This is a genomic window from Caballeronia sp. LZ003, from assembly GCF_031451465.1.
In the GTDB taxonomy this organism is placed as follows: domain Bacteria; phylum Pseudomonadota; class Gammaproteobacteria; order Burkholderiales; family Burkholderiaceae; genus Caballeronia.
Genome location: NZ_JARUXJ010000001.1, coordinates 3,181,861 through 3,224,025, shown reverse-complemented (window position 1 = coordinate 3,224,025; position 42,165 = coordinate 3,181,861). Strand labels below are relative to the sequence as shown.

The 42,165-nt window shown below is 62.0% G+C and carries 44 protein-coding genes (1 of these 44 only partly in view); 18 read left to right on the top strand and 26 right to left on the bottom strand.

The genetic code is table 11. The features are described from left to right. Window positions 1-132: 132 nt before the first annotated feature. From QCE79_RS14665 to QCE79_RS14650, 4 genes are all read right to left on the bottom strand, one after another. Window positions 133-477: a c-type cytochrome gene (locus QCE79_RS14665; RefSeq protein ID WP_309845335.1), complete on the bottom strand. Its 345-nt coding sequence runs from the start codon at window positions 475-477 to the stop codon at window positions 133-135. Window positions 478-479: 2 nt separating this feature from the next. After that, the gene (locus QCE79_RS14660) at window positions 480-1,283 is read right to left on the bottom strand and encodes a BON domain-containing protein (RefSeq protein WP_244826698.1); all 804 of its coding nucleotides are present in this window, start codon (window positions 1,281-1,283) and stop codon (window positions 480-482) included. A 22-nt stretch (window positions 1,284-1,305) separates the two neighbouring features. Continuing rightward, window positions 1,306-1,893, bottom strand: a complete 588-nt coding sequence (locus QCE79_RS14655) for a phosphoheptose isomerase (protein ID WP_244826697.1) — start codon at window positions 1,891-1,893, stop codon at window positions 1,306-1,308. Between the two features lie 89 nt (window positions 1,894-1,982). Then, complete coding sequence (locus QCE79_RS14650) at window positions 1,983-2,342, bottom strand: YraN family protein (protein ID WP_244826696.1); 360 nt, start codon at window positions 2,340-2,342, stop codon at window positions 1,983-1,985. A gap of 74 nt (window positions 2,343-2,416) precedes the next feature. On the opposite strand from QCE79_RS14650, the gene rsmI reads away from it, so the two are divergent. Next, window positions 2,417-3,298 (top strand): 16S rRNA (cytidine(1402)-2'-O)-methyltransferase, encoded by an 882-nt coding sequence (rsmI, locus tag QCE79_RS14645; protein WP_309845332.1) that lies wholly within the window; start codon window positions 2,417-2,419, stop codon window positions 3,296-3,298. A 46-nt stretch (window positions 3,299-3,344) separates the two neighbouring features. Here rsmI and QCE79_RS14640 read toward each other — a convergent pair whose 3' ends face one another. After that, a complete protein-coding gene (locus tag QCE79_RS14640) occupies window positions 3,345-3,947 on the bottom strand; it encodes a septal ring lytic transglycosylase RlpA family protein (protein WP_250509712.1) in 603 nt (200 codons plus the stop codon). Window positions 3,948-4,613: 666 nt separating this feature from the next. On the opposite strand from QCE79_RS14640, the gene QCE79_RS14635 reads away from it, so the two are divergent. The 3 genes from QCE79_RS14635 (at window position 4,614) to QCE79_RS14625 (ending at window position 6,443) form a co-directional block, all read left to right on the top strand. Further along, window positions 4,614-5,258, top strand: a complete 645-nt coding sequence (locus tag QCE79_RS14635; protein WP_250466279.1) for an MBL fold metallo-hydrolase — start codon at window positions 4,614-4,616, stop codon at window positions 5,256-5,258. After that, window positions 5,255-5,890 (top strand): exonuclease, encoded by a 636-nt coding sequence (locus QCE79_RS14630; protein WP_244826693.1) that lies wholly within the window; start codon window positions 5,255-5,257, stop codon window positions 5,888-5,890. The genes QCE79_RS14635 and QCE79_RS14630 overlap by 4 nt, the downstream gene beginning before the upstream one ends. Window positions 5,891-5,972: 82 nt before the next feature. Next, complete coding sequence (locus QCE79_RS14625; RefSeq protein WP_244826692.1) at window positions 5,973-6,443, top strand: Lrp/AsnC family transcriptional regulator; 471 nt, start codon at window positions 5,973-5,975, stop codon at window positions 6,441-6,443. Window positions 6,444-6,446: 3 nt separating this feature from the next. Here QCE79_RS14625 and QCE79_RS14620 read toward each other — a convergent pair whose 3' ends face one another. The 3 genes from QCE79_RS14620 to QCE79_RS14610 all read right to left on the bottom strand — a co-directional run bounded on the left by QCE79_RS14620 (window position 6,447) and on the right by QCE79_RS14610 (window position 9,144). Beyond that, window positions 6,447-7,628: a cation diffusion facilitator family transporter gene (locus tag QCE79_RS14620; protein ID WP_309845080.1), complete on the bottom strand. Its 1,182-nt coding sequence runs from the start codon at window positions 7,626-7,628 to the stop codon at window positions 6,447-6,449. Between the two features lie 195 nt (window positions 7,629-7,823). Beyond that, entirely contained in the window at window positions 7,824-8,126 is a 303-nt protein-coding gene (locus QCE79_RS14615; RefSeq protein ID WP_244826690.1) for an H-NS family nucleoid-associated regulatory protein, read from the bottom strand. Window positions 8,127-8,478: 352 nt separating this feature from the next. Beyond that, entirely contained in the window at window positions 8,479-9,144 is a 666-nt protein-coding gene (locus QCE79_RS14610; RefSeq protein ID WP_309845077.1) for a pyridoxamine 5'-phosphate oxidase, read from the bottom strand. 203 nt (window positions 9,145-9,347) lie between these two features. On the opposite strand from QCE79_RS14610, the gene QCE79_RS14605 reads away from it, so the two are divergent. Next, on the top strand, window positions 9,348-10,523 hold the full coding sequence (locus tag QCE79_RS14605) for an MFS transporter (RefSeq protein WP_309845074.1): 1,176 nt from the start codon (window positions 9,348-9,350) through the stop codon (window positions 10,521-10,523). 57 nt (window positions 10,524-10,580) lie between these two features. On the opposite strand, the gene QCE79_RS14600 is transcribed toward QCE79_RS14605, so the two are convergent. Further along, window positions 10,581-11,726, bottom strand: a complete 1,146-nt coding sequence (locus QCE79_RS14600; RefSeq protein ID WP_244826687.1) for a branched-chain amino acid ABC transporter substrate-binding protein — start codon at window positions 11,724-11,726, stop codon at window positions 10,581-10,583. 595 nt (window positions 11,727-12,321) lie between these two features. Here QCE79_RS14600 and QCE79_RS14595 point away from each other — a divergent pair. Further along, window positions 12,322-13,023 (top strand): dienelactone hydrolase family protein, encoded by a 702-nt coding sequence (locus QCE79_RS14595; RefSeq protein WP_309845330.1) that lies wholly within the window; start codon window positions 12,322-12,324, stop codon window positions 13,021-13,023. 128 nt (window positions 13,024-13,151) lie between these two features. Here QCE79_RS14595 and QCE79_RS14590 read toward each other — a convergent pair whose 3' ends face one another. Together QCE79_RS14590 and QCE79_RS14585 are read right to left on the bottom strand one after the other, a co-directional pair. Beyond that, window positions 13,152-13,337 carry a hypothetical protein gene (locus tag QCE79_RS14590; protein ID WP_244826686.1) on the bottom strand — a complete coding sequence of 62 codons (186 nt, stop codon included), beginning with the start codon at window positions 13,335-13,337 and terminating at the stop codon, window positions 13,152-13,154. A 253-nt stretch (window positions 13,338-13,590) separates the two neighbouring features. Then, window positions 13,591-14,829, bottom strand: coding sequence for an MFS transporter (locus tag QCE79_RS14585; protein WP_309845072.1), 1,239 nt, complete (start codon window positions 14,827-14,829; stop codon window positions 13,591-13,593). Between the two features lie 384 nt (window positions 14,830-15,213). On the opposite strand from QCE79_RS14585, the gene QCE79_RS14580 reads away from it, so the two are divergent. The 3 genes from QCE79_RS14580 to QCE79_RS14570 all read left to right on the top strand — a co-directional run bounded on the left by QCE79_RS14580 (window position 15,214) and on the right by QCE79_RS14570 (window position 17,432). Beyond that, window positions 15,214-15,426 (top strand): hypothetical protein, encoded by a 213-nt coding sequence (locus QCE79_RS14580; protein ID WP_244826684.1) that lies wholly within the window; start codon window positions 15,214-15,216, stop codon window positions 15,424-15,426. Window positions 15,427-15,488: 62 nt separating this feature from the next. Continuing rightward, window positions 15,489-16,523: a serine/threonine protein kinase gene (locus QCE79_RS14575; RefSeq protein WP_309845070.1), complete on the top strand. Its 1,035-nt coding sequence runs from the start codon at window positions 15,489-15,491 to the stop codon at window positions 16,521-16,523. Window positions 16,524-16,709: 186 nt separating this feature from the next. Beyond that, window positions 16,710-17,432, top strand: coding sequence for a PepSY-associated TM helix domain-containing protein (locus QCE79_RS14570; RefSeq protein ID WP_250466269.1), 723 nt, complete (start codon window positions 16,710-16,712; stop codon window positions 17,430-17,432). Window positions 17,433-17,559: 127 nt separating this feature from the next. Here QCE79_RS14570 and QCE79_RS14565 read toward each other — a convergent pair whose 3' ends face one another. The 13 genes from QCE79_RS14565 to mgrA all read right to left on the bottom strand — a co-directional run bounded on the left by QCE79_RS14565 (window position 17,560) and on the right by mgrA (window position 32,436). Then, entirely contained in the window at window positions 17,560-18,771 is a 1,212-nt protein-coding gene (locus QCE79_RS14565; RefSeq protein ID WP_309845067.1) for a PepSY-associated TM helix domain-containing protein, read from the bottom strand. A 135-nt stretch (window positions 18,772-18,906) separates the two neighbouring features. Further along, the gene (locus QCE79_RS14560; RefSeq protein ID WP_309845066.1) at window positions 18,907-19,926 is read right to left on the bottom strand and encodes an XdhC family protein; all 1,020 of its coding nucleotides are present in this window, start codon (window positions 19,924-19,926) and stop codon (window positions 18,907-18,909) included. Continuing rightward, window positions 19,899-20,444: a CoxG family protein gene (locus QCE79_RS14555; protein ID WP_244826679.1), complete on the bottom strand. Its 546-nt coding sequence runs from the start codon at window positions 20,442-20,444 to the stop codon at window positions 19,899-19,901. Before QCE79_RS14555 ends, QCE79_RS14560 begins: the two co-directional genes overlap by 28 nt. An 18-nt stretch (window positions 20,445-20,462) precedes the next feature. After that, the gene (locus QCE79_RS14550) at window positions 20,463-21,674 is read right to left on the bottom strand and encodes a VWA domain-containing protein (RefSeq protein ID WP_309845064.1); all 1,212 of its coding nucleotides are present in this window, start codon (window positions 21,672-21,674) and stop codon (window positions 20,463-20,465) included. Continuing rightward, window positions 21,650-22,546 carry a MoxR family ATPase gene (locus QCE79_RS14545; RefSeq protein ID WP_309845326.1) on the bottom strand — a complete coding sequence of 299 codons (897 nt, stop codon included), beginning with the start codon at window positions 22,544-22,546 and terminating at the stop codon, window positions 21,650-21,652. Before QCE79_RS14545 ends, QCE79_RS14550 begins: the two co-directional genes overlap by 25 nt. Before the next feature lie 63 nt (window positions 22,547-22,609). Beyond that, the gene (locus QCE79_RS14540; protein ID WP_309845062.1) at window positions 22,610-23,410 is read right to left on the bottom strand and encodes a xanthine dehydrogenase family protein subunit M; all 801 of its coding nucleotides are present in this window, start codon (window positions 23,408-23,410) and stop codon (window positions 22,610-22,612) included. Between the two features lie 13 nt (window positions 23,411-23,423). Next, a complete protein-coding gene (locus QCE79_RS14535) occupies window positions 23,424-25,805 on the bottom strand; it encodes a xanthine dehydrogenase family protein molybdopterin-binding subunit (RefSeq protein WP_309845060.1) in 2,382 nt (793 codons plus the stop codon). Window positions 25,806-25,863: 58 nt separating this feature from the next. Then, window positions 25,864-26,340 carry a 2Fe-2S iron-sulfur cluster-binding protein gene (locus QCE79_RS14530; RefSeq protein WP_309845057.1) on the bottom strand — a complete coding sequence of 159 codons (477 nt, stop codon included), beginning with the start codon at window positions 26,338-26,340 and terminating at the stop codon, window positions 25,864-25,866. 399 nt (window positions 26,341-26,739) lie between these two features. Beyond that, the gene (locus QCE79_RS14525; protein ID WP_250466256.1) at window positions 26,740-28,152 is read right to left on the bottom strand and encodes an amino acid permease; all 1,413 of its coding nucleotides are present in this window, start codon (window positions 28,150-28,152) and stop codon (window positions 26,740-26,742) included. Window positions 28,153-28,320: 168 nt separating this feature from the next. After that, window positions 28,321-28,977, bottom strand: coding sequence for a response regulator transcription factor (locus tag QCE79_RS14520; protein ID WP_309845056.1), 657 nt, complete (start codon window positions 28,975-28,977; stop codon window positions 28,321-28,323). Between the two features lie 8 nt (window positions 28,978-28,985). Further along, window positions 28,986-29,795 (bottom strand): ATP-binding protein, encoded by an 810-nt coding sequence (locus QCE79_RS14515; protein ID WP_309845053.1) that lies wholly within the window; start codon window positions 29,793-29,795, stop codon window positions 28,986-28,988. A gap of 336 nt (window positions 29,796-30,131) precedes the next feature. Next, window positions 30,132-30,902: a ferredoxin--NADP reductase gene (locus QCE79_RS14510; RefSeq protein WP_309845050.1), complete on the bottom strand. Its 771-nt coding sequence runs from the start codon at window positions 30,900-30,902 to the stop codon at window positions 30,132-30,134. 490 nt (window positions 30,903-31,392) lie between these two features. Next, the gene (gene mgrA / locus QCE79_RS14505) at window positions 31,393-32,436 is read right to left on the bottom strand and encodes an L-glyceraldehyde 3-phosphate reductase (RefSeq protein ID WP_244826670.1); all 1,044 of its coding nucleotides are present in this window, start codon (window positions 32,434-32,436) and stop codon (window positions 31,393-31,395) included. 211 nt (window positions 32,437-32,647) lie between these two features. On the opposite strand from mgrA, the gene QCE79_RS14500 reads away from it, so the two are divergent. Continuing rightward, entirely contained in the window at window positions 32,648-33,439 is a 792-nt protein-coding gene (locus QCE79_RS14500; RefSeq protein ID WP_244826669.1) for a mechanosensitive ion channel family protein, read from the top strand. Window positions 33,440-33,510: 71 nt separating this feature from the next. Next, a complete protein-coding gene (locus QCE79_RS14495; RefSeq protein ID WP_309845046.1) occupies window positions 33,511-33,717 on the top strand; it encodes a DUF3185 family protein in 207 nt (68 codons plus the stop codon). A 14-nt stretch (window positions 33,718-33,731) separates the two neighbouring features. On the opposite strand, the gene QCE79_RS14490 is transcribed toward QCE79_RS14495, so the two are convergent. Then, entirely contained in the window at window positions 33,732-34,508 is a 777-nt protein-coding gene (locus QCE79_RS14490; protein WP_250466251.1) for a phytanoyl-CoA dioxygenase family protein, read from the bottom strand. A 435-nt stretch (window positions 34,509-34,943) separates the two neighbouring features. Between QCE79_RS14490 and QCE79_RS39345 the strand changes: the two genes are divergently transcribed. Then, window positions 34,944-35,171, top strand: coding sequence for a hypothetical protein (locus QCE79_RS39345; protein ID WP_404989353.1), 228 nt, complete (start codon window positions 34,944-34,946; stop codon window positions 35,169-35,171). 99 nt (window positions 35,172-35,270) lie between these two features. Here QCE79_RS39345 and metK read toward each other — a convergent pair whose 3' ends face one another. After that, window positions 35,271-36,458: a methionine adenosyltransferase gene (gene metK / locus QCE79_RS14480; protein WP_244826665.1), complete on the bottom strand. Its 1,188-nt coding sequence runs from the start codon at window positions 36,456-36,458 to the stop codon at window positions 35,271-35,273. Between the two features lie 279 nt (window positions 36,459-36,737). Here metK and QCE79_RS14475 point away from each other — a divergent pair, with 279 nt between their 5' ends. The 6 genes from QCE79_RS14475 to QCE79_RS14450 form a co-directional block, all read left to right on the top strand. Next, window positions 36,738-37,622, top strand: a complete 885-nt coding sequence (locus QCE79_RS14475; RefSeq protein ID WP_244826664.1) for a lipid A biosynthesis lauroyl acyltransferase — start codon at window positions 36,738-36,740, stop codon at window positions 37,620-37,622. A gap of 79 nt (window positions 37,623-37,701) precedes the next feature. After that, complete coding sequence (dapF, locus tag QCE79_RS14470) at window positions 37,702-38,586, top strand: diaminopimelate epimerase (protein WP_309845043.1); 885 nt, start codon at window positions 37,702-37,704, stop codon at window positions 38,584-38,586. 36 nt (window positions 38,587-38,622) lie between these two features. Beyond that, window positions 38,623-39,336 (top strand): DUF484 family protein, encoded by a 714-nt coding sequence (locus QCE79_RS14465; protein WP_244826662.1) that lies wholly within the window; start codon window positions 38,623-38,625, stop codon window positions 39,334-39,336. A gap of 7 nt (window positions 39,337-39,343) precedes the next feature. Beyond that, entirely contained in the window at window positions 39,344-40,267 is a 924-nt protein-coding gene (gene xerC, locus QCE79_RS14460; protein WP_250509699.1) for a tyrosine recombinase XerC, read from the top strand. Between the two features lie 40 nt (window positions 40,268-40,307). Continuing rightward, window positions 40,308-41,507, top strand: a complete 1,200-nt coding sequence (locus tag QCE79_RS14455) for a class I SAM-dependent rRNA methyltransferase (protein WP_309845037.1) — start codon at window positions 40,308-40,310, stop codon at window positions 41,505-41,507. A 133-nt stretch (window positions 41,508-41,640) separates the two neighbouring features. Then, window positions 41,641-42,165: the 5' end (the start) of a GTP-binding protein gene (locus QCE79_RS14450; RefSeq protein ID WP_250466241.1), read on the top strand. Its footprint extends 555 nt past the window's final position; the window shows 525 of its 1,080 coding nt (coding positions 1-525); its start codon is at window positions 41,641-41,643; its stop codon lies off the right edge, out of view.

Here is a 42,165-nt window from a genome sequence, read left to right as displayed (position 1 = left end):
GCAATGAACCAGTTTGCCATCCTGTTTGGAGAGCGTTTTACCAACGCACGCGGGTGACTCCGCTAACCGCCTCGCACACAAAAATGCGGACAGGTTCATCTCGACGAAACGCAAGCCCGAGCCGCCACCAGCTTACTTCTCCGGCGCTCCCGCCAGCACCCACGCGACCACGGTCTTGATGTCCGCATCGTTCATCGAAGGATGCGAAGGCATCGGTATCGATCCCCACACGCCCGCGCCACCCTTCTTCACTTTCGCTTCAAGCTTCGCGCTCGCGGATGCATCGCCCTTGTATTTGTCCGCCACTTGTTGAAACGACGGCCCAACGAGTTTGCGATCCACCGCGTGACATCCCATGCACGCATTGCTGCGCGCAATCGCCATCGCATTGGCGGCGGATATAGGCTGATCCGCCGCATGAACCAACGCCGACACACTCAAAAGCAAACCAGCCACGACACAACCACGCAGTCGCATCATCACTTACCCACTGGCGCCGGAGCCGCACTTCCCGGATGAACATCCGAATTCTTGACGGGCGCGGGCGTCTGCTGATCCAGCGGACGCGATGTCACCGATGAATCCGGCACCGTTCCAACCGTGGCCTCAGGCGCCGGGGCACTCGCCGCCGAGACGCCGCTCGCATCCGATGCCGCCGCCGCCTCCAGCGCCTTGGCTTCTTCCGGCTTGATGTACTGGAACACCTTCACCACTTGTTCGACGCCCGGCACGCGCGCGGCGACATCCGCGCCATGCGCGCCTTCATCCGGCGTGACGAGGCCCATCAAATACACAATGCTCCGCTCGCACACGACCTTGTAGTAATTCGCGCGCAAGTCCTTCTCGCCGACCATCGCGGTCTTCACGCGGCCTTCGAGGTACGAGTCGTTGGCGCGCGAGGAAATAGAACTCGCACCCTGCACCGACAGTTCATTGACGATGCTGCCCACGTTGTTGATGTCGTGCACGACAGACTCGGCCTTTTGCTTCGAGGCATCGTCGGGTACTTCGCCCGTCAAGAGCACGCGCCGGTTGAACACGGTGACATTGACATGCGCCGTGTCGGGCACGCTCTCGTTAATCCGCGATAACGCCTTCACCTGGATCTCGCGATCTTCGGTCTGCGCGCCGAGCGTGCGGCGATCGGTGGCGATCAAGGTGCCGCCGCCCATCGCACCGACCACCGCGAGCGCACAGCCCTGCAGTGTCAACGCAACACCCGACAACATGCTCACCACCAACGTGGCGTTAGCCAGCGTCGCCTTCACGCGTGTCTTGTTCATCAACTCGTTTTCCCCTTTGTGTTCAGTCGTCGCCCAGCAGCATCGCGTCGATGCCGTCGCTCAGGCAGTGAATGGTCAACAGATGGACTTCCTGAATACGCGCCGTCCGCTCGGAAGGCACGCAGATATGTATGTCGGTGTCGATGAGCACTTCAGATATCACGCCGCCGCCCTTGCCCGTTAGCGCAATCACGATCATCTCGCGTTCGTGCGCTTCCTGAATCGCCGCGAGCACGTTTACCGAGTTGCCCGACGTGCTGATGGCAAGCAGGACATCGCCCGCATGTCCCAACGCACGAACCTGCTGCGAGAAGATCTGTTCGAAGGCGTAGTCGTTGCCGACTGCCGTGAGTATCGATGTATCGGTCGTCAGCGCAATGGCCGGCAATGCGGGACGCTCGCGCTCGAAGCGGCCGATGAGTTGCGCGGCAAAACGTTGCGCGTCGGCGGCCGAACCGCCGTTGCCGCACGTGAGAATCTTGGAGCCGTTGGCGAGCGCGCTGAACAGCGTGTCGACTGCCGCCGCGATCGGGACCGCCAGCACATCGAGTGCTTCGAGCGTGAGCGCCGCGCTGTCGCGGAATTGCTGTTGAATGCGTTCGACTGACATCGACTCTCGATTATCGGCCGCGGCGGCGGCGGTTGTTGCGTGTGAATGCTGCGCAGTTTACCGCATGCATGCCGCGGCACACCTCAACATCAAGTTCCGTCGGCACGAAATGCATCCGTCACCCAGCGAATGCGTCCCGCATCGAAGGCGATCACGTCGAAGCGGCACGCGGGCAACGCGCCGCGCCACTTCGTCAGATAAAACTGCGCGGCGCGCACGATCCTTTCGCGCTTTCTGGCATCGACGCTCGCGGCGGCATCCGCGAACCGGCGGCTCGCGCGCGCCCTGACTTCGACGAACACGAGCGCGCCGCGTTCATCGGACATGACGAGATCGATCTCGCCGCCACGGCAACGCACGTTGCGCGCGACGAGCTTCATGCGCTGCCTTTGCAGGTACTCGAGCGCGCGCGCTTCGAAAACATCGCCGAGCGATTTGGACACAGGCACTCCTCAAAAGTTGTCGAGCATTGAGCGCGTGCACGCGTGGCAAAATGGCAGTCTTTCCTTCGACGCCCGCGCTCATGCTTCAGATCTCCGAATTAGCCGACGGGCAGCACTATCCGACGGGCGCGCTCTATGTGGTCGCCACGCCGATCGGCAATACGGCGGACATCACGGTGCGCGCACTGCACGTGCTCGGTCTCGTCGATCGCATCGCCGCCGAAGACACGCGCAACACGTCGCAACTGCTCACGCGCTACGGCATCTCGAAGCCGTCGATCGCCGTGCACGAACATAACGAACGCAGCGCCGCCGAACGCGTGATCGAGCATCTGAAGAACGGCGAGCGCATCGCGTGCGTGTCGGACGCGGGCACGCCCGGCATTTCGGACCCAGGCGCACGTCTCGTCGATGCCGTGCGCGACGCGGGCTTTCCCGTCATCCCCTTGCCGGGCGCAAGCGCGCTCACCACTGCGTTGAGCGCGGCCGGCGCGTGGGTCAGCGGCTTCTCGTTCATCGGCTTCCTGCCGTCGAAACCCAAACAACGCGCCGCGCAACTGCGCGCGTTGAGCAAGCATTCAATGGCCCTCGTGTTTTACGAGGCACCGCATCGCATCGTGGAAACAGTACGCGCGCTCGGTGAAGCGCTCGGCGGCGGGCGGCAAATGCTGATTGCACGCGAATTGACGAAGTTACACGAGAGCCTTCATCGCTGCACCCTGGCCGAAGGGCCAACGTGGCTCGAAGCAGATGCCAACCGGCAACGCGGAGAATTCGTGCTCGTGGTGCAGGGCGCACCGGAGGAAGACGCATCGGACGATGCCAACGACGAGCTGCTCACCACGCTGCTCGAAGAGTTGTCGGTGAAGAGCGCGGCGCGCATCGCGGCAACGCTCTCGGGCGCATCGCGCAACGTCTTGTACGAACGCGCGTTGATACTCAGCAAACGCTCGGAAGAATGAAAAAAGGCCGTCGCGATGACGGCCTTTTCATGGATCAGACGCAGGTTCAGTTCACGCCGTCATCCGCCAGCGACTGCGACTGCTCGCGCGCCGCCCGCGCTTCCTGCTGCGTCAGTCCTTCGATCTTCACCTTTTGCGTGCCGCTGCTGCTCATGTCCAGCGCCGATGCAGCCGCATACGAAAGATCGATCACGCGGCCACGCACGTAAGGTCCGCGATCGTTGATCTTAACCACCACCGTCTTGTGATTCGCTTCGTTCGTCACGCGCACCCATGAAGCCAGCGGCAGCGTGCGATGAGCGGCGGTCATCGCATTCATGTTGAACTTCTCGCCGCTGGCCGTCTTGCGGCCGTGGAACAGGCGACCGTACCAGGAAGCCTTTCCCTGCTGCTCGAATTCGCCGACGTTCGGACCGCTGGTAATCGCCTGCGCGTTGGCTAGCGACTCGCCCTGTGCTTGCTTCGGAGCAGGCACGGAGCTCAGGTTGTTGTCGAAAGCGAGCGGTGCGGTGGAGCGGGCACTCGTCGTGCTGACGGTGGCTGTTGTCTGAGGATTGGACGCGATGTCGCCCGAACCCGGCGCGGCGCAGCCAGCCAGTACTGCGACGGCTAGCAAGCTACCGACATGTCGAAGATATCGAGCATTCATAGGCGTGTGTTCATTGTTTGTAGAGCGGCCGCGCCGCGCTCAAAGCGCGCGCAAGACTGCTCGAGAGGCAAGCCGCGCAAAGCAGGACGCCGTTCGAACCAGCGAACGGCGAACTGATGCTCGGATGCGGCGTACTCTTGCCGCAAAGCCCGGTTATTGTTCACATCTGGCGCAGCCTGTCCCCGGCAGCCTGACCAGACCCCACGTGCCGCCATCGAACATGACAACGGTTCGCGCGCTATGAGACGTTGTTTCAGCGCAGGAACGGCGGCGTAGGCCCCATCCGGTGCGACGGCAGCTAAGGCCGTCTGACAGACGCGCGGCGTCTGACCGGACAAGACGTGTGCACCAAATGACGGTGCTTGAGTTGCAGTTACGAGGCTTTCCGCCCCCAACAGCGTACTGATAACAATTGTAAAAACGCACTAGCGTTCAGACTTTTGTCCATTGACAGCATGGTCAAAGCCATGCACAGGTGTCGTCATTATACAAAAAAACGGGGGTCCGGCTCCTCCGACTGCATATTTCGTCATTGATTTTCGCTATGACCGTAAGAATTGCAGCTCTGGAAGCGGCCTCCGGGCCTTTATGGAGGCTGACGCGAGCGTGATCCGGCACCGGTACAATGCACCTTTTTACACGCGACTTCGTCCCGGTGAGAGTCTTATGAAAGTCATTCTTGTGCCCGTGACGCCGTTCCAGCAAAACTGCTCCATCGTAATCTGCGAGACGACGCAGCGCGCCGCCGTGGTCGACCCCGGCGGCGACATCGAGCGCATCATCGCCGAGGTCGAGCGGCAAGGCGCGAAGGTCGAAAAAGTGCTGCTGACGCATGGTCATCTGGATCACTGCGGCGGCGCGAAGGCACTCGCGGAACACTACGGCGTCACCATAGAAGGACCGCATCGGGAAGACGCGTTCTGGATCGACCAGTTACCCGCGCAATCCAAGCGCTTCGGTTTTTCGGATGCCGAAGCCTTCACGCCCGAGCGATGGCTCGAAGACGGCGACACCGTGCGGTTCGGCGAGGAAAGCATGGAAGTCTATTTTTGCCCCGGTCATACGCCCGGACACGTGGTGTTCTTCAGCCGCGAGCATCGGCTGGCGCTCGTCGGCGATGTGCTGTTTGCCGGCTCCATCGGTCGCACCGATTTTCCGCGCGGCAATCACGCCGAACTGATCCGCTCCATCCGCGAGAAGCTATGGCCGCTCGGCGACGACGTGACCTTCGTGCCGGGCCACGGACCTGCATCGACACTTGGCGAGGAACGCCGCTCCAATCCCTATGTGGGCGACGGAGTGAGCGCATGAACGCCATTCCAGAAATCTACGTCAGCACGGATGTCGAAGCCGACGGTCCCATTCCCGGTCCGCACTCGATGCTGAGTTTCGCGTCGGCCGCGTTCACCGCGGACAAACAACTCGTCAGCACGTTCTCGGCGAATCTGGAAACGCTCGAAGGCGCGGCGCCGCACCCTGTTCAAGCGGCATGGTGGAAGACGCAGCCCGAGGCTTGGGCCGCGTGCCGTATCGATCAGCAAAAGCCCGAAGTCGCGCTCGTCAAGTACGTCGAATGGGTCGAGGCCCTGCCCGGCAAACCGGTGTTCGTGGCGTATCCAGCAGGCTTCGACTTCACCTATATGTTCTGGTACATGATGCGCTTCGCCGAACGCTGTCCTTTTTCGTGGTCCGCGCTTGACATCAAGACACTGGCTTTTGCGATAACGGGCTTGCCGTATCGGAAGGCGATCAAACCGCGTCTGCCCAAACACTGGTTCGACGACCTGCCGCATACGCACGTCGCGCTCGATGACGCTATCGAGCAGGGCGCGCTCTTTTGCAACATGTTGGCGGAGCTTCGTGCCTCGCAGGCCGCCACACAAGCCACTGCGGGCGAAACTGAAAGCATCGTCGAAGGTAAAAACGCGCCGACAGGCCGGTGAGTTAGGGAAACTACCTCAGTGCAGCCGCTTTGCATTGCGTTTCTTTTTCTGCGCCTCTAACATTAGGTCAGATCGCGACCGAATGGAGGCGCAGTTGACTCTAGATACATTCTCACAAAAAATCCTGCGTCTCCTGCAACTCGACGCGCGGCGGTCTGTTCAGGAAATTTCGGATCAGGTCGGGCTTTCGAGTACGCCCTGCTGGCGCCGTATCAAGGACATGGAGCAGTCCGGCGTCATCCAGCGTTACACCGCCCTCCTCGACAGGGAGAAGCTCGGCCTGCACGTCTGCGCGCTCGCGCATATTCATTTGACGCGGCACACCGAAGGCGGCGTCGAACAGTTCGAGCGCGAGATCGCCACCTGTCCGGAAGTGACCGAGTGCTACAGCACCACGGGCGAATCCGACTACATTCTCAAGATCGTGGCGCCCGACATCAAGTCATACGACGCGTTCCTGCACGAGCGCATCTTCAAGATTCCGGCCGTGGCGCAGGTTCGCACGAGCGTCGTGCTGCGCGAAATCAAGTTCGATACGCAACTGCCACTCTGAACATCAAGGTCGAACGGGCGCGTCACGCGTCGTTCGAAGCGCATGGGTTACGCGTAACTCGTGCGCGCCAAGCTTTCGCTTGAGGGCATCGATATCGATTCGGGCAAGGCGCGCCGCCGCGTCTTCGCCTAATTGATCTGGCAAATGCGCTGGCAAAACAATATCGATATCGAAGCCGCTGCTCAGGTAATGCAGATTCAATTCCTCTATTGGCAAGCTCTCTGCGCCGAAAGCGGCGCGCACGGCGTCCAGTGCAGTGGACCGCAACGGGAAATCGCCGGGCAGCGGGTTGAGCGCGTCGCTTTCCGGATCGACGTGAATGAGGGCATCGATCACGCGCGGATCGGTCATTACGTACGCACGCGCCGATTCGGCAATGAAATGCCCCTCCGAAACCGAAATACGCGGATCGACGAGAATATGCGCGTCGACGATTGCCAGGTCGCCCATTTTCCGAGTACGTAATTCGTGGACTTCACGCACACCGGGCGTGCCGAGCAAAATGGCGCGTAAATCGGCGGCGGCGGTTTGATCGAGCGCCCGGTCTGACAAATCCTGGAGCGCATCCCACGCGAAACTCCAGCCCATTTTGCCGACCATGAAACCGACCAGTGCGGCGGCAATCGGATCGAAAAATTTAAGTCCTGCGAGACTGCCGATAATTCCAAGCGCCACGACGAGTGACGAAGCGGCGTCCGAACGTGCATGCCAGGCGTTGGCCACGAGTAATGCCGAGCGCACGCGTTCTGCCGCGCGCAGCATATATCTGAACAAGGCTTCTTTCGATACGAGGACGATTAACGCAACCATCAGCGCGCTGGCGTGAACGGGGGGAATATCGTCCAGGTTTAGAACTCGCGTGCCGGCGCGCCATAACATTCCCGCACCGACTGCAATCAACAATCCGCCGAGGAATAACGACGCTACCGTTTCATAACGGCTATGACCATAGTTGTGATCGTGATCCGGCGCTGCCGCCGAACGATGGTTGGCAATCAGAACGATGAAATCGGAAACCAGATCGGATAGCGAATGGACGCCGTCCGCAAGCAGCGCTTGAGAATGGGCAATAAAACCTACGGTCAGTTGCGCCGTGCTTAAAACGCAGTTGAGCGCAATGCTGGTCCAGGTAGTCGTCCGCGCAACGCCCTGCTTTTGCTTGGCACGAGCCGTCGAAAGCGACATGTAATTTGCCTTAAGCCAAACATGTGTGTCGATAAATCTTAACGCCGCGCCTGGCTTCGCGCTTTCAATGCGCTCTTCGCTCGGGTAAATAGGACAGACGGCGACATTAATACGTGCCGTTACGCGTGCGAACTCGCTAGTCGGAAAAAAAGCCGCGTTCTAAGCGCGGCTCTTTTCACTGAAATCTGGCCCGACTTATCTGCCGATCAGAAAGCTATCGCGGTCCTGTCCCGCAATCCACTTTGGCGGCTTACCGCGGCCCGACCACGTGCTACCGCTTTCCGGGTCACGGTATTTCGGTGCAACGCCGTTACGGGCACGAGATGCCTTCGGAGTCTTAGCGCCGCGACCACCGGCTAGTTCCTGAAGCGTGATGCCGTAATCCGCCATTTTCTGCTTGATCTCATTGAGCACTTCGGCGTATTCACGCGACTTCGCTTCTTCAATCTGACGTTCCAGAGACTCGCGCTGCGCGAGAAGTTCCTTGTATGAAGGCATGGCAATTTCCTGAGTAGTTTGCTGAATTACGAGTCTGTCGCCCGCTTTACGTTTTCGATAAAGCCTCGGATGGCACGCAGATTAACACATATCGGATTAAGGCGGCATGTGCGCATTGCCACTTAAATTGAGTTTCAGCGGCTTTCCTCGTAACAATGGGCCGTCTGTTCGCTTCTCGCCCGAAGCACCTCTCGGGAAAGTAGTAAGGAATAGACGTCGTTAATCGTGAAAAATTGGCGCGCAATGAAATGCCGTCGACGCTCTTTGGGCAAATATTTCACCGGATGACAGTTTAGATGCAGCCGTTCCTCATAGTAAGCTGTCTTTTTGCCATCCGGTTAATGAATGCTGCCTAGCTTTGCCGCTCGATGCAATCGATTAGCGCGGTCCTCAATTCGTCCCCGTTAAGTTTCGGCTTATCGAAGGTAAAACGATTGCGTGTGCCGTCGCGCAGCAAATCGCATCCGTATCGGTCTATCCCTAATAATGCAAGATTCGCCGGCCGAGCGTTATAAGCATCGAAAATCTTGCAGAGCGCGACTTCATCGGCGGAAGAAACCGGCTCCAGATCATCCAAATCTTCTGCGCGCAGCCATCCCATTGCACCAAAACCGCCAATAAATCGCATTCGTTCCAGCGACATCAGCCAGAACGAGAAATCACCCAACTCCAGATAACGCCCCGCGTCCGGGTGATATCGCAAATAACGACGCGACAGTTCTTCATATTGCGCAAGCGGCGCGGGCGCGAATGTACCGAGCATGGTCAATCGCTGTCCTTCGAGAACGCGCCCTTCCGCCGCGTGAGTAATCAGAAAACCGGCCCGTCCGTCTGCCTGAAGATTGCGTGTATGTTCGGCGAGCTGGCTGATCAACAACATTGGCGTATGGTGAGCGGTCGGCGCGAAAGGCAACGCGGTTGGATAAGGAAAACCGCGTGGGTCTCGCGACTGCTTGGCGAGCGTGCCTTCTGGCATGCGATGCAGCAAATGCAAAGGCGCTTGCGACGGGATATGCATGAATCTCCTTTTTGATTATTCGAGTTTGATGCGACCGATGGTAAAGCACGGGCATCGAGCGTGTCTGCTAGCCGTTCGATAGAATCGAAAGCTCCCGCGAAATGAGGCAATCTGCAAGGTTGTCCTGCGTTCGCATCATTCTTTCAAACTCTTCGTTCGTGTCCGACTCGACCTCTCTTTCCGCCTCCCGCGAGTCAAATCCGATGCAAGCCTTGCATCGCAGCCTCCCGGCCGCCGCCCGCAAGCGCGCCCGCTATTCGACGATGGCCGTGTTCTTCATCGCCGGCATGATGTACGCCTCGTGGGGCGTGCATGTGCCGACCGTGCGCGACAAGTTCGCGCTCAGTCCCGGCATGCTGTCGTTCGCACTCTTCGCCGTCGCTGGCGGCTCGATCTTCGCCATGCTCACAGCCGGTCCGTGGATCGCGCGAGCCGGCACGCGCATGGCCTGCATGGCGGGCGGCCTCACCATGATGTGCTGCGGCGCGCTGATTCTAGTCGTCCCGGCTTTCTGGATGCTGCTCATCGTGCTGGCGTTTTTCGGCTTCGGCATGGCCACACTCGATGTCGCCATGAACGCCGAGGCCAGCGCCGTCGAAGAAGCGCTCGAGCGCCCGATCATGTCGTCGCTGCATGGCATGTTCAGCGTGGGCGGCATGGCGGGCGCGGCGGTCGGCGGCGCGTTGCTCGCGCACGGTCTTGCGCCTGCCGCGCATCTCGCTCTTGTCTCGGGCGTCAGTCTGATCGTCTTGCTCGTGTCGATGCCCTACGTGCTGCCGCACGTGGCACATCACGATGAACACGCGAAATCGTCGTCGAATCGCTGGCGCTCGGGCGCGCTCTGGGCGCTGGGCGGCATGGCGCTCGTTGCGTTGATCGCGGAGGGCGCCATGTACGACTGGGCCACCGTGTATATGCGCGACGTCGTGCTGGCCACGCCCTCGGTCGCAAGCGGCGCTTATGCCGCGTTCTCGGGCGGCATGGCGGCCGGTCGCTTTGGCGGCGATGCCGTGCGCGCTCGCTTCGGCGCGCCGCAATTGATCTTCGGCAGCGCGGGACTCGCGTTTATCGGCATGGTGATGGCGCTCGTCGTGCCGAACGCGGTTGTGACCCTAACCGGCTTCACACTGATGGGCCTCGGCCTCGCCAACATGATGCCGGTGCTCTTCGCGGCCGCGGCGCGCGTGGAGGGCGTGACGGCGGCGGAAGGGCTCGCGCAGGTCGCGGGCCTCGCCTATTTCGGCTTGCTGCTCGGACCGGTGCTGATTGGCGGCGTCGCGCAAATCAGCACATTGCCCATCGGGTTGTGCGTGGTTGCGGCTTGCTGCGCCTTGATCGCGCTGATCGGACCGAAGATCCTCAAGCGCCTCAAGATATAAAAAAACGCGCGGACCTTTGAAGTCCGCGCGTTTCTTGGAGCCGAAGGCCCGCCGTCATTACATCTTGACGACGTCCAGCAAGCTCTTCTTGCCCTTCTTGTAGTCGTACAGCGAGATCACGCCGTGCTTCAGGTCGCCCTTCGAATCGAAGGTCGTCTCGCCGATCACGCCCTTGTAGTCCGTGTTCGGCATGGCGGCAACGATCTTCGCCGGATCGGTCGAGTTCGCGCGCTTCATCGCGTCGACGATGATATACACCGCGTCATACGTGAACGGCGCGTAGATCTGGATAGGCTGACCGAAGCGCTTCTGGAACTTCGCCGCGAACGCCTGACCGCCTTCCATCTTTTCGAGCGCCATGCCGGCTTCCGAGCACACAATGTTGTCGGTTGCGTCGCCAGCCAGGTCGGCCAGCTTTTCCGTGCAGACGCCGTCGCCTGCGAGAACCTTCGCGCGCAGGCCGAGCTGCTTGGCTTGCTTCGCGAACGGGCCGCCGGTTGCGTCCATGCCGCCGTACATCACCGCGTCGGGGTTCTCACCCTTGATCTTCGTCAGAATCGCGCGGAAGTCGACTGCCTTGTCGTTGGTCGCATCGTGCGAAATGACCTTCAGGCCAAGTGCCTTCGCAGTCTTTTCGAACTCGTTGGCGAGACCCTGACCGTAGGCGGTCGAGTCGTCCACCACGGCGACGCTCTTTACCTTCAATTGCTTCGCGGCGTAGTTGGCGAGCGCCGGGCCTTGTTGAGCATCGGTCGCGACGACGCGATACGTCGTCTTGAAGCCTTGCTGCGTGTAGGTCGGGTTCGTGGCCGACGGCGAAATCTGAACGATGCTCGCGTCGCTGTAAATCTTCGATGCCGGGATGGACGTACCGGAGTTCAAGTGACCGACGACGCCGACAACCTTGTCGTCGACCAGCTTCTGTGCAACCTGAGTAGCGGTACGCGGGTCGGCCGCGTCATCCTGCGCGTCGAGTTCCAGCGTGACCTTCTGGCCGCCGATGGTGAGACCCTTCGCGTTGATTTCCTCGACTGCGAGCCGCGCGCCGTTTTCGTTATCCTTGCCCAGGTGAGCAATGCCGCCGGTCAGCGGAGCGACGTGACCGATCTTGACGACCTGGTCGGCTGCTGCGGATGTTGCCAACGTAGCGAACAGCACGGCTGCAGCGCTGATCGGCAACAGTTTGTGAAGCTTGGTGTTCATGTAAGTCTCCAGTTTCGGTCCCAAAAACAACGTAATCGCCCTGTGCCCCGTCTTTCATCACGATCGCTCAGTCCCGTGGACGACCACGCCGGATGCATCGTCATGCACTTGGCAAGTCCTTCTGGCTGGCCATTTTTGGCGGCCGCCATCCGCACTGCGCGCAAGTGTAGGGGTGTCAAATTAAATTAGGGAAGTTTTTTAAGATACTGGTGTGACTACCGATTAAAGGCCAGTTGAGAAGCGCGGGCGTTTGTGGTGGCGTTCCGTGAAGACGCCCTGTTCATGCGGGTTTCCAAGGGGCGGACGTGTGCCGGTTTGAACGCGCTTCAAGAGCGGCGGCCGTTTGCCGATAATCCCGCGCGCTCGCTTCATTAGCCTGTTTTTAAAGCCGCTAACTCGCCAAGTGTTTAGACCAGCCGCTCTAAAAATCTTTTTCCCGTCAAAGGTCATGCCAGCGCGGCCCGGACGCGCTCAGGCGTCTGAAAGGGAAAGCTGGCAAACTCACTCGCCAACGCGGTCCGAGGCTGGCGAATCAACGCACACAGCCGCCTCAAACGCGCATGTTCAATCGAGCTAAAGGAGCAACGACATGACCATTTCCACCACTTCCCGCTGGACCGACATTCCCGCTGATGGCGGCAGCTTCCAGGGCTATCTCGCCCTGCCAAAGACGGGCACCGGACCCGCTGTGATCATCCTGCAGGAAATCTTCGGCGTGAACGCGCATATTCGCAGCGTCGCCGATCAATATGCGGCAGATGGCTACGTGGCGCTCGCACCGGACGTTTTCTGGCGCACGCAACCACGCGTGGAGTTGGGTTACGACGGCGCGGATCGCGAAAAGGCGATGGAACTGCTGCAAAAGACCAATCTCGATGCAGCCGTCGGCGACGTCGGCGCGGCCGCCCAGGCATTGCGCGCGTTGCCCGAAGTGACGGGCAAGGTGGCGGCCATCGGCTTCTGCTTCGGCGGACGCCTCGCTTATCTGGCGGCGGCGCAAGAGTCGGTCGATCTCGCCGTGGCCTATTACGGTGGCGGCATTCAGAATCAGCTCGATCAGGCCGACAAAATCAAATCACCGATTCAATTCCATTACGGCGAACTAGACGCGCATATTCCTTCCGATGCAGTCGCCAGCGTGCGCGACCGTTTTGCGGGCCGTTCGGATTCCGAACTCTATCTTTATCAGGGCGCCGATCATGGCTTCAATTGCGGCGATCGCGCTTCGTATAACGCGAAGGCATCGGCGCTGGCGCACGGCCGCACCTTGACGTTCCTCGGCGAATATCTGGTCTGAATATAGTTCATTCGACGGCGCGTAATGTTCGCGCCTGAAAAGACAAAACCCGGCTTGACGGCATTAAAGCCGTACCGGGTTTTGATCAGCGGCGGACGTGCTGATTAAAGCGCATCCGCCCGCCGCGCCTAAACCAGCGCCGGCAGTCCTTCCACGAGCAGGAACGCAACCAGCACGCCCAAGAGCGCGCCGAATACGCGCAAGGCGTTGTTCTTGAAATGCGTTGCGCAGGGAATGGCGCCGAGGAACAAGGCGCCAGCGAGCGCCATCGGGATAATTAGAATGAAATCGCCGATTGTGAAGTAAGTCGTCATGGTGCGTCTCCCTTCTTCCAGCTTCAAGCTCTTGTCGCGGCGCGCTCGAGATAATTCGTCGCGTCGACGCTTCGAGTATAGGCCGGTCGAATCGCCGTGTCGGCCTATATTCGTGCGCCTGAAAACTATTGCATTGCACCAAGCTAATTGAAACAAGGCTTTGCAAACGGAACTATTAAGTAGACGCGGAAAAACCCTTACTTCCCTCATATTTCAACGGGCTTTCAAAATCGCCTCAGCGGAATAATGACGATTAAGCACTCCGCTCGCGCACATTCAGATAAACCGCGCCCGCCATACCGACCAGCAGCAAAGCGCCGATCAGCGAAGCCACGCCAGGCCATTCGAACGCCGTCCAGAAGTGGCCGCCGTACGAGCCGATCAGGCTCGATCCAAGGTAATAAGCAAGCAGATAGAGCGCCGCCGCTTGTCCTTTTGCTTGCGCGGCGAGTCGTCCGACCCAGCCGCTCGCCACTGAATGCCCGGCAAAGAAGCCGAACGTCAGGCAGGCAATTCCGCCGATGATCACCGGCAAGGAACCCGAAAGCGTCATCGCGATACCGAGCATCATCAAAAGCAAACTCGCGATCAGCACGCGCCCGCGCCCGAATACATCGGCGAGTTTGCCCGACCACGGCGATGCGACCACGCCGGTGAGATAAACCGTGAAGATCGCGCCGATTTGCGTCTGATTGAGCGAGAACGGCGCGCCGAGCAGCCGATAACCCACGTAGTTGTAAAGCGTGACGAAACTGCCCATCAGCACGAAGCCGATGAGAAACAAAAACGGCAATCCGCCGTGGCGCAAATGTCCGGCAAGCGAGCGTCGATGATGATGGAACCCAACGCCGCGTCGCGGCTTGAAGCGCCGCGATGGCGGCAGCAACGAGCGGAATGCCAGCGTCGCGAAAAGCCCGAGCAGCCCGATTCCTCCAATCGCAATACGCCAGCCGAACAGATCGGCGAGGATGCCGCTGATCACGCGACCCGCCATGCCGCCTATCGCGGTGCCGCCGACGTAGAGCCCCATCGCAAGGCCCAGGCCTTCGGGATGCACCTCTTCCGCGAGATATGCCATTGCCACGGCCGGCACGCCGCCGAGCGCAAAGCCTTCCAGCGCGCGCACGATCAATAGAGCGTGCCAGTTCGGCAGCGCGGCGACGATCATGGTGAGAACGGACGATGCGAGCAGCGACATCGTCATCAAGCGGTGGCGGCTCCAACTCTCCGAAACGAATCCGGCGATGAAAATCGCCACTGCCAGCGCCGCCGTGCTCACCGAGACCGAAAGCGCACTCACCGCCGGGCTTACGCCGAACGCCTTGGTGAACTCCGGCAGCAGCGGCTGCACGCAATAGAGCAGCGAGAACGTGGCATAGCCCGCGAACAACAAGGCCAGCGCCGCGCGCCAGTAAGCGCGCGAGCCGCGCTCGAGATAGGGAATGGAATCAGCTTCAGTTTCGGTGCGCTGCGGCGCCGGCGATGCATTCACAACCAGGGTCTCCGTGTCGACCAGAGAGGATTATTCTGATCTGGTTCAAAGTTGTCGGCCCACGTTCGGCGGCCCAAAACCGCTAAAGATACGCCGATCCTTAGGGTTTTGCCCGATACAGAAATCGGTCACATGTGCCGCAGGACACAACTTAATGCCGAAAAACGTCATCCAATGGCAACAAATGATATCGGCAGGCATCGCGCTCACGCGCCGCGATGCGCTAAAGTAAGGACACAATCGTTCATGGAAGCCGTGTGTGCTGCGCGTCGCGCAACAATGACGCGGCAGGTTGTCTGGTGCACGAGCCGTGAAAAGCCTGTGCTTGGTGAAAATATTTGACCGGCGTTTTATCCTCAGCCGGCACGGAAACGGGGATTCATCATGCAAATCGGTTCGATTGTCCGCTCCGTCCATATTGCCGTGCCTCAGGGCGCACGCGGCATCGTGATGCGAATTTTGGGCGACATGGCTATGGTCGCGTGGTACGCGGGCGAGCCCGGCGTCACTCAACTGCTCAACACGGAGCCGTTCTTTCTCGAAGATCTGATCGATACGGGCGAGATCGTGCGCCCAGCGAACACGGTCGTCCACTGAAGGAACGCTGACCGGCGCGCGGCCGGCGAGCCAGTTGTCCGCGCGCGGGGCACAATGCCGGAATGAACTCAACTCATTCCGATACCCCCGGCGCGCCCGCGCCGAGCGAAGCCCCGCCTTTTGCCGGCCTCGCGCCCGAGCGTGTGCTCGACGCGCTCGACAGCGTGCTGATCCCCGCTGGCAAGCGCACTGACGGCCGCTTGCTGGCGCTCAACAGCTACGAAAACCGCGTCTATCAGGCGGGGCTCGAAGACGGGCCGCCGATCGTCGCGAAGTTTTATCGTCCCGGGCGATGGTCGGATGCCGCGATTCTCGAAGAGCACGCCTTCGTCGCCACGTTGACGGAGCGCGAGATTCCAGCGGTTCCGGCACTTTCGCTCGAAGGCGCGACGCTCCATGAATTCGAAGGCTTTCGCTTCTCCGTGTTCGAACGGCGCGGCGGCCGCGCGCCGGATCTCGACGGCCGCGACACGCTCGAATGGCTCGGGCGCTTCATCGGGCGCATTCATGCGGTGGGCGGCATCGAACCGTATCGCGAACGGCCCACACTCGATATCCAAACCTTTGGGTACGAGCCGCGCGAGTTTCTGCTCACGCATCGCTTCGTGCCCGACGATGTCCGCGAGGCCTACGAGCGCGTCGTGGACATGGCGCTCGAAGGCGTCGCGCAATGTTTCGAGCGCGCGGGCGACGTGCGCCATCTGCGACTGCACGGCGATTGCCATCCGAGCAACGTGCTCTGGACCGATGCCGGCCCGCATTTCGTCGATTTCGACGACAGCCGCATGGGCCCGGCCGTTCAGGACCTCTGGCTGCTGCTGCCGGGCGACCGCGCGGAGGCATCGCGCGCGCTTGCCGATCTGCTCGCCGGATACGAAGACTTCTGCGATTTCGACTCGCGCGAGCTGCATCTGATCGAAGCGCTGCGCACCTTGCGGCTGATTCACTACGCGGCCTGGCTCGCGCGCCGCTGGAACGATCCCGCGTTCCCCGCCGCCTTCCCGTGGTTCAACACGCAGCGTTATTGGGAAGAACGCATCCTCGAATTGCGGGAGCAAGTCGGCGCGATGCAGGAAGGACCGCTCTGGCCGGTCTGAAATATTTCGTTAGAAATGATCGTGTTAGTTAGTCGAAAAACGTTGAGTTAGGTTTTTCGACATGTAATGATAACGATTCTCATCTGATTGCCTCTTCGTTGCCTCTCGCCGACGCCGCGTTTGAACGCGTGTCTAGCCGACTGCGGCGAGGCTTTGCCCGAACCAGACCCACTTCCGGAGAGACGCGTGAACGCGCCCGATACACTGAATCCGCAGCCATCCGCGACGAGCGGCGCTTCCTACCGGCCGCATCGGCTTATTGACGATGCCGAGCAGTTCGTCCGCAAAAATCGGTCGCGCCGATCGGTTTTTCTCAAATGGCTGCGAAAGGTGCACGGCTGGATCGGCTTGTGGGGCGCGTTACTCGGCTTGCTGTTCGGCACGACGGGTTTCCTGTTGAATCACCGCGCGCCGCCGCTGCGTATCTCGACAGGCGAACCGCAGGTTTCGCAGATGCAGATGCCTTTGCCCGCCGAAGGATTCAAGTCGCCGCGCGACATGGGGACGTGGCTCAAGAAGGAATTGAAGATCGACGGTCAACTTGGCCGCACGCGTCGCGAGCCCGCGCATCCGGTCGGCTGGGGCGACAAGAGCACGATGCAGCCGGAGCAGTGGTCGGTGGCGCTGGCCACGCCAGGCGGCAACGTGCAGGCGGAATACTGGGTGGGCAATAACTTCGTGTCGGTGAAGCGCACCGAAAACACCTTCCTCGCAATGATGACGAACCTGCACAAGGGCGTGGGTCTGAGCGTGGGCTGGGTGCTGCTCATCGATACGTTCGCGGGCAGCATCATATTGCTGTCGCTGACTGGCGTGCTGTTGTGGACGGAGCTCAACAAGCGGCGTACGGCGGGTGTGGTGATCGTCACCGTCTCGCTGATCGCGGCAATTGTTTGTGGGTTGATGTAAGGCGCTCCCTAGCGCGCTTGGCGCGTGGCGAAGCGGTTTGGATGCGCGGTGTCGCCGTTTTGCCGCGTTGTTCCGCTTTTCCCCCATGGCCGGCCTCGCCATGCCGGCGCGAACCACGCGCGCCGCTCTATGCCTTCCTCTTCCGCGGATTATGCCGCGTGAGCCAAAGATACAAACCGCTTCCCAGCACGACGATGGTCAGCAAATCGAACGCTGCCCAGAAAATCTTGAGCGGCATCCCGCCGAAATCGCCGAAATGCAATGGCTGCGAGCCAAGCAGCACTTTCAGATACCACGGCAATTCGCGTGAATCGGTGAGCGCGCCGGTCGATGCATCCACGAGAACCGGCCGCAGGATTCGCGTCGTGAGAATGCCGTCACCGCGCATCCACACGGCATAGTGATGCGGACTGCTGAAGCGCGTCCCCGGAAACGCCACGAACGACGGAATCATGCCGGGTGCGACGCCCTGCGCGGTCTTCACGGCGTCGTCGACGGTTGCGCGCACCGTCACCGGCGGCTGGCCATGATAAGGCGCGAGCATCTGCGCGAGCTGATCGTTACGCCAGGCATCGAGCATGAGATCGGCGAGCGTGTTGATGGAACCGGTCGCGCCGACCAATAGCGCCCACGCGAGCGTCAACATGCCGATGGCGTTATGCCAGTCGAGCCAAACGATGCGCCGCTTCTTCGCAAGCCGCACGCGCCCGAGCCCCACCTTGCGCCAGAACGGCAAATACACGACGACACCCGAGACAATCGCCGCGAGAAACATCACGCCCATCGCGCCAAGGAACAGTTTGCCGAAGAGTCCGGCGAACATATCGACGTGCAGTTTGAGCAGCACGAACTTGAGCGATCCCTTTCCCGGCGGCATGCCGAGCGGCCTCGCGGTGCGTGCATCGACGGTGGTGCTTAGCGTGTCGTCGGGCGGTGTATCGGCGCGAGGCGCGGTGACGATGACAGGCAAAAGCGGTTCGTCCGGCTCCCAAATCATGTACTGCGCAACGTGGCCGGAATGCTCCCTCAGCGCGGCGTGCAAGACCGCGTCGTAACTCGCGCGCGCATTCGCCTGCGATGCGGGCAGCGCAGGCGCTTCGATGGCATCGCCCGTCAGCAGGTCGAGTTCATGACCGAAGACGAGCGGCAGGCCCGTCAGACAGAGCAGCAACATGAACGCCGTGCAGATGAGACTCGTCCAGCGATGCACCACGGACCACCCGCGTAACGCACGGTGGCTCATGTGACGCTGCCCGGTTCTGGCGGACGCGGGTTGTGGCGGCGCATCCGCTTGCGCGATTGCGCGGCGGGCATCGCCGGTCAAGGGTTTGCCGGGCATTCGGTGCGGATTGGAAATAGTTCGATGACCTGTCCGCGCAGGCTTGGCGCATCAAAATAGGCCGCGCGGATGAGAACGACGATTATAGGCCGCACGCGATGCGGGCCTGAGCTTGCGAATTCGGGGTCGCCAAACTCAAATGCCACACACCTCGCCACTTCCCGCGACTTCCCGCGCGGCCTTTGCGCCTTCCACCTTCAGCAACTCCGGCAAGGACACGCCGTTCTTCGCCGCCGTGACTTCCGCGAGAATCGACACGGCGATCTCGGGCGGCGTGCGGCTGCCGATATAAATGCCCACCGGCCCGTGCAGTCGCGCGAGTTCGGCTTCGTCGAGATCGAACTCCTTCAGGCGCTCGCGCCGCGCGGCGTTGTTGCGCCGCGATCCCAGCGCGCCGACATAGAAGGCGGGCGTTTTCAGCGCTTCCATCAGCGCGAGATCGTCGAGCTTCGGATCGTGCGTCAGCGCGATGACCGCGCAGCGTTCGTCGAGTTTCATGTCCATCACGGTATCGTCGGGCATGGTCCGCACGATGGTCGTGCCCGGCACGTTCCACTCGTCCGTGTACTCCACGCGCGGATCGCAGACGGTGACCTGATAATCCAGCCCCACCGCGATGCTGCACAGATAGCGCGACAACTGCCCCGCGCCGATCACCAGCATGCGATAGCGCGGCCCGTGGATGGTGAGCAGCGTGGCGTCGTCGAAGAGCACGCCATCGGTAGCTTGCGCCGGTTCGAGACGCGCGCGGCCGGTCGCCATGTCGAGCGTGCGCGCGACGAGCCGCCCGCTTTCCACCGCCGCGCACAGTTCCGCGATGCCGCTGTCCTTCGTCAACGGCTCCAGCACGAGCTGAATCGTGCCGCCGCACGGCAAGCCGAAGCGATGCGCTTCTTCCGCGCTGATGCCGTACTTCACCGCTTCCGGCTTCGTCTGCTCGATACCGCGTTGCCGCACGCGCTCGATCAGATCGTCTTCTATACACCCGCCCGACACCGATCCGACCACGTGGCCGTCGGCGCGCACGGCGAGCATGGCGCCTTCCGGGCGCGGCGACGAGCCCCACGTCTTCACCACCGTGACGAGCAATGCGCGATGACCTTCTTCGAGCCATCGCGCGCTGTTTTTCAAGACTTCGAGATCCACGCTGTCCATGATTTCTTTCCCTGTTCCTGCCCTGCGTCGCCGCCGTTTTCAGCGTCCGCCGATTCATTCGCCGGTCCACTTGCGCCCTGCAATTGCGCGCTGAAGCGCTTGAAGAACTCGCCCGCGATTTTGCGCGCCGCGCCATCCACGAGCCGCGAGCCGATCTGCGCCAGCTTGCCACCCACCTGCGCATTCGCGCTGTAAGTGAGCCTGGTGGTGTCGGCGGTCTCGCCCGGTTCCAGGTTCACCGTCGCGCTGCCCTTGCTGAAACCGGCCGCGCCGCCCTGCCCTTCGAACACGATGGTGTACGTCTTCGGCGCGTCGATATTCGTCAGTTCCATGCGGCCCTTGAAGCGCGCCTTGACCGGGCCGACCGCCGCTGTCATCGCGACCGCATACGCATTCTCGCCTTCCGCGTCGATGCTGTCGCAGCCGGGGATACAAAGTTTCAGAATCTCCGTGTCGTTGAGCGCTTCCCACGCCCGCGCCTGGGGCACCGGCAAGACATGCGTTTCGGACAGTTCCATTTTTCGTCTCCCTGATACTCACGGGACGCGACGCGCGCCTGAATCGTGCCGGCCGTGCGCCGCCGCCAGTTCCCGTCCGACAGCGGTGAGACTGTCGAGATTGTGGGCCGCGAGCATCGCATCGACGTGCGGCAGGATCGCGCGCACGCCTCGGGCGCGCGGCGTGAAATCGGCGAATCTCAGAAGCGGATTGAGCCACACCAGCCGATGCGCGAAACGATGCAGCCGCGCAATTTCGGTTTCGAGCACGTCGATGGCCTCGTGATCCAGGCCGTCGGTGACGAGAAGAACGGTCGCGCGACCTGCAAGCACGCGGCGCGCCCAGCGTCGATTGAACTCGGCGAGCGCCCCGCCAATGCGCGTTCCGCCCGACCAGTCGGCGACCTGAAGCCCGAGCGCGGCAATCGCGACGTCCGGATCGCGCTCACGCAACGCGCGCGTGGCGTTGGTCAGACGCGTGCCGAACAGAAACACCTGCAAGCGCTCGCGCGATTGCAAAAGCGCGTGGCAGAAGTACAGCACGGCGCGCGAATATGCGCTCATCGAGCCGGATATGTCGAGCAACAAGACGAGCGGCGGCCGGCGTTCCACGACGGCGCGGTATTTCCACACGGTCCAGTCGCCGCCTGAACGAACCGCGTGACGTGCGCTCGCCTTCAGGTCGGCATGCGTGCCGCGCGAAGCCGCCTTGAGCCTGCGCGTCGGTTCGCTAGCAAGCGGCAGCCGATGCGCGCGAATCTGATGCCGCAGCGTGCGCCACTCGTCGGCGCTCAGGGTATCGAAATCGCGCTGGCTCAGGCGTTCCCGCGCGCTGAACGAGAGGCGCGCGTGCGCTTCCTCGGTCGCGCCTTCCCGCTTCGTTTCAGCCGATGACACCGCGCGCGTGGCGAGCGCATCGGCGAGACGGTTGTTGCGTTTGGGCGGCGGCATGCCGTTCGTCACTTTCGGCAGCAACAGCATGCGCAGCTTGCCTTCCCAGTCGGGATCGCGCCAAAAGAGATCGAAGGCCGCGTCGAAGATGCCGCGCTCGTCGCTCGCGTGAACCAGCAGACACGCGAGCGTCGCGTGCACGTCGTCGCGACGACGCAGATTGATGAAGCGCAGCGCGTCGATGGCATCGACGGCATGCGCGGGCGACATGCCGAGGCCCGCGCCGCGCAGCAGCCTGACGAAGTGCACGACGTTGCGCGCGATGGTTTCCATCGCTATGACCGCGCAGCCGAAAGACATTGCGCGAGCGTGTCGGCGTCCATGCGCGCGAGGTCGTCCTGATACTTCAGCAGCACGCCGAGCGTGTCGCGCACCGACTGCGGGTCCAGTTCCGACACCGACAACGCCGCGAGCGCGCGGCACCAGTCGATGGTTTCCGCGACGCCCGGCGCCTTGAACAGATCCAGCGTGCGCAACTCGTGCACGAAGCCGACCGCTCGCGCCTGCAAGTCGCGGCTCGCTTCCGGCGCGCGGGCCGCGACGATCTCGAGCTCGACATCGCGCGCGGGATAGCCGATCCACTGATAAAGACAGCGGCGCTTGAGCGCATCGTGTACTTCGCGCGTGCGGTTCGAGGTCATCACGACGAGAGGCGGATGCGTGGCGCGCACCGTGTCGTACTCGGGAATCGACACCTGAAAGTCCGACAGCAGTTCGAGCAGGAACGCTTCGAACGGCTCGTCGGCGCGATCGATTTCATCGATGAGCAACACGCGCCGCGCGTTCGCGTTCGAAGGATCGGGCAGCAGCGCCTGAAGCAACGGACGCTTCAACAGAAACTCGCCGCGATACAGCGAATCGTTCGAGGGTGTTTCACCCGATGCTTCCGCGAGCCGCAGCGCCATGATCTGACGCGGATAGTCCCATTCGTAGAGCGCGCTCGCCGTATCGAGACCTTCGTAGCATTGCAGGCGCAAGAGCGTCGTGCCGCACAGACCCGCCGCCGCTTTCGCGAGTTCGGTCTTGCCGACGCCCGGCTCGCCTTCGAGAAAGAGCGGCCGCTGCATTTTCAGCGCGAGAAAAAGCGCCGTCGCGAGCTCGCGGTTCGCGAAGTATTGATGCTCGCGCAGTCGCGCGAGCGTGTCGTCGATGGAATCCGGCTCGTTCGGCATCATGGGAAGGCGCGGCGGACTCGAAATCCGCCGCTTGGTTGCTGAATGACTTCGACGTGCTGCCTAGAACGAGTTGGCGCGTTCGATCGCCCGGCCCGCCAGCACCGGAATCAGATGCGCGCGATATTCCGCGCTCGCGTGCATGTCGTCGTTGAGTTCGCCGGGCAGGATCTTCACGCCTCGCGCCGCGCTGACGGAAAAGTCTTTCGACAACGCCGCCTCCAGCTCGGCCGCACGAAACACGGAAGACGCCGCGCCCGTCACGCCAACGCGCACGCCGTCTTCATGCTTTGCAACGAACACGCCAACGAGCGCGAAGTGCGAAGCAGGGTTGCGAAACTTTTCGTACGCGGCGCGCTCGGCGAGCGGAAATTCCACCGCGACGATCAACTCGTCCGGCTCCAGCGCGGTCTGATACATGTCGATGAAAAACTCATCCGCGCCAATGCGCCTGCGATCCGTCACCACCGTCGCGTTCAGCGCAAGCACGGCGGCCGGATAGCACGCGGCGGGGTCGTCGTTGGCAAGCGAGCCGCCAATCGTGCCGCGCTCGCGCACCTGTCTGTCGCCGATTCGGCCAGCCAGATCGGCGAGACCGCGCAGCGCCTTTCGAACCTGTTCGTCCGATGCAACCTGCGCGTGGCACATGGCGCCGCCGATGATCAGCTTGCCGCCATCGAGCGCGATGCTTTTCATCGACGCGATGCGCGTCACATCCACGAGCGCCGATGGCTGCGCGAGCCGCAAGCGCATGGTCGGCAAGAGGCTCTGGCCGCCCGCGAGGAATTTGGCATCGCCGTTGGCGGCAAGCGCGGCAACCGCAGCCTGAGTCTCGCCGGGACGTTGATAGTCGAATGCGTACATGTTCGTTCTCCCTTCAGGCGCGTTGGGCGGCGTGCATGGCGGACCACACGCGATGGGGCGTCGCGGGCATCTGCAAATCCTTCACGCCGAGCGGCGCGAGGGCATCGAGAATCGCGTTGATGACGGCGGGCGGCGAGCCGATTGCGCCCGCTTCGCCGCAGCCCTTCACGCCGAGCGGATTGTGCGAGCACGGCGTGCCCTTCGCGGTTTCGACGGTGAAGTTCGGCAAGTCGATGGCATGCGGCATCGCGTAATCCATATACGAGCCTGAGAGCAACTGGCCGGTGGTGTCGTCGTAGACGCAGCGCTCGAGCATCGCCTGGCCGATTCCCTGGCCGAGCCCGCCATGCACTTGCCCTTCGACGATCATCGGGTTGATCACGTTGCCGAAGTCATCGACCGCCGTGAACTTCTGAATACGCGTTTCGCCCGTGTCCTGATCGACTTCCACTTCGCAGACATACGCGCCCGACGGATAAGTGAAGTTGGTCGGATCGTAGAACGCGTTTTCGTTCAGCCCCGGCTCCATGGTTTCCAGCGGGAAGTTGTGCGGCACGTAGGCGGCAAGCGAGACATCGACGAAACTCTTCGTGCGGTCCGTGCCCGCCACGCGGAACGTGCCGTTCTTGAACTCGATGTCCTCCACCGCTGCTTCGAGCAGATGCGCGGCAATCTTCTTGGCCTTCGCTTCCACCTTGTCGAGCGCCTTCATGATCGCCGAGCCGCCGACCGAAATGGAGCGCGAGCCATACGTGCCCATGCCGAACGGAATGCGGCCCGTGTCGCCGTGAATGATCTCGACGTTGTCGATATTCACGCCAAGCCGGTCCGCGACCACTTGCGCGAAGGTCGTTTCGTGCCCTTGTCCGTGACTGTGCGAGCCGGTGAAAACCGTGACCGAGCCGGTAGGATGCACGCGCACTTCGCCCGCCTCGAACAAGCCCGCCCGCGCGCCGAGCGCCCCCGCGACATTCGAGGGCGCGAGCCCGCACGCCTCGATATAGCACGAATAGCCGATGCCGCGCAGCTTGCCCGCTTTCTCCGATTCCGCCTTGCGCATGGCAAAGCCTTGCACGTCCGCGAGTTCGAGCGCGCGGTTCAGACACGCGTCGTAATCGCCGACGTCGTAGGTCAGGCCGACCGGCGTCGCGTACGGAAACTCACGAATGAAGTTGCGGCGGCGCAGTTCGACCGGATCGATATTCAACTCGCGCGCCGCCGTTTCAACGAGCCGTTCGACGACATAGGTCGCTTCCGGACGGCCCGCGCCGCGATAGGCATCGACGGGAACGGTGTTGGTGAAGACCGCTTTGACTTCGGCGTAGATCGCGGGCGTGGTGTATTGGCCGGCGAGCAAGGTCGCGTAGAGCACGGTCGGAATCGACGAGGCGAACGTCGACAGATACGCGCCCATGTTCGCCGTCGTGTGCACGCGCATCGCGAGAAACTTGCCGTCGTTGTCGATGGCGAGTTCTGCTTTGGTGACGTGATCGCGGCCATGCGCGTCGGAGAGAAACGCTTCGGAGCGCTCGGCCGTCCACTTGATCGGACGCCCGACTTTCTTCGACGCCCACGTCAGCGCCACGTCTTCCGGGTACAGGAAAATCTTCGAGCCGAAGCCGCCGCCCACATCCGGCGCGATGATGCGCAGTTTCGATTCCGGCAGCGACAGTACGAACGCCGCCATCAGCAGCCGCTCGACGTGCGGGTTCTGATTCGCGACGTAGACCGTGTAGCTTTCGTCGTGCTTCGAATAGCTCGCGTTGACGGCGCGCGGTTCGATCGCGTTCGGCACGAGGCGCTGGTTGACGATATCGAGCGTCGTCACGTGCGCGGCCTGCGCAAAGGCGGCGTCGGTCTTGGCCTTGTCGCCGTGGCCCCAGTTGTAGCAGACGTTGTTCGGCACGCTGTCGTGCACTTGCGGCTGGCCGTCGCCGGCGGCGCTGCCGGTATCGACCGCGGCGGGCAGCACGTCGTAATCGACCTCGATGAGTTCGAGAGCGTCCTTCGCTTCCTTGATGGATTCGGCGACCACGAGCGCGACCTGATCGCCCACGTGCAGCACCTTTTCGTTCGCGATGACGGGATGCGGCGGCTCTTTCATCGGCGAGCCATCGGTGCTGTGGATCAGCCAGCCGCACGGCAAGCCACCGACATTTTCGCCGGCAAGATCCTTGCCCGTGAAAATGGCGATCACGCCCGGCGAAGCCTTGGCCGCTTCCATGTCGATACCGCGAATCTTCGCGTGCGCGTGAGGCGAGCGCAGGAACGCGGCGTAGCTTTGCTGTGGAAGGACGACATCGTCGGTGTACTGGCCGGCACCCGTCAGGAAGCGATAGTCTTCCTTGCGCTTGATGCCAGCGCCAATCAGTTTCTGTTGCTCAGGGGCATTCATCGCGGTCTCCTTGATAGGCGCGAAATCCGGATCGATCGATAGAGCGCAGCTAGTGTTTCTAGCCGCCCGACCTCATGGATTGCGCGCCCTGCAGGACCGCCTTGACGATGTTGTGATAGCCCGTACAGCGGCACAGATTGCCGTCGAGCTGCTCGCGCACTTCCTCTTCGGAGAGATCCGGAGATTGCGCGGCGAGTGCGCTCGCGCTCATCACCATGCCCGGCGTACAGAAACCGCATTGCAGACCGTGGCATTCCTTGAAGGCCGCCTGCATGGGATGAAGCTCGCCGTCTTTCGCCATGCCTTCGATAGTCGTCACCGCCATGCCGTCGGCCTGCGCGGCGAGGATGTTGCACGACTTGATCGCGCGCCCTTCGAGATGCACGGTGCACGCGCCGCACTGCGCGGTATCGCAGCCAATGTGCGTGCCGGTGAGCCTGATTTGTTCGCGTAGAAACTGGACGAGCAGAAGATGCGGTTCGACGTTGGCGGTCACGGGTTTGCCGTTGACCGTCAGGCTGATGCTGAGCGTCATTACTGTCTCCTTTGCGACCCGGCCGGAGCTTTTTTGCTCCATACGCGGGCCTCGTGCAGTTTCTCTGCGACGACTCGAAGCGAAGCTATCCGCTTCTATTCCGGTCACGGCAGACCGACTGCTGTGGGGATGGACCAGCCTTACGCCACTCGCTTGCTTCGCCACTCACGTCAACCACGTCCTGAACCTGCCGACCTGCTGCTGTGAGCGTTTGGCTGGGAAATCGTGTGATGCGCGTTCATGTTTGCAGAGCCGAGTAAAGCACAAATCGGCGAGCGTAGCTATTGGGCTTACTTGCCGGTGGATGCGTTTGCCTGTCTGCGCTCGTCTTCGCTTGCGGCTCTGAAAATAAAAACGCCGCCCGAAGGCGGCGTTCATGCAACCGGCGCGCAAGACGCCTTACAGCACGTTTTTCGAAGCCTGCGCGCGACCGAGCACCGAATGCCGGCGCGAGTAGACGAAATAAATCGCGAGGCCGATCACCAGCCAAACGACGAACGCGACCCACGTCATCGCCTTGAGATTGAGCATGAGAAACAGGCACGACGCCACCGCGAGAATGGGCACCACCGGCACGCCAGGACAGCGGAACGCGCGCGGCAGGTCGGGATGCGTGCGGCGCAGGATCAGCACGGCGATGGATACCATCGAGAACGCCGCGAGCGTGCCTATGTTGATGAGTTCCGCCAGCACGTTGAGCGGCACGAGCGCGCCGATCAGCCCGAAGAAAATGCCGACGAGCCAAGTGGTAAAGAAAGGCGTCGAATAACGCGGATGAACTTTCGAGAGCCGCGCGGGCAAGAGCCCGTCACGCGACATCGCGTAGATGATGCGCGTCTGGCCGTAGCTCATGACGAGGATCACGGTGAGCATGCCGAGCACCGCGCCTAAGTCGATGAAACCCGCGACCCAGTTCTGTCCGACCACTTGTAGCGCATACGAAACCGGATGCGAAACGCCCGCGAACTGCGCCGACGGCACGATGCCCGTCACGACCGCCGCGACGGCGACATACAGCACCGCGCACACGGCCAGCGACGAAATGATGCCGATCGGCAGATCGCGCTTCGGGTTCTTCACCTCCTCGGCGGCGGACGACACCGAATCGAAACCGATGAACGCGAAGAACATCACCGCCGCCGCGCCGAACACGCCCGACCAGCCATTCGGCATGAACGGATGCCAATTGGCAGGCGTCACATGAAACACGCCCACGGCGATCACCAGCAACACGACGGTCACCTTGATCGCGACCATGATGTTGTTCACGCGCGTGGATTCCTTCACGCCGACCGACAAGAGCGCGGTGATCGCCATCATCACCAGAAATGCGGGCAGGTTGAAATAGGTGACGTGGTCGGGCAACGCGCCGGGCGCGGCGGTAAGTACGGTCGGCAGCGAGATGCCGAAGCCCGACAGTAGCGATTGCAGATAACCCGACCATCCGACTGACACGGCGGAAGTGGCAAGCCCGTATTCGAGCATCAGATCCCAGCCGATGATCCACGCAGCCAGTTCGCCAAGCGTGGCGTACGAATAGGTATAGATGGAACCGGCAACCGGAATAGTCGATGAGAACTCGGCGTAGGCAAGCGCCGCGAAACAGCACGCAATTGCCGCGACGATGAACGAAACCATGAGCGCCGGGCCGGCTTGCACGGCGCCGGTTCCCGTCAGCACGAAAATGCCGGTGCCGATGATGGCGCCAATACCAAGGAAGGTGAGATCGAGCGCACCCAGAGTCTTCTTGAGCGACGTGCTGTGGGTGGCAGCCAGCATGTGCTCGATGTTTTTCTTGCGGAACAACGACATTGCGGTGAGTCTCCTAAAGGCGCTCAAAGGCACCGTACCTCGGGAAAACCCGATAGTTTAGCGGAGACTGGAAGCATGCCCAAAGAACGAGCATGGGACGCCCTATCCTTGCGCAATTTTTACAGATCGTTCGTTTTTTATCTTGCTTAAGATAAATTCCGGGACCATTCAGCCCGCTATTGCCGGGTTCATGCCGATGAGGCGATGGCTCATCACATAGAAGGTCAGTTCGGCGTTGTTCGCAAGCTGCATCTTGTCGAGTAAGCGCGCCCGATAAACGCTCACTGTTTTCACCGACAGCGAAAGCGCGTGTGCGATGTCCGTGAGCCGCTTGCCCGAAGCCAGCATGCACAGCGTCTGGAATTCGCGGTCAGAGAGTTGCTCGTGCGGCAAGCGCTCCGAACCAAGCGAAACGTAGTTCGCAAGCGCTTCCGCCATTTCCGGGCTCACGTATTTGCGGCCCGCCGCGACTTGCTGAATCGCGCCGATCACGAGCGCAGGGTCCGCCGTCTTCGAGAGATAACCCACCGCGCCGGCCTTGAGCGCGCGCACGGCATATTGATCTTCGCGATGCATCGAAAACATCAGCACGGGCAGACGCGGCATGTCGCGCTTCAGGCGCTTGAGCACGTCGAGACCGTTCACATCGGGAAGCGAAATGTCGAGCATCGCCACGTCGGGCGCGTGGCGCGCGGCGAGTGCGAGCGCCTGCACGCCGGTTCCGGCTTCGATCACCTCCGAGGCCAGCTCGCGCTCGATCAGCAATTGCGCGACGCCACGGCGCACGATGGCGTGGTCGTCGGCGAGCAGGATGCGCAGGGCCATGCGCGGCCTCAGGCGTTGGCCGCGCGCCGAACCGGACGCGGCGGGCATACCAGCGGAATCCGCGCGTGCACCGCGACGCCGCCCATCTCCGATGCAGCGACGCGCATGCTGCCGCCGAACGCCTCGCATCGCGCACGCATGCCGGGCAGGCCGAAGCGGCCGGTCTTGCGGCGCGCGGCGGGCGTCATGCCGATTCCGTCATCGTCGATGACGAGCGTCACGCCTTGCGCGTCACGCTCGACGCTAACCCGCGCGCGCGTCGCCCGGGCGTGGCGCGCGACATTGGTCAACGCTTCCTGCATCACACGTAAAAGCGCGACGGCAAGACCGGGCGGGAGATCGTCGAAGCGGGAATCGTCGGGGCAGACGAAATCGACATGAATGGCGGCACGCGCGCCGAAGGTGGCGATCCAGTCGGCAAGTCCGGTGATGAAACCGGTGTCGAAGGGCGGCGCTTGCAAATCCTCGACGATTCGATGACTCGCTTCGCCTGCTTCCGCGATACAGTCGCGCGCCTGGCGAAGCGCATCGGCGCAAGCGGCAGGGGCATTGGCGGGAAGCCAGTATTGCGCGCGGGAAATCGCCAGGTTGGCGGCGGTCAGAACGGCGCCCATCTCGTCGTGCAAGTCCTGCGCGAGTGTGCCGCGCGTGTGCGCTTCGATGGCGGCCAGTTGCGTGGTGAGTTCGTCGATGCGCGCCGCGAGACTGCGCACTTGGCGATCGCTCTTGAGGCGTGCGTCGATCGGCACGGAGACTAGCGAAGCGGACGCGCGCGGCGCCTTGCGTGTTTCAGGCGGAATTCTGGCCGACGAGTTCATTCAATGTCTCCCAAGTGAGCGCAACTAGAGCTACGTCGCCAGAAGACGCATGCGGCGTAACTAAATTTACACTCCGTAACATCGACGACGGACGATATCGTTGCGTCATCCGTCTGAGCGTTGCGGAATCATATCTCAAAATTATCATAAAGCCATATCGGACAAGGCTTTCAGACGTGAACCTCATGCCGTTTGGCAAACATTGTCACTATTCGCTGACGACCCGGGGTCGTGGCCACAGGCCGCCAATTTGTAACAATACCCCGGCGAATCGGGGCGAAAAAAAACCGGCGCACGAAAGCACCGGTTTTCTCGACAGGACAAACAGCAGTCGAATCAGCCGACGAAAGCCTTTTCCACCACGTAATGTCCCGGATGATTGTTGCTGCCTTCCTTGAAGCCAAGGCTGTCGAGCAACTCGCGCGTGTCGCGCAGCATGTGCGGGCTGCCGCAAAGCATCACGCGGTCGTTTTCGACCGAGAACGGATCGACCGACAAATCCGCGAACAGCTTCTTCGTTTCGATCAGGTCGGTGATCCGGCCGCGATTCGCGAACTCTTCACGCGTGACGGTCGGGTAGTACACGAGCTTCTCCGACACGATCTCGCCGATATGCTCGTGCGCCGGCAAGTGCTCGGTGATGAAGTCCTTGTACGCGAGTTCATCGACGAAACGGCACGTGTGCGTCAGCACGATCTTGTCGAAGCGGTCGTAGACGTCCGGGTCCTTGATGATCGACATGAAAGGCGCGAGGCCCGTGCCCGTCGAAAGCAGCCACAGCGTTTTGCCCGGCAACAAGTTGTCGGCGACGAGCGTGCCCGTCGGCTTCTTGCCGATCAGCACGGAATCGCCCACCTTCAAATGCTGAAGGCGCGACGTCAGGGGGCCGTCCGGCACCTTGATGCTCAAGAATTCGAGATGCTCTTCGTAGTTCGCACTCGCGAGGCTATAGGCGCGCAAGAGCGGCTTGCCTTCGACTTCGAGGCCCACCATCGTGAACTGACCGTTCTCGAAGCGGAACGACGAATCGCGAGTGCAGGTGAAACTGAAGAGCGTGTCGGTCCAGTGGTGGACGCTCAGAACGGTTTGAGAATTAAGGTTGCTCATGGCTTCTTGGACTGTGCGAGAACGATGATGCGATGACGCGGTGCCGCTCGCCGCTAGCCGAATGCTCTGGCGGGAACGGGCATCGAAAAGACTTTGCCGCGCTTAACTACGCAAAAGGACGATCGTATGGGCTGATGTCGGCGCTTCGGTATCACGCGGCCTGCTCAAGACTTGAGCCGAAGCACGTGCGCAAACCAGACAACCCAGCCGGACAACCCGGCGCAATCGAGCATTTTAACCCGATCGACATTTGCCGTCGTGTCGCGGCCGTGCGGCATTGAGACTGGCTGGACGCGCGTGGGACTTTGCGGGACGGCGCGCACCTGGCTGCTCGGCCTGGCGAATGATTGCGAAGAGCGGCAAACGCGCGTCGAACACGCCGCAAATCACAGCCAAAAAGCCGCCGAGCCCGCATGATAGCAACGGATTCCGCAATTATCCCAAAATACCCTTCTGACGGTCGGGCCGGGACAACGGCGGGACGACGCGATCAGATGCGTTGATCCGTCGACGGCTTCTCCCACAGATTCACGCCGCCTTCCTGCGCATGCTTGTCGATCTCGGCGAGTTCCTCTGCGCTGAACTCCAGATTTTTCAGCGCGGCGACGTTCTCGACGACCTGTTCCGCGCGGCTCGCGCCGATCAGCACCGAAGTCACACGGCCACCGCGCAACGCCCATGCGAGCGCCATCTGCGCGAGGCTCTGACCGCGACGCTCCGCGAGTTCGTTGAGCTTGCGCACATGCGCCAGATTCTCGTCGCTCAAATGCTCCTGCTTGAGCGATCCGCCGCCCGCCTTGTTCACGCGCGCATCCTGCGGCACGCCGTTCAAATACTTGCTCGTAAGCAAGCCCTGCGCGAGCGGCGTGAACGCGATGCTGCCGGTGCCGAGATCGTCGAGCGTATCGAGCAGTTCGTGTTCGATCCAGCGATTCAGCATGTTGTACGACGGCTGATGGATCAAGAGCGGCACCTTGTGCTCGGCCAGCAAGCGCGCCATTTCGCGCGTCTTCGACGCCGAATACGACGAAATGCCGACATACAGCGCCTTGCCCGAATGAACGGCGGTGGCGAGCGCGCCAGCGGTTTCTTCGAGCGGCGTGTCCGCATCGAAACGATGCGAGTAGAAAATATCGACGTAATCGAGGCCCATGCGCTTCAGGCTTTGATCCAGACTCGCGAGCACATACTTGCGCGAACCGCCGCCGTTGCCGTAAGGTCCCGGCCACATGTCCCAGCCGGCCTTCGACGAAATCAGCAACTCATCGCGATACGGCCGGAAGTCGTCCTTGAAGATCCGGCCGAAGTTCGTTTCCGCGCTGCCATACGGCGGGCCGTAGTTGTTGGCGAGATCGAAGTGCGTGACGCCGAGATCGAATGCCGTGCGCAGAATTTCGCGTTGCGTCGAGATGGGCGTGGTATCGCCGAAGTTGTGCCACAGACCAAGAGACAACGCAGGAAGTTTCAATCCGCTCTTGCCGCACGTGCGGTATTGCATCTGCGTATAACGCTCGGAAGCTGCTTCGTATGCCATATCGAATTCCCTTTGCGTGCTGGTTGACTGAATCGGTTTCGGGGACTGCGTTCGGGCGTTGTGCGGCACGTGCTCGCCGCTCCGCCGGTCGAGGCCGACAATGTTAAGCCAATCCGCCGCAAGCCGTACGACCCTCGTCCGGACGGCCTATGCGGGAACGTTCTGGTCCGACGCCAGACCAATGCAAATCCCAAATGAAGGAATCTGACCGATGAACTCTATCGATAAGCTGCGCCCTGCCTACGATTCCCTGTTAGCCCTTGCCGTGACGTATGGCATCGACTTCCTCATGGCGATCCTGATCCTTGCCGTCGGATGGTGGATTTCGAACTTCGTCGCCAACGCGCTGCGGCGCACGCTCGGGCGCACGCATATCGACGCCACGCTCACGCCGGTGCTCGCCAGCGTGGCGATGTGGGCCATTCGCGTAGTCGCCATCGTGGCCGCGCTCGGCAAGTTCGGCATCGCGGCGGCGAGTATCCTGACCGTGCTCGGCGCGGCCGGACTGGCTATTGGCCTGGCGTTGCAGGGCACGCTGCAGAACATCGCGGCGGGACTGATGCTGTTGTTGCTGCGCCCGTTCCGCGTGGGCGATTACATCGAGGGCGTCGGCACCACGGCGGGAACCGTGAACGAGATCGGTCTCTTCACCACGCGCCTCACCAAGGCCGACGGCATCGTCATGTTCGTGCCGAACAGCACGATCTGGGCGAATCCCATCACCAACTACAGCGCGAACGAACGCCGCCGCGTGGTGCTCAACTTTCAGGTGGCGCACGGTCAGAAGGTCGAACATGTGCTTGAGGAATTGCGCCGGCTCGTGAGCGAAGATCCGCGTATCGTGCAGGAAGCGCCGTCCGCGCCGTGGATCGCGGTAACGGATTACACCGACACCGGCGTCAAGTTCAACGTGGGCGCATGGACGCGCGCAAGCGATCACGCGAGCGTACAGGCCGAATTGCTGCGCAAGATTCAGCCGCTGACGCGCGAGCAGATCACCTGAAACCGGGACGACTGGACGCGAGCGGGAAGATTGAATAACCTGTCGCGCCTTACCTTCCGCGAGACTGGCCCATGACCCGAGCGATTTCCGTTGCGTTGATTGTCGGCGGCATCGTGCTGCTTTATTTCGGCGGCCAGTCGTTTCATTCGTTGAGTAACGACGTATCGCGCTTTTTCACCGGTTCGCCCACGAACAAGACTATCTGGCTGCTCGCGGGCGGCGTCGTGGCCACGCTCGCGGGAATGATCGGCCTTGCGCTGCCGTTATCCCGCCGATAAAACGCAAAACGCGCTCAGACGAGCGGCACTTCCGGTTTCGCGGCCGACCGCGTGCCTGGCAACGGCACGTTGCTCGCACCGTGATACGTGTAGACGAGCGAGAACTTCACCTTATCGCTGAGGTTTTTGCCCGCCGAGTGCAGCGTATTGCAGTGGAAGAACACGACATCGCCGGGTTCGAGCGCGGGCGAAACCGCCGTGCGGATCAGCGCGGCGTTTTCGGGCAGGTCGGAGCGGAAGAATTTCGCTTCATCGAAGCGGTCGGACGTGAACGGCAGCTTGTGCGAGCCCGGCACGAACCAGAGCGCGCCGTTGTCGACGGTTTCATCGCCGATTGCGAGCCACGTCGAAACCAGATCGTCGCGCTCGAAGCCCCAGTAACGCACGTCGCGATGCCAGCCGGTGAGGCTGCCGTAAGCGGGATGCTTCGTCATTACGCAGTTGTGATGCGCGCGCGAAAGGTACGGCGTTTCGCCGAAGTACAACTCCATCCAGCCGCGAATCTCGGGCGATGTCGCGAACTCGGCGAAGAGCGGATCACGCACGTAGGCGTCAAGCAGACGGCGCACGGTGTGTCCGCCGGGCGCGTCCCGGGAATCGGGCGCGCCGGGGTATTTCAGATCGGCTTCGAATTCGAGCGGCGTCGCCGCCTCCGCCAACTGGCGGCGCGCAACTTCGCGTAACGCTTGGCAGCGCGCATCAGGCACCAGCCCCTTGACGACGACGAAGCCCGTCTCGCGCAATTCGCGCACTTGTTCTGATTTCGATTGAAGCGGATTGTGTTCGGACATTTCAGTTCTTACCTCGACGGCTTCACGTGACTTCATTCAACCATCGCAATACCCGGCATCCGGGCGAATAGCACGATTGTAAATCTCACGCGCGGCTAAAGCCCGTTCGGCCTGCGCTTTAACGGCGCGACCGGCGCTTCGTCCGGCATTCAGCAGGGAAAACGCGGACTTACCGGAGTAATAATGGTCCTGTACATTGCCTGCATCAATTCGGTGCAACTTCCGCAGGCTCGTTGGATCGAATCCGTTGATCGCTATTTTTGAGACGACTATCGTCGAGTTGCCTCCATGCAACCGACTCTTCCCGATATGAACCACCGAATCGCTTCCGGCCTGACCCGAGTTGCCTCACACGCCGCGCGCCCGGCCCGACGCGGCGTAGTTCGCGCACTGCGGCACCATTCCGCGCGCACTCAAGCGCTCGCGGAACAGCTCATGCACGTGCATCCGGTCGTTGGCATTCGCTCGTGGTTTCGCGGCTTCTTCTTCAGTCTTCGCGCGCGCACGGCATCGCGCAAGGTGTCGTTGAGAGCGCTGCTGCGCCGTCCGATGCAAGCCCGCGCGCCCGCACTGCCGAAGCCTCAGGCGGCGGCCCACACGAGCCGCCGTCCGCGACGCATTTCCGCTAGCAGCGCGGGTTGGTATGCATTCGCGGCACGCTGAAGGCCCGCACGGCGGGCTTCGATAAAAGCGACGCACAAAAAAACCGGCAAGCGCGATGCTTGCCGGTTTTCGTTTTGCCTGCCGAACCAATACGACGCTTTATGCGACGCTCGCGACCGGTTCCGTGCCCGCGGCTTCCGCGAGCGTGAGAGCCTTGTCGGTGGCTTCCCACGTGAATTCCGGCTCTTCGCGGCCGAAGTGGCCATAAGCCGCCGACTTCTCGTAGATCGGACGCAGCAGATCCAGCATCTGAATGATGCCCTTCGGACGCAGGTCGAAGTGTTCGAGCACGAGCTTCGTGATCTCGGCATCCGACACGCGGCCCGTGCCGAACGTGTTGACCATGACCGAAGTCGGGCGCGCCACGCCAATAGCGTACGACACCTGAATCAGGCAACGCGAGGCCAGGCCCGCTGCCACGATGTTCTTCGCGACATAGCGGCCGGCGTAGGCAGCCGAGCGGTCGACCTTGGACGGGTCCTTACCCGAAAACGCGCCGCCGCCGTGAGGGGCCGCGCCGCCGTAGGTATCCACGATAATCTTGCGGCCCGTCAGACCGCAGTCGCCTTGCGGACCGCCGATGACGAAGCGGCCCGTGGGATTCACCAGGAACTTGATGTCGCCCTTGATGAGATCCGCCGGCAACGTCGGCTTGATGACTTCCTCGATCACGGCTTCGCGCAGGTCCGAGAGATCGATGTCCGGTGCGTGCTGCGTGGAAAGCACGACGGTGTCGATGGAATGCGGACGGCCATCGACATAACGCACGGTGACTTGCGACTTCGCGTCCGGACGCAGCCACGGCAGACGACCGTCGCGACGCAGGTTCGCCTGACGCTCGACCAGACGATGCGAAAGGTGGATAGGCAGCGGCATGAGTTCGGGCGTTTCGTCGCATGCGTAGCCGAACATCAGGCCCTGGTCGCCCGCGCCTTGATCGAGGTTGTTGTCGTGCGCCTTGTTCACGCCTTGCGCGATATCCGGCGACTGCTTGTCGTAAGCGACGAGCACCGCGCAGCCGCGATAGTCGATACCGTAGTCGGTGTTGTCGTAGCCAATGCGCTTGATGGTGTCGCGCGCAACCTGGATGTAGTCGACATTGGCCGTCGTGGTGATTTCGCCCGCGAGGACGACGAGGCCGGTGTTACAGAGCGTTTCCGCTGCGACGCGCGAGTATTTGTCCTGACTCAGGATTGCGTCGAGGATGGCGTCGGAGATTTGATCGGCGACCTTGTCCGGGTGGCCTTCGGAAACGGATTCGGATGTAAACAGATAGTCGTTCGACACGCTTCAGACTCCAATTAAAGTACGTTGTGGTTTGCTCACGTAGCCGACTTCGTTCGGAGTCTGAAGCGGCGACGCTTTAGCGGATGTCATTAAACTCCAGCCCTTCTCCACAGATTGCATGAAGGCCGGCCGGCTTCGCCCCGCAAGTTGTCCATTAACTCGGCGAAGGTCTTATTATACCGGTTTCCCGTGTTTTTACTGAGCCGAACGCTTGTCCCCATTCGTCCCGAAACAATCTTCTGTCCATAGTTCACCTCCGTCTGTTCGCTGGAGCACCTCATGTTAGGGCGCATTGGCGTGGCGCTCGCCTTCGGCTTTCTCAAGTTTCTGGCGCTCATCCCTTACGGCATCACGGCACGTTTCGGCGACGGACTCGGCTGGCTGCTCTATCAGATCCCGAGCAGACGCAAGCGCATCGTACATACGAACCTCGCGCTCTGCTTTCCGGACTGGTCGCCCGAGCGCCGCGAGGAAGTCGCGCAGCAGCATTTCCGCCACGCCATCCGCAGCTATGTGGAGCGCAGCGTGCAGTGGTTCGGCTCGGCCAAGAAACTCGAAAAACTGATCGAGGTGGACAGCGCCGTCGATCTCTCCGACCCGAACCTGCCGCCCACGCTATTTCTCGGCCTGCATTTCGTCGGCATCGAGGCGGGATCGATCTTTCTGAACTACTCGCTGCATCGGCAATGCGGGTCGCTGTATCAACCGTTCTCGAATCCGCAGGTCGAGGAAATCGCGAAAGCGCAGCGCGCCCGCTTCGGCGCGGACATGGCGAGCCGTGCGGACAGCGCGCGTATCGTGCTGCGCTGGCTGCGCGACCGCAAACCGGTGATGCTCGGCGCGGACATGGACTACGGCATGCGCAATTCCACCTTCGTGCCGTTCTTCGGCATTCAGGCGTGTACGTTGACGGCCGTCGGCCGGCTGGCGAAAGCGGGCAAGGCGCAAGTGGTGCCGTTCATCGGCGAGGTGCTGCCGAACTACAAGGGATATCGGCTGAAGATTTTCGAGCCGTGGCAGAACTACCCCACTGGCGACGACGAAGCCGACGCGCGCCGCATGAACGAGTTCCTCGAAGAGCAGATTCCGCATATACCGGAGCAGTATTACTGGGTGCACAAGCGTTTCAAAACGCGTCCGCCGGGCGAGCCGGGCTTCTATTGAGCGCGCATGGCGCCGTGGTGGCGCAGATCGTCGCGAAACGTCATGAAACGTGACGGTGAGGCTCACATACAATAGCGCCATGAAACTCAAATTCACCAAGATGCAAGGCGCGGGCAACGACTTCGTCGTGCTCGACGGCTACACGCAGGCGCTCGATCTGAGCGCGCAGCAAGTGCGTGCGCTCGCTGACCGTCATTTCGGCGTAGGCGCGGACCAGTTGCTGCTGGTGGAAAAGCCGACCATCGAGGGCGTCGATTTCAAATACCGCATCTTCAATTGCGACGGCGGCGAGGTCGAACATTGCGGCAACGGCGCGCGCTGCTTCGTGAAGTTCGTGCGCGACCGCAAGCTGACCGACGCCGCCACCGTGCGCGTGCAGGTGCAAAACGGCGTCATCACGCTGACCATGCAAGCCAATGGCGAAGTGACGGTCGACATGAGTACGCCGGTGTTTCATGCGCCCGAAGTGCCTTTCGACGTGCACGGTCTCGAAGGCCGCAACGAAGGCAACGACACGCTCTGGCCGCTCGATCTGAACGGTTACGCGAATGAACCGCGCTGGATTTCCGTCGTCTCGATGGGCAATCCGCACGCCGTGCAGATCGTGGATGACGTGGAAGCGTATCCCGTGCTCGTCGAAGGTCCGCTGATCGAGCGTCACGCGCGCTTTCCGAAGCGCGTCAACGCGGGCTTCATGCAGATCGTCGATCGTCATTCGGTCAAGCTGCGCGTCTACGAACGCGGCGCGGGCGAAACGCTCGCGTGCGGCACGGGCGCGTGCGCGGCGGTGGCGGCAGGCATCCGGCGCGGCGTGCTCGACACGCCGGTGCGCGTCGAGACGCACGGCGGCACGCTCACCATCGGCTGGGACGGCGCACGCGACGAATCCGCGCCGCTTTTCATGGCCGGACCCGCCGCGACGGTTTTCGAAGGCGAGATCGACCTCGACCGCATCGCCGGCTGAGTTTGCATACGCATCGCATCATTACGACCATCGACCATGAATCCACGCGAAGTCGCCGATTATCTGCTCGACAACCCCGATTTCTTCACCGAGCACGCTGAACTGCTCGGCACGATCCGGTTGTCCAATCCGCACGGCAAATCCGCCGTGTCGCTGCAGGAACGCCAGATGGAAATGCTGCGCGACAAGAACAAGCAACTCGAACGGCGCCTCGCCGAACTGCTGCGCTACGGCCACGAAAACGACAGCATCTCGACGAAGTTCAACCGCTGGACCGTGCGCGTGATCGCGCAGCGCGATCCATACGCGTTGCCCTCGACCATCAGTCGCGGCTTGTGCGAAGTCTTCGACGTTCCGCACGCCGCGCTGCGCGTCTGGGATGTCGACGAAGGGTATCGCCAGGCCGACTTCGCGCGTCAGGTCGGCGAGGAAGTGCGCATCTTCGCGAATAACCTCGAAGTGCCGTATTGCGGCGCGAACAGCGGCTTCGCGGCGGCGCAGTGGCTTGGCGCGCCGAACTCGGCGTCGGCTACGACCGTTGCCGGAGAAGGCGCCGCGCAGCGCAAGATCGAATCGATCTCGCTGATCGCCCTGCGCGATCCGCAAGCCGGTCCGGATGCGCCCACCTTCGGCCTGCTCGTCATGGGCTCGCCCGATCCGCGCCGCTTTCACGACGGCATGGCGACCGACTTCCTCACGCAGATCGGCGCATTGGCCAGCGCGGCTTTGAGCCGTCTGATGCCTTACTGAGATCGCCATGGACGCCGCCGAAGCCATCGCCACGTATCTTTCGATGCTCGAACACGAGCGGCGTCTGTCCGAACACACTTTGCGTGGCTACACGTACGAACTGAGCGAACTGCGCGCGCTCGCCAAAGACCGTCCGCTCGAATCGCTGACCGCGCTCGATATGCGCGGCGCGGTGGTCAGGGCGCATTCGGCGGGGCTGTCGTCGCGCTCCATCGCGCATCGGCTGTCGGCGTGGCGGGCGTTTTATCGATGGTTCGCGCAGCAAGTCGACATGCCCGCGAATCCGGTGGCGACCATTCGCGCGCCCAAGCGCGAGAAGAGCTTGCCGAAGGCGCTTTCCGTCGATGACGCCATGGCGCTCATGGACGCGCCCCAGGCCGGCACAACCGAAGCCGCGCGCGATCACGCGATCCTCGAACTCTTCTACTCGTCCGGCTTGCGGCTCGCCGAACTGGTCGGGCTGGACGTGCATTTCGTCGAGACCGCCGAATACCGCTCGCAAGGCTGGCTCAATCTCGCGCACGAGGAAGTGACGGTGCTCGGCAAGGGCAACCGGCGGCGTTCGGTTCCAGTCGGACGCAAGGCAGTCGATGCCTTGCGCGCGTGGATCGCGGTACGCGGCGAATTCGTTAAGCACGACCCGCACGCGCTCTTCATTTCGGTGCGCGGCAACCGCATGGCGCCCGGCGTGGTGCGCGAGCGCGTGAAGCGCATGGCGCTCCTCGCGGGCATTCCGTCGAACGTACATCCGCACGTGTTGCGGCATTCGTTCGCCACGCATGTTCTGCAATCGAGCGGCGACCTGCGCGCCGTGCAGGAGTTGCTCGGTCACGCGAGCATCACGGCCACGCAGGTCTATACATCGCTGGATTTTCAGCATCTCGCTCGCGTCTACGATTCAGCGCACCCGCGCGCGAAGAAGCGCGATTAACCTGCGGGCGCTTGCATGAGCGCCCGCGCCTGACATTCTCATGCATACCATCACGCTCAAACCGGCGAAGGACAGGTCGCTCGTTCGCCGCCATCCGTGGATCTACGCCAACGCCGTCGCGCGGATCGACGGCAATCCCGCGCCTGGCGCGACCGTCGCCGTGCGCGCGGCCGATGGCCGCTTTCTGGCGCGCGCGTCGTATAGCCCGCATTCGCAGATTCGCGCGCGCGTCTGGTCTTTCGACGAAGCCGAACCTGTCGATCACGCGTTCTTCAAGCGTCGCGTGCAGCGCGCGGTCGCGCATCGGCAGACGATGGTGCGCGATACCGGCGCCACGCGTCTCATGTTCGGTGAAGCGGACGGCTTGCCCGGCTTGATCGTCGATTACTACGTCGCCGACGAAGGCGCGCGCGCGCAACTCGTTTGCCAGTTCATGGCGACGGGCGTCGAAGCTTGGAAAGAGGCGATCGTGCAGGCGCTCATCGACGCCACCGGCTGTCCGAACGTCTACGAACGCTCGGATGTGTCGATTCGCCAGAAGGAAGGGCTCGAGCAAACCACCGGCGTGCTCGCCGGCGACGCGCCGCCCGAGACGCTCATCACGAACGAATGCGGCGTGCGCTATCACGTCGATGTCATGCACGGCCACAAGACAGGCTTCTATGTCGATCAGCGCGACAACCGCGTGCTGGTTCAGCAAAACGCGGAAGGCCGCGAAGTGCTCAACTGCTTTTGCTACACGGGCGGCTTTTCGCTCGCGGCGCTCAAGGGCGGCGCCACGCGCGTGGTGTCCGTCGATTCGTCCGGCGACGCGCTCGCCCTGGCGCGCGCCAACGTCACGGCAAACGGCTTCGACGCCGAACGCGCCGAATGGCTCGACGCCGACGCGTTCAAGACCTTGCGCCGTCTTTACGACGAAGGCCAGCGCTTCGACCTGATCGTGCTCGATCCGCCGAAGTTCGCGCCGTCGAAGGAAAGCGTCGAGCGCGCCGCGCGCGCTTACAAGGACATCAACCTCAGCGGTTTCAAGCTGCTGCGTCCGGGCGGGCTGCTCTTCACGTATTCGTGTTCCGGCGCGATCGATTCGGACCTCTTCCAGAAGATCGTCGCGGGCGCGGCGTCGGACGCGCGTGTCGATGCGCGCATCCTCAAGCGGCTCGGCGCGGGCGTCGATCACCCTTTGCTGACGGCTTTTCCCGAAGGCGAATACCTGAAAGGGCTGCTGTTGCAAATTGCGTGAGCGCCCTTATCTAGCGGCCACGTAACCGGGTCGCACGGAGCACCGGTTCGGCAAATATGTTTCAATATTCGACTCATTGCGCCTGCCGCGGCCCGCGCAATCCCCGAACACAGACAAGGACACAGGCGACACCATGATTCCCGTAACCATCCTGACCGGCTTTCTGGGTAGCGGCAAAACCACGCTGCTCAAGCGCATTTTGAACGAGCAGCACGGCATGAAGATCGCCGTGATCGAGAACGAGTTCGGCGAAGAGAACATCGACAACGAAATCCTCGTGCAGGAAACGAACGAGCAGATCATCCAGATGAGCAACGGCTGCATCTGCTGCACGATTCGCGGCGATCTGGCGCGTGCGCTGGAAGACCTCGCTAACCGCAAGAAGGCGGGGACGCTCGATTTCGACCGCGTGGTGATCGAAACGACGGGTCTCGCGAATCCGGGCCCCGTGGCGCAGACGTTTTTCATGGACAACACGGTCGCCGACGAATTCCTGCTCGACGCGATCATCACCCTCGTCGATGCAAAGCACGCGAACGCTCAGCTCGACCAGCACGAAGTGGTGCAGCGTCAGGTCGGTTTCGCAGACCGCCTGTTCATCACCAAGTCCGACCTCGTCGATGCCGCCGCGCTCGAAGCGCTCAAGCATCGCCTGCTG

Excerpts from the sequence above, each read along its gene's own strand:
- QCE79_RS14665 (WP_309845335.1), bottom strand. The coding sequence starts at position 477 with ATGCGACTGCGTGGTTGTGTCGTGGCTGGTTTGCTTTTGAGTGTGTCG.
- QCE79_RS14660 (WP_244826698.1), bottom strand. The coding sequence starts at position 1,283 with ATGAACAAGACACGCGTGAAGGCGACGCTGGCTAACGCCACGTTGGTG.
- QCE79_RS14655 (WP_244826697.1), bottom strand. The coding sequence starts at position 1,893 with ATGTCAGTCGAACGCATTCAACAGCAATTCCGCGACAGCGCGGCGCTC.
- rsmI (WP_309845332.1), top strand. The coding sequence starts at position 2,417 with ATGCTTCAGATCTCCGAATTAGCCGACGGGCAGCACTATCCGACGGGC.
- QCE79_RS14640 (WP_250509712.1), bottom strand. The coding sequence starts at position 3,947 with ATGAATGCTCGATATCTTCGACATGTCGGTAGCTTGCTAGCCGTCGCA.
- QCE79_RS14635 (WP_250466279.1), top strand. The coding sequence starts at position 4,614 with ATGAAAGTCATTCTTGTGCCCGTGACGCCGTTCCAGCAAAACTGCTCC.
- QCE79_RS14630 (WP_244826693.1), top strand. The coding sequence starts at position 5,255 with ATGAACGCCATTCCAGAAATCTACGTCAGCACGGATGTCGAAGCCGAC.
- QCE79_RS14625 (WP_244826692.1), top strand. The coding sequence starts at position 5,973 with ATGGAGGCGCAGTTGACTCTAGATACATTCTCACAAAAAATCCTGCGT.
- QCE79_RS14620 (WP_309845080.1), bottom strand. The coding sequence starts at position 7,628 with ATGTCGCTTTCGACGGCTCGTGCCAAGCAAAAGCAGGGCGTTGCGCGG.
- QCE79_RS14615 (WP_244826690.1), bottom strand. The coding sequence starts at position 8,126 with ATGCCTTCATACAAGGAACTTCTCGCGCAGCGCGAGTCTCTGGAACGT.
- QCE79_RS14610 (WP_309845077.1), bottom strand. The coding sequence starts at position 9,144 with ATGCATATCCCGTCGCAAGCGCCTTTGCATTTGCTGCATCGCATGCCA.
- QCE79_RS14605 (WP_309845074.1), top strand. The coding sequence starts at position 9,348 with ATGCAAGCCTTGCATCGCAGCCTCCCGGCCGCCGCCCGCAAGCGCGCC.
- QCE79_RS14600 (WP_244826687.1), bottom strand. The coding sequence starts at position 11,726 with ATGAACACCAAGCTTCACAAACTGTTGCCGATCAGCGCTGCAGCCGTG.
- QCE79_RS14590 (WP_244826686.1), bottom strand. The coding sequence starts at position 13,337 with ATGACGACTTACTTCACAATCGGCGATTTCATTCTAATTATCCCGATG.
- QCE79_RS14580 (WP_244826684.1), top strand. The coding sequence starts at position 15,214 with ATGCAAATCGGTTCGATTGTCCGCTCCGTCCATATTGCCGTGCCTCAG.
- QCE79_RS14575 (WP_309845070.1), top strand. The coding sequence starts at position 15,489 with ATGAACTCAACTCATTCCGATACCCCCGGCGCGCCCGCGCCGAGCGAA.
- QCE79_RS14565 (WP_309845067.1), bottom strand. The coding sequence starts at position 18,771 with ATGCCCGGCAAACCCTTGACCGGCGATGCCCGCCGCGCAATCGCGCAA.
- QCE79_RS14560 (WP_309845066.1), bottom strand. The coding sequence starts at position 19,926 with ATGGACAGCGTGGATCTCGAAGTCTTGAAAAACAGCGCGCGATGGCTC.
- QCE79_RS14555 (WP_244826679.1), bottom strand. The coding sequence starts at position 20,444 with ATGGAACTGTCCGAAACGCATGTCTTGCCGGTGCCCCAGGCGCGGGCG.
- QCE79_RS14550 (WP_309845064.1), bottom strand. The coding sequence starts at position 21,674 with ATGTCTTTCGGCTGCGCGGTCATAGCGATGGAAACCATCGCGCGCAAC.
- QCE79_RS14545 (WP_309845326.1), bottom strand. The coding sequence starts at position 22,546 with ATGCCGAACGAGCCGGATTCCATCGACGACACGCTCGCGCGACTGCGC.
- QCE79_RS14540 (WP_309845062.1), bottom strand. The coding sequence starts at position 23,410 with ATGTACGCATTCGACTATCAACGTCCCGGCGAGACTCAGGCTGCGGTT.
- QCE79_RS14535 (WP_309845060.1), bottom strand. The coding sequence starts at position 25,805 with ATGAATGCCCCTGAGCAACAGAAACTGATTGGCGCTGGCATCAAGCGC.
- QCE79_RS14530 (WP_309845057.1), bottom strand. The coding sequence starts at position 26,340 with ATGACGCTCAGCATCAGCCTGACGGTCAACGGCAAACCCGTGACCGCC.
- QCE79_RS14525 (WP_250466256.1), bottom strand. The coding sequence starts at position 28,152 with ATGTCGTTGTTCCGCAAGAAAAACATCGAGCACATGCTGGCTGCCACC.
- QCE79_RS14520 (WP_309845056.1), bottom strand. The coding sequence starts at position 28,977 with ATGGCCCTGCGCATCCTGCTCGCCGACGACCACGCCATCGTGCGCCGT.
- QCE79_RS14515 (WP_309845053.1), bottom strand. The coding sequence starts at position 29,795 with ATGAACTCGTCGGCCAGAATTCCGCCTGAAACACGCAAGGCGCCGCGC.
- QCE79_RS14510 (WP_309845050.1), bottom strand. The coding sequence starts at position 30,902 with ATGAGCAACCTTAATTCTCAAACCGTTCTGAGCGTCCACCACTGGACC.
- mgrA (WP_244826670.1), bottom strand. The coding sequence starts at position 32,436 with ATGGCATACGAAGCAGCTTCCGAGCGTTATACGCAGATGCAATACCGC.
- QCE79_RS14500 (WP_244826669.1), top strand. The coding sequence starts at position 32,648 with ATGAACTCTATCGATAAGCTGCGCCCTGCCTACGATTCCCTGTTAGCC.
- QCE79_RS14495 (WP_309845046.1), top strand. The coding sequence starts at position 33,511 with ATGACCCGAGCGATTTCCGTTGCGTTGATTGTCGGCGGCATCGTGCTG.
- QCE79_RS14490 (WP_250466251.1), bottom strand. The coding sequence starts at position 34,508 with ATGTCCGAACACAATCCGCTTCAATCGAAATCAGAACAAGTGCGCGAA.
- QCE79_RS39345 (WP_404989353.1), top strand. The coding sequence starts at position 34,944 with ATGCACGTGCATCCGGTCGTTGGCATTCGCTCGTGGTTTCGCGGCTTC.
- QCE79_RS14475 (WP_244826664.1), top strand. The coding sequence starts at position 36,738 with ATGTTAGGGCGCATTGGCGTGGCGCTCGCCTTCGGCTTTCTCAAGTTT.
- dapF (WP_309845043.1), top strand. The coding sequence starts at position 37,702 with ATGAAACTCAAATTCACCAAGATGCAAGGCGCGGGCAACGACTTCGTC.
- QCE79_RS14465 (WP_244826662.1), top strand. The coding sequence starts at position 38,623 with ATGAATCCACGCGAAGTCGCCGATTATCTGCTCGACAACCCCGATTTC.
- xerC (WP_250509699.1), top strand. The coding sequence starts at position 39,344 with ATGGACGCCGCCGAAGCCATCGCCACGTATCTTTCGATGCTCGAACAC.
- QCE79_RS14455 (WP_309845037.1), top strand. The coding sequence starts at position 40,308 with ATGCATACCATCACGCTCAAACCGGCGAAGGACAGGTCGCTCGTTCGC.